The following is a 53,832-nucleotide window of genomic DNA, read 5'->3' as shown; positions in this document are numbered from 1 at the left end:
CGCCGAGCAGCTTCACATCCGCCGGCACTTCGGCGACGGCTTCGGGCTTCTTCTCCTCGGCATGCTGCAGCTTGTTCATGGCGCGGATCACCATGAACAGCACGAAGGCGACGATGATGAAGTTGAGGGAGACGGTGAGGAACTGGCCGTAACCCAGCACTGCACCCTGCTTCTTGGCTTCGCTATAGGCGAGCCCGGTCTGCACCTTGGACGACAGGGGCAGGTAGTAATTCGAGAAATCGAGCCCCCCGGTGATCGCGCCGATCGCCGGCATGAATAGGTCCTGCACCGCCGAGGTGACGATGGCGCCGAAGGCGGCGCCGATGATCACGCCGACCGCGAGATCGACGACGTTGCCCCGCAGGGCGAATTTCTTGAATTCCTCGATCATGCTCACCTCCGGTCGGGGATGGGTGAGACGGTGCCCCAACCCTTCGCCCGGCGGGAAGTGGATCGTCAGGTCTATCCACCGTCGGTTGCGGAAGCGACCTTCTCCAGGGGCGCCGCAGCCTGCTCGGCCTTGAGGCGGCGGCGATATTGGGCCGCGCCCACGGGAATGGTGAGGAGATAAGCGCCGCTCACCGCCACGAGCGCCTCGAACGGGTAGCTGATGAGCAGGCCGAAGGCCGCCACGCCGCAAAGGAAGATCGGCAGGACGAGACCGCGCGGCACGCGCTTGCCCATGGTCTTGCCGGAGAAGGTCGGCACGGTGGAGACCACCATCAGGGCGATGCAGAGCACGTAGACGAGCACGGCCGGAGCCGCCCAGGCGTCGAAGGACAGGCCGAGGAAGTGGAGGTAGAGCGGCAGCATCGCCGTCAGCGCGCCCGCAGGCGCGGGCATGCCGACGAAGAAGTCCTTCTTCCATTCGGGCCGGGACGGGTCGTCCAGCATCGCGTTGAACCGGGCGAGGCGCAGGCACATGGCGATGGCGAAGATCAACGCGACGATCCAGCCGAGCGACTTCAGGTGGAACAGCACGAAGCCGTAGAGGATCAGCGCCGGGGCGCAGCCGAAATTGACGAAATCGGCCAGCGAGTCGAGTTCCGCCCCGAAGCGCGACGTGCCCTTGAGCAGACGCGCGACTCGCCCGTCGATCCCGTCGAGGACACCTGCCGCCACCACCGCGATGACGGCGGGCTCGAACTTGCCTTCGAAGGCGAGCCGGATCGCCGTCAACCCGAGGCAGAGCGCCATCAGGGTGATCATGTTCGGCGCGATCATCCGGAACGGCACCGGTTTGAACCGGCGCGGGCGCGGTTCGTTCGGATCCGGCTCGAAGGGCGGGAAGAGATCGTCCACGGCAGGCCCCCTCAGATCCGGCGGAAGCTTCGCTCGGGGCCGCCGCCGAGGTCGGCGAGCACGGTCTCGCCCGCGATGGCCCTCTGGCCGAGGCCGACCATCACGCGGGTGCCCGCCGGCAGGTAGACATCCACCCGAGAGCCGAAGCGGATCAGGCCGAAGCGGTCGCCGGCCGCCAGCGTGTCACCGGCCGAGACGAATCCCACGATCCGCCGCGCCACCAAACCGGCGATCTGCACCACGCCGATCCGCGCCGGGCTGCCACGATGGCTCGTCTCGATGACGAGGCCGTTGCGCTCGTTGTCATCGCTCGCCTTATCGAGCCGGCATTTAGGAACAGGCCCGGCGTGTAGTGGATCTGCCCGATGCGGCCCGCGACCGGCATGCGGTTCACGTGGCAATCGAACACGTTCATGAAGACCGAGACGCGAAGCGTCGGCACCTGCGGCAGGTCGAGTTCCGGCGGCGGCAGGACGGTCGCGATGAGGTTCACCCGGCCATCGGCGGGCGAGACGACGAGCCCATCCCCACCCGGTACGACCCGTTCGGGATCGCGAAAAAAGTAGCAGACCCAGAGGGTCAGGATCAGGAAGATCCAACCGAAGAACTGGGAAAAGTATCCGGCCAGCACAGTCAGCACGATGCCGATCAGGATGAAGGGGTAGCCCTCCTTGTGAATCGGCACCAGCGTCCGCCGGATCGTCTCGATGAGGTCGGTCATTCTGAATGGGCTCGGGGGATCACATCTCTGCCGGGCGGATGGCAGTCCGTTAGGCCCGCGTCAACTTTTGGAGGGCGGGACGGGTCGTCGCCCGTCAGGAAAGCGGGCGGCGGGCTGTGTGGCGGAACCGTCGCACGACGATCTCATCTGCCTCGATGGAGTAATCGATCAGGTAGGGATAGCTGCCGAGTGGGAAGCGCCGAATATGCCGGGTACTGGTGCCCCGCCCCATCATCGGATGCTCACCGAGCAGACCCATCACCGACTGGATGCGTTCGGCCATGTTCTGTGCGGCCATGGGTGAGTCCACCGCCAGGTATTCGAGCGCGGATGCGATCTGCCGCGCGGCCGTGCGAGTGTAACGAACTCTCACAATCCATACTTTGTCCAGACGGCGCGGACCTCTTCCTCGGTCGCGAATTCGCCGCGAGCGACCTCAGCATCTGATTCGATGAGGTCTGCCTCCTCCTCCGGTGTCAGCTGATAGAACGACTCCTCCTCGCCCGCATAGCGCAGCAGCATGCGGGCGGCGTCGTCCTGCATCGCGTCCGGGAGCGCGCGGACGCGCGCGATGGCTCGTTCCAGTAGCTCGGTCATGGCGGCATGATACACGCCGCTAGGAAAAGAAGCGATTCCCTTCGGAGTTCAGGCTCTCATGATCCACCGCATCGCCTTCCTCGGCCTTGGCGCCATGGGGGCGCCGATCGCCCGGCATCTCGCGACGAAAGGTGAGTCCCCGGCGACGGTCACGGCCTACGATGCCGACCCGGCTCGCCTCGCCGGCCTCGACGCCCCCCGGCTCGTGGCGACGTCCGATCTGGCCCGGATCGACGGCGCGCAGGCGCTCTTCCTGTGCCTGCCGGATGGGGCGGTGGTGGAGGCCGTGCTGTTCGGACGGGACGGGATTGCGGATCGCCTCGCGCCAGGCGCCGTCGTGGTCGATCTCAGCACGACGACGCATGCGGATGCCCTGCGCATCGGGCGCAGGCTCGAACAGGGGGGGCGTGCCTTCTTGGACGCGCCGGTCTCGGGGGCACCCGCCGGGGCCGAAGCGGGGACGCTCACCGTAATGTGCGGCGGCGCCCCCGAGGTTTTCGCGCGCCTGCGCCCTCTCCTCGAACGGTTCGGCGGCACCGTCCTGCATATGGGCCCCTTGGGGGCGGGCCAGCTGACCAAGACGGTCAACAACGTGCTCTACGACATCAACATCGCGGCGCTGGCCGAGGTGCTGCCCATGGCCGTGGCGATGGGGCTCGACCCGGCCCAACTCGGGCAGGTCGTCACCACCGGCACCAGCCGCAGCTACGCCTCGCAATACTTCGTGCCGAGGATCCTCAAGGGCGAGTTCGACGAAGGCTACCCCCTGGCCAAGGCCTACAAGGACCTCGTCAGCGCGGCCCTTGTGGCTGCGGAGAACGGCTTCCCCCTCCCCGTCACAGCCGCCGCGACCGCGACCTACCAGACCGCTCTTCGCCAGGGGCACGGGGACCGCGACAAGGGCGCGATGGTTTTGCCGTTCGAGGATCTGCTCGGGGTCAAGGTGAGGGGATGAGCCTCAATCGACCGCAGGCGCGTGCAACTCCGCGTCGGTGAAGCGGGCCTGCTCCTCCATGACGAGCTGCCCCAACTCCCGCTTGATCGCATTGAAGTCGGCGCTCGCCGGATCGCGCGGGCGGGGCATCGGCACGGTCACGTCGCGTTTGATGCGCCCGGGGCGGTAGGTCATCACGAGGATGCGGTCGGCGAGGTAGATCGCCTCTTCGATCGAGTGCGTCACGAAGACGATGGTCTTGCGGTATTCCGACCAGATCCGCAGCAGCTCGTCCTGCAACGTCCGCCGTGTCAGCGCATCGAGGGCGCCGAACGGCTCGTCCATGAGCATGACCGGCGGGTCGAGGGCGAGGATGCGGGCGATGGCCACGCGCTGGCGCATGCCGCCCGACAGATCCTTCGGATAGCGCTTCAGGAAGTCCGACAGGCCGAGCTTTTCGGTGATGCGGGCGACCGTCGCGTCCGCCTGCGCCCGGGCCACGCCCTTCACGTCGAGGCCGAAGCGGACATTGTCCTCGACGCTCATCCACGGGAACAGGGCGTATTCCTGGAACACCATGCCCCGGTCCGGCCCCGGCTCCCGCACCGGGTTGCCGCCGATGGTGATGGCGCCGGAGGTCAGCGGCGTGAAGCCCGCCATGGCGTTGAGCAGGGTGGACTTGCCGCAGCCCGAGGGGCCGAGGAGGCAGAGGAACTGCCCCTCCGGCACCGTGGCGGTGATGTCCTGCAGGGCTGGCACGCCCGCGCTTCCGCTTCCGAACACCTTGACGGCATTCGAGACGACGATCTCTGCCGACATGTCAGAATCCCCGCCGCGCGACGTCGCCGGAAAACCGGCATCCACTTTTCCGCGTCATGCTCAGCGTTCCAGGCCGCGATGCCAACGCAGCAGGTGATCGTTCAAACGGCTCATGGCGCCGTCGATGATGAGTCCGAGGATACCGATCGTCAGCATGCCGCCGATGATCTTGTCGGACCACATGTATTCCCGCGCCTCGAGAATGCGGTAGCCGAGCCCGTCGGACACCGCGATCATCTCGGCGACGATCACGACGATGAAGGCCGTGCCGATGCCGATCCGCATCCCGGCCAGCACGAAGGGGCTGGCGGCGGGCAGGATCACCCGGCGGAACATCGTCCAGCGCCCGGCCCCGAGGTTGCGGGCGGCGCGGATGTAAATCGAATCCACCTGCCGCACGCCCGCGATGGTGTTCACCAGAACGGGGAAGAAGGTGCCGAGCGCGATCAGGAACAGCGCGGGCGGGTTGCCGAGGCCGAACCAGACGATGGCGAGCGGGATGTAGGCGATGGGGGGATCGGCCGCAGAACCTGCAGGAGCGGGTTGAACAGGCCGTAGAGCTTGTCGCTCGTGCCGAGCAGCAAGCCGATCGGCACAGCGAGACCCGCGCCGATGGCGAAGCCCGCGAGCACCCGGCCCAGCGACGAGACCGCGTCATGCGGCATCTCGCCGGAGAGAAGCCACGACCAGTAGCTTCCCTCCTGCGGGTTATACGGCAGGGCGGGCTGGAGACCGGCCCACCATTTCGCGGCCACCGCCGAAGGCGGGGGCAGCACCACGGGAGAGACGACCCCGGTGCGGCTCATGACCTCCCACAGGAGGAGCAGGGCCACCGGAACCAGGGCACCGCGCAATCGATAGAGCGCCATCGGGTCAGTTGACCTTCAGATTCGCCTTGGCCTTCTCGAGCAAGTCGAGCTTGACCCACTCGGCATCGGATTTCGGCGGGTTCTGCATCTTACCCAGACCGTACTTCACCATGTAATCGGCCGTGGTCTGCATGTGCCCGGCGGGCATCACGTAGGTGTAGCTGGCGTTGGCCATACCATCGCGGAAATCCTGGCTCGACAGCTGGCCCTTGAACACCTGTTCGCGCACATACTTCTCGGCGAGAGCCGGATCGTCGATGAACGCCTTGGTCGCGGCCACGAAGAGGTTCAGCACCTTCTGCGCCACTTCCGGCCGCTCATTGTACATCTTTTCGGTCATGACGAGCGGACGCACCGGCTTGCCGATGGGCGTGTCGTAGGGCTTCACCAACTCGACACCCCAGCCAGCGCTGATCGCCTGCGTGGATTGGGGCTCGGACTGGCAGATCACGTCGACGTATTTCTGCGCGAGCGCTTGGTTCAGGTCGGCGTAGTTGTTGAAGTAGGTAAGTTGCACGTCCTTGCCCGGCCGCTCGGACCACGTCATCCCGTGCTTGTCGAGCTCGGCGAGCAGCATCAGGTCCTGCGTGCCGCCTCGGACGGTGGCGACCTTCAGGCCCTTGAGGTCGGCGGCGGTCTTGGCCGGCAGGTCCGGCCGCTTGAGGATGCGCACCCCACCATCGGCGAATCCCGCCACCACGAGGAGCTTCACGCCGTTGCCGCGAGCGGCCACCGCGCCGTCGCCGCCCGAGGCCGCGATGTCGATCTGGTCGACCGCCATGGCGGGGTAGATGTCGGCGCCCTTGGCGAATTGGCGCTCATCGATCTTGAGGCCGTATTTCGGGGCAATCTCCTTCATGTAGGAGATGGCGCCGTAATGGGCGAACTTGAGATTGCCGAGACGTACGACGTCTTCCGCGCGGGCCGGAACGGCGAGCACGACGGCGGCGAGGCAACCCGCCAGTAGATGTTTGATCACGACACTCTCCCCGAGGACACAACGTCGTCCGACCGGCCTTCTTCGTGGGCCGTGTGCTTTCAGGGGTATAGCGCTTCGCCGCCCGAGTTAATCCCGGCACAGGGCGTTTTTGGTAACGCCTGAGGAAAACCTTCTCCTCAGGGCGCCGCCCATGCGGCTCGACGCGCCGTCATGGTGCCTCTCATTCCGCCGCCACGGGCTTCTCCTGCGGGAGGGTCGGCGCGTCCGCCTCGCGCGCCAGCACCTCGCGTGCCGCGTCCGCCTCGCGCTGGCGGGCCCAAAGGGCGGCGTAGATCCCGCCCCTGTCGAGGAGTTCCGTATGCGTGCCGCGCTCGGCCACGACACCCTTGTCGAGGACGAGGATCGCGTCGGCGTTGACGACGGTCGAGAGGCGGTGGGCGATGACCAGCGTCGTGCGGCCCTGCGCCACCCGGTCGAGGGCATCCTGAATCTCGGCCTCGGTGAAGGAATCGAGCGCCGAGGTCGCCTCGTCGAGCACAAGGATCGGCGGGCCCTTGAGAATGGTCCGCGCGATGGCGACGCGCTGCTTCTCGCCACCGGAGAGTTTGAGGCCGCGCTCGCCCACGGGAGTGTCGTAGCCCTCGGGCAGCCCGGAGACGAAGCGGTCGATCTGCGCCAGCCGCGCGGCCTCGCGCATCTCCTCGTCGGTCGCGTCCGGACGTCCGTAGCGGACGTTGTAGCCGATCGTGTCGTTGAACAGCACGGTGTCCTGCGGGACCATCCCGATCGCGGCGCGCAAGGATTCCTGCGTGACCATCCCGATATCCTGCCCGTCGATGGCGATCCGTCCGGATTGCGGCTCGTAGAACCGGAACAGCAGCCGCGAGAGGGTCGACTTGCCCGCCCCCGAGGGACCGACGATGGCCACCGTCTGGCCGGGCTGCACCTCGAAGGAGACCCCCCGCAAGATCGGCCGCTCAGGCGTGTAGGCGAACCGCACGTCCTCGAACCGCACCGTGCCGCCCGAGACGGCGAGCGGTTTCGCGCCCGGCCGGTCGGCGATCTCGGGATTCTGCCCGAGGATGCGGAACATGTCGTCGATGTCGATGAGCGCCTGTTTGATCTCCCGGTAGATCATGCCCATGAAGTTGAGGGGCATGGCGAGCTGAACCAGCATGGTGTTGGCCAGCACGAACCCGCCGATCGTGGTGCGCCCGGCCAGGATGTCCCGCGCGGCGAGCCACATCACCACCGTCATGCCTGCGGTGAAGATTGCCGCCTGACCCGCGTTAAGCACCGCGAGCGACACGTAGGTCTGCGTCGAGGCTTTCTCGTACTTCGCCATGGATTGGTCATAGCGGGCGGTCTCGCGAGCCTCCGCGCCGAAGTATTTCACGGTCTCGTAGTTCAGAAGCGAGTCGACGGCCTTGGTGTTGGCGTCGGTGTCGGACGCGTTCATCCGGCGGCGGATCGCGATCCGATACTCGGTCGCCTTATAGGTGAAGCCGAGATAGGCCGCGACCGTGAGGAAGGCGGCCAGGGAATAGAGCCAGTCGAACTCGTAGGCGAGGATGCCGAGGACGAGGACGAACTCGACGATGGTCGGCACCAGGGTCAGCACCATCAGGCGCGACAATTCCTCGATGCCGGAGCGGCCCCGCTCCAGCACGCGGGTCAGGCCGCCGGTCTTGCGTTCCAGGTGGAAACGCAGGGACAGGGCATGCATGTGCTTGAAGGTGAGCAGGGCGAGGCGGCGCACCGCATGCATCGCGACCTTGGCGAACAGCCCATCGCGGACCTGCGTCAGCAGCGCCATCGCCACCCGCGACACGCCGTAGAGGCCGATCAGGAGCATCGGCGCGGCGAGCAGGCCCGTTGGCACGCCCTTCTCCTGCCCGCCCACGGCCGCGACGAGGGCGTCGGTCGCCCATTTGAAGGTGAACGGCGTCACCATCGTCGCGAGCTTCGCGAGGAGGATCAGCCCGAAGGCGAGGAAGGCGCGCCGCTGAAGATCCGGCCGCCCATGCGGCCAGAGATGGGGCCAGAGGCGCCGGTAGGTGGCGAGCAGGCCGGGACGCGCGGTCGGCGTCGTCCCGGCAGGGGGCGCTGGTGTGTCAGACATGAGAGGGGTTCTGGGGCGGGATTACGGCGCATATAGGCACGTGCTGCCGCCGCGGCATCCCGGACCCGTGCGGGGTGGGTATGCGGCTGCCCCTACCCCCTCCGGTCGTTCGGCAGCACGAAGATCTGCCCTGGATAGATCAGGTCGGGATCGCGGATCTGCGCTTGGTTGGCGTCGTAGATCACCGTGTAGCGCTCGCCGCGCCCGTAGATCCGCTTGCTGATCTGCCAGAGGTTGTCGCCGCGCGTGATCCGGGCGGTGGCGATGCCCGGAACGAAGACCGAGCCCGCATCCATGGCCATGTCGGGGCCCGGGACGCGCCCGGCTCCCTCGGACGGAGGCCTGTCGGCCGGGCTCCGAGGACGCGTGACCGCCATGGCGTCCGAGGGCGGCGACCCGATATCCGCCCGGCCCGGCTCGGGCTTAGCCGGGGCAGGCTTGGCTGCATCGGGCTTGCTCGTGTCGGACTTCGCGTGATCCGCCCTGCCCGCTGTATTCTGCGACGCCTCGGCCACCTCCTGCGGCATGGCGAAGGGCACCTCGGCGCGGCGAAGCACGCGATTGGTCTTCGGATCGATCTCATCGATCCGCACCTGATACCGGCCCGTCGCCACGCCGCTGCCGATGGTAAAGGTCACGCGGCCATCAGCGCCGATCCGGGCCGGCGCGATGAGCGTGTCGTTGAGGTAGAGCCGCACGTCGGTGCCCGGCTTGCCTACGCCCGTGACGAACAGGCGCCCGCCGGGCTCGGAATCGACGCTGACGATCCGCACGGGCGCGTCGGGTTTGCCCGGTGCGGCTTGCTCGGCGGACTTCTTCTCCGCGCCATCCGCATCGCCGGGTTTGGCTGCCGCGACGGGCGGCGTCGCGGGGGCGCCTGGCTGCGAGAGCACGACGGTCGGCGCGTCGGGGGCCGTGAGGGCGACGAGGGGGCGAGCGTTGCCCTCCGGCGAGACAGAGACGGCGACGGTCTGGGACGAGCGCGCCTCCTGCCCGTCGGAGGTCTTCGAGCGGAGCGTGATCTCGCTCGAGCCCTTCGGCAGGGCGGGCGGGACGATGGCGAATTGGCCGTTCGGATCGGCCAGGGCGCGGGCGACGGGCTTCCCGTCCACCAGCATCTCCACGACCGTGTTGGGCTTGCCCCGCCCCGCCACCACGGCATCGCCGTTCGGCTCGACGCGGACGATGTCGAAACGCGGCGAATCCGCCTCGGCCGTCTTGTCCTTCGGCGTGGCCGTCTCGGAAGGAGTCGCGGGGGCCGCCGATGCCGGGGGCTCTCCGCTGGGCTTCGTGCCCGGCGCGGGCGGCTTCCCAGCCTCGGGGGCGTTCTTCTCGGCGGGTGCCGGGAGGGCACCCGGCTTCGTGCCGAGATTGGCCTCCGGCGAGATGGCGGGCACCTTGCTCTGAGAAGCCGTCTCGTCCTGCCGCACGAGGCCGCCGAGCCAGTGCACGCCCAGCACGATACCGAAGCCCCCGATGAGGCCCGCGAGTGCCGGGACGATGCCGCGCCGTAATCGACCCGTCGCCACCTTGAACGCCTCCCCCGGAACCCCGAACGAGGGGCTTCAACGCGATTTGCGCGGACCTCCTCGTGGAAACCCGTCGACTGTCAGGGCTATAATAACGTACACCGGCTCTGCACCAAGCCGCCCCGTCCTGAAGAACGGTGAATCCTGCGGGCATTCAGCACTTTGCTGCGCTTCGACTGGATTCAGAACGCAAGAATCATGAATGCGGGGGCGGCCCCCAAAACGCGTGAAGGAGGCCGCCGGATGGCCCTGGTGAGGACGGTCTGTGTCTATTGCGGTTCCGGTTTCGGCACGAACCCGGCCTTCGGAGAGGCGGCGCAGCAACTCGGCACCGCACTCGCCCAGGCCGGGATGTCCCTGGTCTATGGCGGCGGCGATGTCGGGCTGATGGGCACCGTCGCCCGCGCGGTCCTCGACCAGGGCGGACACGTCACCGGCATCATCCCGGACTTCCTCCAGGCCCGCGAGAACATGCTCGAAGCGGTCAACGAGACGATCGTCGTGCCGGACATGCACACCCGCAAGCGCCTGATGTTCGAGCGCTCGGACGCCTTCGTCACCCTCCCCGGCGGGATCGGAACGCTAGAGGAACTGGTCGAGCAGCTCGACTTGGGCGCAGCTCGGGCGGCACAAGAAACCCGTGGTGCTGGTCTCGGTGGACGATTTCTGGGCGCCGCTGCTCGGCCTGTTCGACCATATGCGAGGCCACGGCTTCATCCGCGACGGGCTCGATCTCAGCTATCTTGTGGCCAAGGACGCGGCCGGGGTCGTGCCCCTGCTCCAGGCGGCCGGGCATGAGCCGGACGACCGCGCGGAAGAGCTCGTGACCAAGCGGATGTAACGCCGCTTGGCTTCACACTGGCTTAAGGAGCCGGTGAGCGCGGGCGGCTTATAACCTCTTCAGCCGAGCCGATCTCGGCGTGGCGTATACTGGCCAGACCGGCTCGAAGGCTCAAGAAACAAGCGATGGAGGGCAACTTCACCGACTGGATCTGAGCGGAAGACCCTTTCCCGCGGTCACCAACGGGCAGCCACCTTCACTCATCGGGCGGAAGGCCTGCTCGGGGGGATCGTCTCGATCGGCTTGTAGAGGTCCCAGTCGCCCGTCGATTCGGCGGGCGACTTCACCTCGACCAGATACATCGGGTGGAGCTTGCGTCCATCCGGGCGGATCGTCCCCTGTCCGAAGAGCGGGTCGTCGGTGGGGATCTGCTTCATCGTCGCGACGACGGCGGCCCCGTCCTTGGCCGAGCCCAAGGCCTCCACCGCCTTCAGGTAATGCAGCGTGCTCGCATAGACGCCCGCTTGGTACGAGGTCGGCTTCCGGCCCGGCATCCTGCGTTCGAAGCGGGCGGCGAAGGCGCGGCTGGCCTCGTCCCTGTTCCAGTAGAACGACGTGGTGAGGAACAGGCCCTCTGCGATGTCGAGCCCCATGGCGTGGATGTCGATGTCGGACACGAGCAGGGCGGCGAAAAGCGGCCCGCCCCGGCGAAGGCCGAATTCATGCGCCTGCTTGATGGCGTTGCTGGCGTCCTGCCCCGCATTGGCGAGCCCGATGATCTTCGCGCCCGAGGCCTGCGCCTGGAGCAGGAAAGAGGAGAAATCCGGGTTGGGAAAAGGCGTGCGCACGCTGCCGACGATGCGTCCCCCGCCCCGCTCGATGACCACTCTCGCATCCCGCTCCAGGGCGAGGCCGAGTGCGTAATCGGCAGTGATGAAATACCATGTCTCGCCGCCGCGCTTTAGCAGCGCCAAGGCGGTGCCGTTGGCTTGGGCCGCCGAGTCGTAGGTCCAGTGCACGGTATTCGGCGTACAGGCCGGTCCGGTGAGGTCGGCGGTGCCGGCTCCGGAATTCACGAACGCCTTGTTCTTGTCGCGCGCGATCTGCGCCACGGCGAGCGCCACCGAGGAGGTTGGTACGTCGAAGATCGCATCCACCCCATCCCGGTCGAACCACTGCCGGGCGATGGCTGCCCCGACATCGGCCTTGTTCAGGTGGTCGGCGGCGATGATGTCGACGGTGAGCCCGTGCCGTTCCGGCCCATAATCCTCGACCGCCATCCGCGCGGCGACGACCGAGCCTTCGCCGGTCGATTCGCTGTAGGAGCCGGAACGGTCTGTCAGGACGCCGATCTTCACCGGGACAGGCTCGGCGGCGCTGCGTGGCGCGGCCCCGAGCACGCCGAGGAGCGCGAGCGCCCCCGCAGCGATGTGTCGGACCAGCATCATCCTCTCCCAAACACACCCTGACGGTGCAAGTCTGGGTGGCTTAGGGCATTTTCCGTCGGCGCGGATACAGACTTTACAAGAAACGAGGCAGTTAAACTACGGGATAAGAGGCCATCTGTTACAAAGTATGCAGAAGACGCTCAATTTGCCTGCGAAATGAGCAGGATCGACGCCAAAGCCTGCGCTTTACGATAGGCCCGCCAGCATCGTCGCACCGAGAACCAGCACGAAGGCTGCTGCCACCAGTTCGAGGCCACCGACCGCGAGCGCGCCCCCTTGGCCTCGCCCCCCGGCGATGGCGAGGGCGGTACGTTTGGCAAAGACGGCGAGGGCGGCCAGGGCGGTGGTGGTGATCGCGGTTCCGACCGACATCGCCAGCACGGCGAGGATGCCCGCCCAGGCGACACCCTGCGACAGGGCGAAGACCAGCACCAGCACCGCGCCCGCGCAGGGGCGCGAGCCCGCCGCCAGCACGATACCCGCCCGCTCGCGCCAGGATCGTGCTTCCCCGGCCGTGCGCGCATCGGGGCCGTGCGTGCAGTTCGGCCCGCAGGACGCCGCCCCCTCGGCCAATTGTCCCGCCTTACGCCATGTCAGGGCGAGCCCGGCTGCTGCCACGAGGGCGAAGCTTGCCGTCTCGATGACTGTACCCGCGCGGGTCATGGTGGCCGCGGTCGCGTTGAGGATGAGGCTTCCGACCCCGACCAGGGCCATCGCGACGAGGGATTGCAGCAGGGCGGCGCAGGCGCTGAGAGCGCAGCCCTGCCGGAAGGCGCGCTCGCCCGCCAGGATGTAGCCCGCGATCACTGCCTTGCCGTGGCCGGGACCGGCGGCGTGGAACACGCCGTAGGCGAAGGCGAGGCCGACGAGGGGCGTCCAGTCGCCTCCGCCCTTGAGGGCCGAGACGGCGGTATTCATGGCGCGGGAGAAGCTTGCCTGAAGCGAGAGGATAAGGCCCCCGAGGCCGGTGGCGGAGGGTGCCGCCTCACGGAAGCCGATGCCGAAGGGCGAGCGCGGCGGCGGCGCGGCGATGCCGGGTGCGACGAGCCATGCCAGCAGCGCCACGAGCAGCCCCGCGACGAGGATCGCCCCACCCATCAGCGCGAGGCGCCGGGGCAGGCGCGAGGCCGGGGCGGCGGGCGTGAGGCCGAGCCCTACGGACATGCCACGATGACCCGGTTGGCGAATTGCTCGCCGTAATTCGACGCGGCGGTGAGCGCCTCGAAGAAGGCCTCGCTCATGCCGGTCTTTGCATCGGCGACCTTCGCCCCGTCGCCCTTGGGCCGCGTGACCGAGGCGGTGCAGCCCTGCGGCGCGCCCGAGAGGGTCACGGCATCCCCCGCATCGGCGAAGGAGAAGGAGACGAAATAGGTCGGATCATAGACCTCCAGCGCGGCCACGCCCCGGCCCGGCGCCGCCGGACTCTTGAGCGGCAGAAGGAAGCTCAGCGTGAGGGCGTTGCCCTCCATTCGCATCCCGGGCTCTTTCGGCTCGGTGAAAGCCTGTTCCTTGCCCGCCACCTTGAGCTTGGTGAAGTAGCCGAACTCGGCAAGGTTCTCGGTGTTGGTCGCCGCCAGGGAGGCAAGCTCGTCCGGAGTGAGCTTCCCGTCTTTGTTGGCGTCGAGCCCCTGCGTCACGAAAGCCGAGTATTCCGGGTCGAACGACCAGGAATGGCGCACGCCCGTCACCTTCCCGTCGGCGTAAACGACCTGGGCCTTCGCGGTGACCCAGACGTGGGGATGGGCCTGCGCGGCGGTGCCCGAGCCGAGTAGAACTCCGGCTAGGACGAGGCTGCGGAACGGGGCGGCGGTCGGCATGGGCGGCACGCTCGCGGATCTCTGGTTGAGCAAGGGATGGTCCGCCCTTCCTCGCTCTCCCGTGGGGCGAAAGCGAGGCGCAAATCATGCTCGCAATTCGTCTGAGAATTGGGCTGCAAAGCACCGTTTTTGTTCATTTAGCGCCGCCGGGACCCGGTGGCGCAAAGCCCACGCTTGCGCTACGAGATTCCCGGACGCAGCGCGTGCTTCCTCGCCGAACCGGTCTCCCGTGCCGGTGGGGAGCGCTCCGACGGACGGATGTATGGACGTTTTCCTCCAGCAGCTCATCAACGGCCTGACGCTCGGCTCGATCTACGGGTTGATCGCCATTGGTTACACGATGGTCTTCGGCATCATCGGCATGGTGAACTTCGCCCATGGCGACGTCTTCATGGTCTCCTGTTTCATCGCGCTGATCGTCTTCCTCCTGCTGACGACGTGGCTCGGCATCTCCTCCATCGCGCTGGCCTTCCTCGTGGTGCTGGTCGTGGCCATGGCGCTGACCGCACTCTGGGGCTGGGCGATCGAGCGGGTCGCTTACCGCCCGCTGCGCGGGTCTTTCCGCCTCGCGCCGCTGATCTCGGCCATCGGCGTCTCGATCTTCCTGTCGAACTTCGTGCAGGTGGTGCAGGGTGCCCGCAACAAGTCGATGCCGCCGGTCCTGTCGGGGGGCATCACGGTGCTGGAGCGGGACGGGTACACGGTGTTCCTGTCCTACAAGCAATGCCTCATCATGGCGGTGACGGCGGTGCTGCTGACGGGCTTCTGGTACCTCGTGCAGCGCACGCCCTTCGGCCGTGCCCAACGGGCCTGCGAGCAGGACCGGAAGATGGCCGCTTTGCTCGGCATCGACGTGGACCGGACGATCTCGCTGACCTTCGTCCTCGGCGCCGCTCTCGCGGCGGTCGCGGGGGTGCTCTACGTCATGTATTACGGCGTGGTCTCGTTCTCGGACGGGTTCGTGCCCGGCGTGAAGGCCTTCACGGCGGCGGTGCTCGGCGGCATCGGCTCCCTACCCGGTGCAGTGCTCGGCGGCCTGATCATCGGCCTGATCGAGACTTTCTGGTCGGCTTATTTCTCGATCGAATACAAGGACGTGGCCGCCTTCTCGATCCTAGCGATCACGCTCATCTTCATGCCCTCGGGCATCCTCGGGCGGCCTGAGGTCGAGAAGGTCTGATGGCCCGCTCCGCCTCCGACGCCTCGACCGGCGCTCTACCCGATAGCGCAATAGGCGCGATCCTGCGTGATGCCGCGCTCTGCGCCCTGGTCGCCCTCGGCCTGTGCATCCCCCTCATCGCCTACCGGATGGATCCGGGGCCCGGCAGCGACCTCGTCCTGGTCCCCCGCTGGGGCTTGGTGGCGATCCTCTGCGCCCTGACCTTCTGCGTGCGCCTCGGCCAACGCCTGCTCCTGCTGCGGCGGGACGCGCGACGGGCCATGACTCCCTCCCCCGTCCAAGCCACCGAGGCCGTGGGGGCGGAGCCCGATGCCGGGCAGAAATTCTCGAAATTCGGCCTCACGGCCTTTGTGGCCGTCGCGGTCACCCTGCCGATCCTAGCGACCCTCGCGACGGGCGACCTCGGCGCGGCCCGTTACTGGATCGACCTCGGCATCCTCATCCTTACCTACGTGATGCTCGGCTGGGGCCTAAACATCGTGGTCGGCCTCGCCGGGCTCCTCGACCTCGGCTACGTCGCCTTCTACGCGGTCGGCGCCTATTCCTACGCCCTGCTCTCGACCACCTTCGGCCTGTCCTTCTGGATTTGCCTGCCGCTGGCGGGCCTGTTCGCGGGGTTGTGGGGGATGCTGCTGGGCTTCCCCGTCCTGCGTCTGCGGGGCGATTACCTCGCCATCGTGACCCTGGCCTTCGGCGAGATCATCCGCCTCGTCCTCATCAACTGGACGGACGTGACCGGTGGCGCGGCGGGCGTCTCCTCGATCCCCCGCGCGACCTTCTTCGGCATCCCCTTCTCGGCGGACGAGGACGGGTTCGCGGCGCGCTTCGGCCTCGAATACGATTCGATGCACCGGGTGGTGTTCCTCTACTACCTGATCCTCGTGCTCGCGCTGATCACCAACCTCGTGACGCTCCGCCTGCGCCGCCTGCCCATCGGCCGGGCCTGGGAAGCCCTGCGCGAGGACGAGATCGCCTGCCGGTCGCTCGGCATCGATACCACGGCGACGAAGCTCACGGCCTTCGCCCTCGGGGCGGCCTTCGGCGGCTTCGCCGGCTCGTTCTTCGCCGTGCGCCAGGGCTTCATCTCGCCGGAGAGCTTCACCTTCCTGGAGAGCGCGATCATCCTGGCGATCGTCGTGCTCGGCGGCATGGGTAGCCAGTTCGGCGTCGCCATCGCGGCGGTGGCGATGGTCGCGGGCCCCGAGATGCTGCGCAACCTCGGGGGGCTCAAGGCGGTGTTCGGTGAGGGGTTCGACCCCAACGAGTACCGGCTCCTTCTGTTCGGCCTCGCCATGGTGGCGATGATGGTCTGGCGCCCACGCGGGCTGATCTCGGTGCGAATGCCGTCGGTGACATTGGGTAAGAGGCGGGCGATCTCCGGCGCCCATGTGAGCGAGGGGCACGGCTGATGGCGGCCCCCGTCCTCAAGGTCGATCATCTGACCATGCGCTTCGGCGGCCTGACCGCCATCGGCGACCTGTCCTTCGAGGCTCGGCGGGGCGACATCACCGCGCTGATCGGCCCGAACGGCGCCGGCAAGACCACGGTCTTCAACTGCATCACCGGCTTCTACAAGCCGACCGAGGGGATGCTGACCCTCACCCACGACGACGGCAGCGAGCACCTGCTGGAGCGCCTGCCGAACCATGAGGTGAACCGGACGGCGCGGGTGGCGCGCACCTTTCAGAACATCCGCCTGTTCCCGGGCATGACGGTGCTGGAAAACCTGCTGGTGGCCCAACACAAGACCTTGATGCGGGCCTCCGGCTACACCGTGCTGGGGCTTCTCGGCTTCAAGGGCTTCCGTGATGCGCAGGCTGCGGCCATCGAGAAGGCCAAGGGCTGGCTCGCGCGGATCGACCTGACCGAACGGGCCGACGAGCCGGCGGGCAGCCTGCCCTACGGGGCGCAGCGCCGCCTCGAAATCGCGCGGGCGATGTGCACCGATCCGGTGCTGCTCTGCCTCGACGAGCCCGCCGCCGGTCTGAACCCACGCGAGTCCCTGGAACTGAACACGCTGCTTCGGCACATCCGCGACCACGAGGGCACGTCGGTCCTGCTGATCGAGCACGACATGTCTGTGGTCATGGAGATCTCCGACCACATCGTGGTGCTCGACTACGGCAAGAAGATCGCCGACGGCACGCCGGAGGAGATCCGCACCAATCCGAGCGTCATCGCCGCTTATCTCGGCGTCGAGGACGAGGAGGTCGAGGCGGTGGAGGCCGAGGTGGGCCTGTCCCTGCCGCACGAAGGACACCCGGCATGAGGGCGGACCGTTGAGCGTCGCCGGCATCAACGTGCTCGTGGACGAGACGCGGGCGATCCAGGCCGGGGGCAAGCCGCCGCTCCTCGCCGTGCGCGGGGTCTCGACATATTACGGCAGCGTCGCTGCCCTGAAGGGGTCGATCTCGATGTCGGCGAGGGCGAGATCGTCACGCTGATCGGTGCCAACGGCGCGGGCAAGTCGACCCTGATGATGACCGTGTTCGGCTCGCCCCAGGCGCGCTCCGGCACCATCACCTACGAGGGCCGGGATATCACCCGCGTGCCGACCCACGCCATCGCGCGGCTCGGGATCGCCCAGTCGCCGGAGGGCCGCCGGGTCTTCCCGCGCATGACCGTCTACGAGAACCTGCAGATGGGTGCCGCCCTCCATGACGGGCGGTTCTTCGCGGAGGATCTCGACAAGGTCGTTGCGCTGTTCCCCCGCGTCGGCGAGCGGCTGAACCAGCGTGCCGGCACCATGTCGGGGGTGAGCAGCAGATGCTCGCCATCGCCCGCGCCCTGATGAGCCGACCGAAGCTGCTGCTGCTGGACGAGCCGTCGCTCGGCCTCGCGCCCCTGGTGGTGAAGGGCATCTTCGATGCGATCCGCCGCCTCAACCGCGAGGATGGGATGACCATCTTCCTCGTGGAGCAGAACGCCTATCACGCCCTCAAGCTCGCCCATCGCGGCTACGTGCTGGTGAACGGGCGCATCACCATGAGCGGCACCGGACGCCAGTTGCTGGACGATCCGTCCGTGAAGGCGGCCTATCTCGAAGGCGGGCATGGTGCCCCGGCGGGGGCGACCATGCTTGACGGGCTGCTCTACGAGGAAGGTTCGGTCTGGCTGTTCGTCCTCGTCACGGTGGTGATGGGCGGCTGGGCGGCCTGGATGGCGGCCCGCGGCATCGCCAAGGGCTGGCGGCCGTATTGGCATTGCGTGCCGGCTTTGCTCCTCGTGGCGGCGGCGGTGCGTTTCATCCACTTCGCTCTGTTCGGCGGCACGCTGCTCTCGGCCCATTACTATCTGGTCGATGCGCTCGTCGTGCTGCTGATCGGCTCGGCGGGCTTTCGCGCGACGCGCACCCGTCAGATGACCAGCCAATACCGCTGGCTCTACGAGAAGACCTCACCGCTGACGTGGCGTCCGCGCTGAGTCCTTGAGCTTTCGGCATCTCGATCCACCCGGCCTTTCCGGGTGCAGACAGGGGAGTGTGGCGATGCGATCGATACTTCTGGCGGGCCTCGCGCTCGGCGTCCTGACCTCCGGTCCTGCCCTGGCGCAGGTGAAGATGGGCGTCGGCGCGCCGATCACCGGCAACAGCGCGGCCTTCGGCGCCCAGCTCAAGAACGGCACGGCCCAGGCGGTGGAGGACTTCAACAAGGCCGGTGGCATCAATGGCCAGAAGGTCGAGCTGAGCGTCGGCGACGACGCCTCCGATCCGAAGCAGGGCGTGTCGGTCGCCAATAAGTTCGCCTCGGACAAGGTGAAGTTCGTGGTCGGCCACTTCAACTCGGGCGTCTCGATCCCGGCCTCGGACGTCTACGCCGATGCCGGCGTCGTCGCGATCAGCCCCGGCTCGACCAACGTGAAGTACACCGAGCGCGGCCTGTGGAACACGTTCCGGGATTGCGGCCGTGACGACCAGCAGGGCCAGGTCGCGGGCGATTACCTAGCCGACAAGTACAAGGGCAAGAAGGTCGCCTTCGTCCATGACAAGACCCCCTATGGCAAGGGGCTGGCCGACGAGACCCTGAAGGCATTTAAGGCCAAGGGCGGCAAGGAAGCCCTCATGGAGGGTATCAACCCCGGCGAGAAGGACTACTCGGCCCTCGTCTCCAAGCTGAAGCAGAGTGGCATCGATATCGTCTATTTCGGCGGCTACTATACCGAGGCCGGGCTGATACTGCGCCAGATGCGCGACCAGGGCCTGAAGGCGCCGATGATGGGCGGCGACGGCATGGTCGACCGCGAGCTCGTGGCGATTGCGGGCCCGGCCGCCGAGGGCACGCTCACTACCTTCCCGCCGGATGCGCGCAAGAAGCCCGCCGCCAAGGACGTGGTCGCCGCCTTCAAGGCGAAGGGCATCGATCCGGAGGGCTACACCCTCTACGCCTACGCCGCCGCGCAGATCTACAAGCAGGCCATCGAGGGCGCGAAGTCCACTGATGGGAAGAAGGTTGCCGCCTACATGCACGAGGGCAAGCCGTTCCAGACGGTGATCGGCCCTATCTCCTTCGACAAGAAGGGCGACATCACCAAGCCCGACTACGTCATCTACGAGTGGAAGAAGGGCGCTGACGGCCAGATCGGCTATGCCGGCAACGAATTGACCCAGTAAGCATCCGGCAAGAACACAGAAGCCGTCCCGCATTCAGCGGGGCGGTTTTTGCATTGCGAAAGAGCCGAATTCGTCAGTCAGGACCTGTGGGCTCAGCGTGCTGCCCCGATGCGCGCGCCCGAAAATCATGCAACATGCCCCAGCACGGGCGCTCGGCCCGGCTCCGACTGCTCGGAGAGGCGGTGATCGTGGCGTTCGGCGGATCGACTGGGGTCTGTGACCGGAATTCGGCCCGTCAGGTCTCGGACAGCGAAAATTCCTACGCCGTCCTGCCTCTTCGGCATCAACGTTGCAAAGGCCCCGCCCATGCGGTCGGGCCTGCACCCGACACCGCCTGCCGACATCGCTCGGCCAGACCCAGGAGTTCCGTACCGATGCAGTTCGTTCTCGCTCGCCGTGGCTTTGCCGCGGCGCTCGGCCTCACCCTCGCCGCCGCCCCCCTGACCGCGGGCGCCGAGGACCTGACCGGCACGCTCAAGAAGGTGAAGGATACCGGTGCCATCACCATCGGCTACCGCGATTCCTCCGTGCCGTTCTCCTATCTCGGCGGCGACGAGAAGCCGGTCGGCTACGCCATGGACATCTGCTACAAGATCGCCGACGCCGTGAAGGCCAAGCTCGGCCTGCCGAAACTCGACGTGAAGTTGAATCCGGTCACCTCCGCCACCCGCATCCCGCTGATGGCCAACGGCACGATCGACCTCGAATGCGGGTCGACCACAAACAATGCCGACCGTCAGAAGCAGGTGGGCTTCACCAACAGCCACTTCCTCACCGCGACGCGCTTCGTCTCGAAAAAGTCGAACAACCTGCACACGATCGAGGACCTGAAGGGCAAGACCGTCGTCTCGACCTCGGGCACCACGAACATCCGGCAGATCAACGAGGCCAACACCGAGAAGAAGCTCGGCCTCACCATCCTGCCCGCCAAGGACCACGCCGAGGCGTTCCTGATGGTCGAGACCGGCCGCGCCGTCGCCTTCGTGATGGACGACGTGCTCCTCGCCTCGCTCGTCGCCTCGTCCAAGGATCCGGGCGCCTACGAGATCTCGAAGGAAGCCCTTTCGAAGCCTGAGCCCTACGGCATCATGGTCCGCAAGGACGACGCGCCGTTCAAGGCCGTCGCTGACGAGGCCACCGCCAAGCTCTACACGAGCCCCGAGGGCAAGGCGCTCTACGACAAGTGGTTCACGCAGCCGATCCCGCCGCGCAACATCAATCTCAACCTCCCGATGAGCGATGAGATGAAGAAGCAGTTCACGAAGCCGATCGATAGCGCCGATCCGGCTTCCTACTGATTTCCAAGTGATGAAGTGTCCCGCGGCTCGACCCGCGGGACACGACGAGAAACGGCAACGGGGCCGGGCTGCCAATGAACTACAATTGGAACTGGAGCATCTTCTTCGACCAGTCCCCGGAGGGGACCGGTACCTATGCGGACATGCTCCTGTCCGGCCTGTACTGGACGATCGTGACCGCCCTCTGCGCCTGGGTGATCGCCTTCTTCCTCGGCTCGCTCATCGGCGTGCTGCGCACCCTGCCGAACAAGACAGCGAACGCCATCGGCACGACCTACGTCGAGATCTTCCGTAACGTGCCGCTGCTGGTCCAGATGTTCCTCTGGTACTTCGTGCTGCCGGAGGTACTGCCGAAGGGCCTCGGCGATTCGATCAAGCAGATGCCCGACGCGCCGTTCTACACGGCAGTGGTGTGCCTGGGCTTCTTCACCGCCTCGCGCGTGGCCGAGCAGGTCCGTGCGGGCATCCAGGCCCTGCCGCGCGGCCAGCGGATGGCGGGGACGGCCATGGGCTTCACCACCGGGCAGACCTACCGCTACGTGCTGCTGCCGAACGCCTACCGCATCATTCTGCCGCCGCTGACCTCCGAGTTCCTGAACAACCTCAAGAACACGTCGGTCGCCCTCACCATCGGCCTGCTCGAACTGACCGGCCGGGCGCGCTCCATGCAGGAATTCTCGTTCCAGGTGTTCGAGGCGTTCACCGCCGCGACGATCCTCTACGTGGCCATCAACCTCGTCGTCGTCGTCTGCGCGGGCCTTCTCGAGCGCGCCGTCGCCATCCCCGGGCAGCGCTGACCGCCCGCCCCCGCTGCAACCTGCCGCCCCCGGCGGCGATCGTGCGCAGGCCGAGATGCTTTCGAACTTCGATTTCTCCGTCGTCCTGACCTCCCTCCCCTACCTGTTCGGGACGGGCATGGTCTTCACCCTGTCGCTCACCGCCATGGCGGCGGCGGGGGGCGTGGTGCTCGGCACCCTCCTCGCGATGGCGCGGCTGTCGGGCATCCCCGGCCTCTGGCATGTCGCCAAGGGCTACGTGGAACTGTGCCGGTCCCTGCCCCTCGTGCTGGTGATCTTCTGGTTCTACTTCCTCGTTCCGTATATCGGCGCCTACGTGGTCGGCTCGAAGACGCCGATCCAGGTCGGCGCCTTCCCCTCGGCGCTCATCACCTTCACAGCGTTCGAGGCGGCCTATTTCGCCGAGATCATGCGTGCGGGCATCCAGTCGATCCCCAAGGGGCAGACTGCGGCGGCGCAGGCGCTCGGCATGAATTACTGGCAGACCATGAGCAATGTGGTCCTGCCGCAGGCCTTCCGCAACATGCTGCCCCTGTTGCTGACCCAGACCATCGTGCTCTTCCAAGACACGTCGCTGGTCTACGTGCTGTCGCTCACGGATTTCATGGGCGCGGCCTCGAAGGTCGCCCAGCGCGACGGGCGTCTCGTGGAGATGTATATCTTCGCCGCGCTCGTTTATTTTGCGATCTGCTTCACAGCTTCCTTCCTCGTGCGCCGCCTGCAGCGTCGCGTCGCCATCATCCGCTGATCAGGGGATTTCCACCATGACCTCCTCCCCGATGCCGGCCCCGAACGCCTCGCAGCCTGCCGTCGACGCCGACCACGCCCCCAAGGATGCCGGCCTCCAGCCGGGCTCCCTCGTCTCCGGCCAGCCGAAAGCCGCGCTGGGCGAGACGATGATCGCCATCGACAATATCAGCAAATGGTACGGTGAGTTCCGGGTGCTGACCGATTGCACCACCAAGGTCGCCAAGGGCGAGGTCGTGGTGGTGTGCGGCCCTTCGGGCTCGGGCAAGTCGACGCTCATCAAGTGCGTCAACGCGCTGGAGCCCTTCCAGAAGGGTCAGATCACGGTGGCGGGCACCAAGGTGCTCGACAAGTCGACCAACCTGCCGAAGCTTCGCTCGCGGGTCGGCATGGTGTTCCAGCACTTCGAGCTGTTCCCGCACCTGACCATCACCGACAACCTCACCATCGCCCAGCGCAAGGTGCTGGGCCGTGGGGCGGACGACGCCAAGAAGCGCGGTCTCGACCTGCTCGCCCGCGTCGGCCTCGGCGCCCACGCCCACAAGTTCCCCGGCCAGCCTCCGGCGGCCAGCAGCAGCGCGTGGCCATCGCCCGCGCGCTGGCCATGAACCCGGTCGTGATGCTGTTCGATGAGCCGACCTCAGCCCTCGACCCCGAGATGGTCGGCGAGGTGCTGGACGTAATGGTCGAACTCGCCAAGGAAGGCATGACCATGATGGTCGTGACCCACGAGATGGGCTTCGCCCGCAAGGTCGCCGACCGGGTGATCTTCATGGACCGGGGCGAGATCGTCGAGGACGCCACGAAGGACGATTTCTTCGGCAGCCCTCGTTCCGAGCGCGCACAGACCTTCCTATCCAAGATCCTGCAGCACTGACGCCTTCGTCGTCCTTACGAACGCGGTAAAGCAATCCAGGGGCAGGCCGCTTTCGAGCGTGGCCTGTCCCTGGATCGCTTCGCTTTGGGGGAAGAACGAGGTTGTTCGTCAGCCCGCAAGCTGCTCCTGCGCCTGGCGATAGTCCCGGCCGTGCTGGCAATAGCTCTCGACGATGCGCAGCATCATTGTTCGGCGGTCGGCATCGAGGGGTGAGAGGATCCGGGCGGGGCGTCCACCCCAGAGGTAGCCGGATTCGAGGATCTGGCCCGGATCGGTGGTCGCTCCCGCGGCGAGCATCACGTCATCGGCGATCAGCGTGCCCGGTGCCACCACCGCGCCGATCCCGATGAGGGAGCGCGCGCCGATCCGGCAATCGGCGATGCGGACATTGTGTGCGATGGTCGTGTCACGCCCGATCACGACGCCCTCGCCCCGGCTGCGGATCACCGTGTTGTCCTGGATGTTGGTGTCGGCGCCGACCACGATGGGGCCCGCTTCCGCCTCCAGGGCACAGCAGAACAGCACGCTTGCCCCTGCGCCGAGGCCGACGCGTCCCCGCAGGCGCGCGGTGCGGGCCACGAACACATCCGGGTCGATATCCTGCGGCGGGTCGGAATCGGGGCCGATCCCTTCGGCGCTGCGCTCACGGATGCGCTCGGCCCGTTCGGCCACCTCGCCGAGTTCGATGGGACGCACCGGTCGCGCCGGGCTGCCGGCATAAGCGAAGCCGCCCGCGAGTTCGGCGCGCGGGAACACTGTGGCGCCCGCCTCGATCACCGCGCCGTCGCCGACGCTCGCTCCGTCCAGGATCACCACGTCGTCCTCGACCACCACGTCCGAGCCGAGGGTGCAGGCGTGGATCACGCTGTTGCGTCCCACGGTCACCCGGTCGCCGCAGATCGTGCCCTGGTCGAAGGTCGCGATATGCACCGTCGAGCGGTGGCCGAGCCAGAAGCGGTCGCCCAGCACCACCGGCTGGCCATCCGCGCGGATCACCGCCGCATCGCCGAGCCAGGCTTGCGCGCCGATCCGCGCCGAGCCGATCACCGTGCTGTCGCGCCCGCACCAGACAGGACGGCTGGCGAAGACGGGGGTCTCGCCCCCGAAAGGCAGCGTCATCTCTGGATTCATCGATGCCTCATGCCTCCTGCGGATCCCGGTTCGGCCCGGCTGCCCTCCGTGCCATATAGGGCGCTGCACAACCAGTCAGGCGCCCCGTCAAGAGACCGCCATGGAGTATCCGATGTCCGCCGCGACGGTCTCGATCCAATCCGAGCCCTTCGACCTTGCCCAGGAGGTCGCTCGCCTCGAAGCCGGGCTCGCGGGCCGGGCGGGGGCCGTCGTGACCTTTTCCGGCCTGTGCCGTGACGAGGCCGGACGCCTCGCCGCCCTCGAACTGGAGCATTATCCCGGCATGGCCGAGGCCGAGATCGGCCGGGTGGTCGAGGACGCCTTCGCCCGCTGGCCGCTTCTCGCAGCGCGGGTCATCCATCGGCACGGGCTCGTCCGGCCCGGTGACGGGATCGTTCTCGTGGTGACGGCCTCCGGCCACCGGATCGCAGCCTTCGAGGCGGCGAGCTTCCTGATGGATTACCTGAAGACCCGGGCGCCGTTCTGGAAGCGCGAGCACCTCGCCGACGGCACGACCGGAAGCTGGGTCGAGGCCACCGCCGCCGACGATGCGGCAGCGGATCGCTGGAAGACGGCGAGGGCCTGAGGGCGAAGCCTCAGACGATCGCGTTCAGCAGTACCGAGATGGCTCCCCCCGCCACGGCTAGGCCGAGGAGGATGACGCTGCTGAGTTGATCGCGCTTGTCGATGTTGTCGCCGGGGGCGAGGTGGTTGAACCGGGTGCTTCCGTAATTGTCCATGGACGACATCTCCTCACTCTCGATCGTGCGGTCACAACGCGCATCTCGCGAATTGGTCGCCGGGGGTTGACCGGGCGGCCGGGGCAGCGTTCGACGGGCACCTCAGGTCGGCAAGGAGCCCCATGACCGAATCGAAGCTCGACGCCCTCAAGGGTCCGGTCGGACCATGGCGGGGCGCGGCGCCGCTCGCCGGCTCCGGCATCGCCGTGGTCTGTTTCACGGCTGCCCTCGCCCTCGCCTGGATGTCGGCGGGAACGCTGCTCCTGATCTTCGCGGGCATGCTCCTCGGCGTGTTCCTCGACGGTCTGACGCGGGCGCTGGCCTATGTCCTGCCGCTGCCGCGTAGCCTGCGCCTGACCCTGGCGAGCCTCACCGTCGCGCTCTTCGCCCTGGGATTCGCCAGTTACGGCGGCGCGACCATCGCTCAGCAGGGTCGCGAACTCGGCGGCACCATCAAGACCCAGGCGGACTCGGTGAATAGCTGGCTCGCCGATCATGGAATCGACGTGCCGCTCCTCGGTTCGACGTCGAAGGAGGATGGTCGCTCCGGGCGAGAGCCCGGCCAGCAGGAGGGGGCCTCGGCGGCCTCGCCTCCGGCCTGCTCAAGAGTTCGAGTTCGGTGCTGTCGAGTGCGGGGAGCGTGCTCGGTCCAGCGACGGCGGTGGTGCTCGGTCTGATGGATGCGGTCGGCAACCTGCTGGTGATCGTCTTCCTCGGTGTCGCCTTCGCGGCCGACCCGGCGAGCTACCGCGACGGGGTGCTCCGCTTCATCCCGCCCCGTAAGCGCTCCCGCGCATCGAAGGTGCTCGATGGGGCGGGCGAGACCCTGCGCCACTGGCTGTTCGGCCAGTTGCTGACCATGACGGCGATCTTCCTGTTTACCTGGGCCGGGCTCGCCTTCCTCGGTATCGGCGGAGCTCTGATCCTCGGCCTCCAGGCGGGGTTGTTGGCCTTCGTGCCGACGGTGGGGCCGCTGGTGGCGGGCGTCGTCATCCTGCTCGCCGCTCTCGCCTCGGGGCTGAAGGCGCTGCTGGGCGCGCTCGGCGTCTACCTCGCCGTGCAATGTCTGGAGAGCTACGGGCTGACGCCCTTCATCCAGAAGCGCGCCCTCGACATCCCCCCGGCGACGATTTTCGCCGGGCAGTTGATCCTCGGCGTGATCTTCGGCCTCTGGGGCATCGCGCTGGCCCTGCCGATGCTCGCGGTGATCAAGGTGCTGCTGGAGCAGCTCTATGTCGAGGATACGCTCGGCGAGCACGCGGCCTCTTGATGTCGCGGGGGGCGCTACCCTCGTAAGGCCCCCTCGATCAGCCGCGCCACCGCGAGGGCTTGACCGTCACCGCCGAACCGGCCGACGACCTGCACGCCCACCGGCAGGCCGTCGCCGGGCACGGGGACGTTCACGCAGGGCACGCCCATCAAGGTCCAGAGCCGGTTGAAGCGTGGATTGCCCGTGGAGACGAGCGTCGCTGGGGCCGGGCCCGGCGCCGAGAAGGTCAGGATCGCATCGAACCCGCCGAACAGGTCCTTCAAGACCCGCCGGGCGCGGTGAGCATGGCGGCGAGCATCGTCGTAGGTCGCCGGTGCGACGGCATCCCCGGCTTCGAGGTTGCGGCGCACCTCGGGCGGCAGCGCGTCCCGGTGGTGGGTGACCTCGAAGCCCAGGGCCTGCCGCGCCTCGAAATCCTGGAGGGCGCCGTGGCGCTCCCAGGCGGTGACGAGTTCCTGAGGCAGGGACAGATCGAAGACCTGAGCGCCAGCCTTCTCGGCGGCGGCCCGCGCGGTCGCCAGAGCAGCATCGGCGGCGGCCTCCGGCGCCCCGGCGAAATCCTGTCTCACCACCGCGATGCGCGGGGACGAGGTCTCCTCCCCCTCGATGCCGTCCCGCCCGGTGATGGCGGCGAGCGCGTAGGCGAGATCCGGCACGCTGGCCGCGAACAGGCCGACCGTGTCGAGCGCCCAGGACCACGTCTTCACCCCGACCGTAGGGATCAGCCGGAAGGACGGCTTGATCGCCGCGCAGCCGCAGAAGCTCGCCGGGCGGATCACCGAGCCCGCCGTCTGGGTGCCCAGAGCCAGAGGCAGCATTCCCGCGCCGACCGCCGCTGCCGAGCCTGCGGAGGAGCCACCCGGCGTATGTCCGGGATCGTGCGGATTGCGCGTCGTGGTGGGATCTGAGCTGGCGAAGGCAGTGGTGGTGGTCTTGGCGAGCGCCACGGCACCGCGCTCCTTGAGCCGCGAAACGATGGCCGCGTCGGCCCTCGGTTGCCAGCCCTCGTAGATCGCGGCGCCCATCTGGGTCGGCAGGGTCGCGGTGTCGATGATGTCCTTGATGCCGACCGCGATGCCCGCGAGCGGCCCGTCCTGCGGGATCACGGGATTCTGATCGATGGCCACGAAGGCCCCGATGGCGGGATCGCGGTTCGCGATCGCCTCCCGGCAAAGGTCGATGGCGCCGGCCGGGGTCAGCGTTCCGGCGGCGATGCGGGCACGGAGATCGAGGAGCGATAGCATTCCTTATCTGGTCGACCGGAGCGGGGGGCTGTCAACAGCCTGGGTTGCGAAAGGCCCGTGTCACACCGGTCCCCGAAGCGAAAACGCGCTTGACGAAGCGTTTACGGGATCGTGCGCAACGTCCCGATCATGCGGCGTAGCGTTCTCGCGTTCTCAGGCCTTGCCCTGTTCGGGGCGGCCCTCACGGCCTGCTCGGTCAACCGGTTCGAGCGGCGCGATCCCTGGCGCGATCAGGCCGAGCAGGTCTGCCTCGCCAAGAAGCTCGTGACGCAGACCGAGTTCATCACCCCCGCCGCCGCCATCGATGGCCCCGGCCCCTGCGGCATGCAGCAGCCCTTCCGGGTGACGCGGCTCGGGAACGGCTCCGTGCTGCTGAAGCAGCGCATGACCCTCGGCTGCCCGGCACTCGCCGAGGCCGAAGCGTGGCTTGCAGATACGATCCAACCCGCCGCCGAACTCTATTTCGGCGTGCCCGTGGCCGAGATCAACGCGGGCTCCTATTCCTGCCGTGGGCGCAACAACCAGCCCGGCGCCAAGCTTTCCGAACATGGCTTCGGCAACGCCGTCGACATCATGTCGTTCAAGCTCGCGGATGGGCACGTCATCACTGTGAAGGGCGGATGGCGGGGCACCGAGGCCGAGCAGAACTTCCTGCGGGAAGTCTTCCTGGGCGCCTGCCAGCGCTTCACGACCGTGCTGGCCCCGGGCTCGAACGTGTTCCACTACGATCATATCCACGTGGATCTGGCCCGGCACGATCCGCGCGGCCTGCGCCGAATCTGCCAGCCGTTGATCAAGTTCACGCCGCAGCTTGGTGGCGATGGGCCGCGCCCGCTTTCGAAGCCCGTGCCGCCGCCGCGCCAGCCCGCGCCGCCGCAGGCGCCGGTGGATATCGAGGAGGACGATCCCTACGGTGTCTCGCCGATGTCGCGCGCTCATAGCGCGACGCAGGTGGCTCGTGCGCCCGTGCGCGCCCCGGCCCAGGCGCCTTCGGCCTACACCTCGGTGCAGGCCCGCCCGGCCTTCGCTCCGCGCCCCGCGCCCCGGGTCGCTGCCGTGCCCGAGGAGCCTGCTGGGGACGAGGGTGAGCCGCTGCAACTCGGCGCACCGCCCCCATCGGTGGATGGTCCGATCTACTGATCGACGGCGAGCGCCCTATACCGACTCTATGCGACGCTTACTGCTCAGCGGGTTCATCTCCGCGATCTTCATCGGCATCCTCGCGATCGGCTTTTGGTGGACCAAGGCGACGCCCGTCGTCCCGGCCACGCCGCCGGACACCGCCTCGACGCCGCGATAGGTTCAAGCCGCTCGTCTTTTCACCGTGGCCCGCGCGCCGCACCGGGCGGTCAAACCGTCTGGGCGGCCCGCTGGCGGCTTGACTGGCGGCGCGTCGCGGCCATCGTCTCGGCATGCTGGTTCGGACTCATGTCATGCGCTCCCATCTCGTCCGCCTCACCCTCGGAATCGCCGTCGGGCTGACCGCCTTCAGCGCTGCCGAGGCTCGCTCCGCCCGCGAGGATGTCGAGCCCGCCGAGGAGCGCGTGTTCCCCTACGACGCTCAGATCCCCGGCTGCCAGGATCCGGACGTGCTGGAGAAGGTGGCGACGAACTTCGCCGAGAAGGAAGCGAAGTACTGGAACTCGTCCATGACGATCGTGTCCTTCGACCGGATCGAGCGGACGGCGTGGCGCCCCTGGGGCCTCGACACGATTCCGCGCCGCTTCTGCACGGCCGTGGCCACCACCTCGGACGGCCTGCGCCGTAAGGTCGATTACTCGGTGCGCGAGAGCCTGGGCATCATCGGCGCCACCTGGGGCGTCGAGCTCTGCGTTCACGGGCTCGACCGCGACCTGTCCTATGCCTACTCGACCGCCTGCCGGATGGCGCGGCCCTGAGCGGACGCACGCCCATGCGTCACTGCGCGATCCGCACCGGCCTCGCCCTGTTGGCGTCGCTGTCTGCCGCCCTGCCCTCCACCGCGCAGGATTACGGCGGTTTCGGCCGCCGGGGATCGCCGGGCGATTTCGACTTCTACGTCCTCGCCTTGTCCTGGTCGCCGACCTATTGCGAGGGGGAAGGCGCCCGCCGTGACGAGCCGCAATGCGCTCCGGGGCGCGGCCTCGGCTTTGTCGTGCATGGACTCTGGCCGCAATATTCGCGCGGCTACCCGCAGAACTGCTCGGCTGTTCAGCGCCCCATCACCCAGCAGGCGATGGAGGTCGCGGGTCAGGTCTATCCGAGCGAGGGGCTAGCCCGGTACGAGTGGCGCAAGCACGGTACCTGCTCCGGCCTCGATCCGGCGGCCTATTTCTCGGCCGCCAAGCAGGCGCGGAGGGCCGTGACGATCCCCGACACGCTGAAGACCGGCGGACAGAGCCTCGCACCGATCGAGATTGCCCGGCGCTTCGTGGCCGCCAATGACGGTCTGCGGCCGGACATGATGGCCGTGTCCTGCGCCAGGGGGCAGCTCACCGAGGTGCGGATCTGCTTCTCGAAGGATCTGCGCGGCTTCACCGCCTGTCCCGATCTCGCCCGCAGCAATTGCCGCGCGCCGCAGATCACCCTCGATTCGGCGCGCTGACGAACATTCCGCCGAGAAAATGTGATCTCGGTGCTGGACCGGCGGCGCCGGATCCGCTTGACCGGTCCCCATGAATTACCGGCACGCCTTCCACGCGGGAAACCACGCCGATGTGCTCAAGCACCTCGTGCTCGCCCGCGTGCTCGCCCATCTCTGCCTCAAGGATAAACCCTTCCGGGCGCTCGACGCCTTCGCGGGTCTCGGCTTCTACGATCTGGAGGCGGACGAAGCCCGCCGCACGGGCGAGTGGCACGAGGGCTGGGGGCGGCTCGCCGAGCCCTTCCCCGAGCCGGTGGAGACGCTGCTCGCGCCCTATCGCGAGGCGGTGGCCGCGACCCGCGAGCGCCATGGTCCGGCGGCCTATCCCGGCTCCCCGGCCGTGATCCGCGAATTCCTGCGGCCGGGCGACAGGGGCGTATTCGTGGAACTGCACCCGCAGGACGCCGCCTTGCTCAAGGAACGGTACAACAGCGATTCGCGGACCAAGGTGCTGCACCTCGATGGTTGGACGGCGGTGAACGCGCAGATCCCGCCGCCCGAGCGGCGCGGCCTCGTACTCATCGATCCGCCCTACGAAATCCCCGGGGAGGTCGAGCGCTTGGGCGCCCATCTCCTGCGGGCGGTGGCCAAGTGGCCGACCGGGATCTTCCTCGCGTGGTATCCGGTGAAGGATGCCACCGCCATCGACCGGATGGCGGCCGAACTCGATGCCGGCCTTGCCCGCCCGGCACTCCGCCTCGACCTGCTCATCGAACGGCCCGACGATCCGACCCGCCTTTCCGGGAGCGGCCTCATCTTGGTGAACCCGCCCTGGCGACTCGCCGAGGAGGCGATGGTCTTCCTGCCGGCCCTGGCGGGGCGACTCGCCCAACGCGGCTATGGAGGCTTCCGCTGCGATCCACTTGGCTCTGTCGGTGCCGATTGAGTTCGTGGGCGTCTTACCAAAAGGTTGCAAGCATTCGTTTCATGCCGCGCAGATGTGGCGCGTATGTCACATGGTTTAATAGACCCGCATTGCACCATGAATTTTGCCCAAAAAGTGTGCAAGTGCCAATTCTTTGATTTTGTGTCGAAAAGCACCGGATGGCAGCTTGGCCGTGGATTTTTCGAACCGGGCCCCGACACATGCCTCAGCGTTTTCCCCTGGCCGGTCTGGCCGCCCTGCTCCTCTCGTCCACGGCGGCGTTTTCGGCTGATCTCGCGGCGAAGGCTCCGGTGCCGGTTCCGCCCCCCGTCGAGCCCTGCAAGGCCACGCTGATCGGCCCGGCCTATGGCGGCGTCATCAAGGCGAACCCGAACCCGACCTGCTTCGCGGCGGGTGCCCTGGGCGACATCTATGTCGGCGGCGCGCTGACGGGCTACGGCTACACCCAGAACAACCCCTTCCCGACCGCCTTCGCCCCTCCCGGCTACGCGGCTGACCGCGCTGCGCGGTTCGACATCTCGAACCTTCAGGGCTGGATCCAGAAGCCCGAGGGCACCTTCCAGTTCTTCATCCAGGGCGGCGCCTACGCGATCCCCGGCCTCGGCGTGCAGAATCTGAGCGCGCTCGACCAGACGGACCTGCTGTTCACGCCGCTGCCGGTGGCCTTCGGCAAGATCCAGATCAACGACGCGTGGTCGGTGCAGGGCGGCCGCATGCCGACCATCATCGGCTCCGAGGCGCCCTTCACCTTCCAGAACCTGAACATCAACCGCGGCCTGCTCTTCGCGCAGGAGAACGTGATCAACCACGGCGTGCAGCTGAACTGGGCCGAGGGTCCGTGGTCGGTCTCGGTGGCGGGCACCGATGGGTTCTTCTCCGGCGAGATCTCCTGGTTCACCGGTAACGTCGCCTACAAGATCGACGATTCGAACACGATCGGCGTGAATGGCGGCGTGAACCTCGGCCGCCAGAACGTGCTGGCCAAGAGCCTGCGCTACCAGTTCGCCACCCCGCTGAACCAGCAGAACAGCGGCATCTTCAACATCAACTACACCTACTCGAACGGCCCGTGGATCATCACGCCGTACTTCCAGTACACGAACGTCGAGGCGGACCCGCGCATCGGCATCCTGCAGAGCGCGTCGACCTACGGCGGCGCCCTGCTCGCGGCCTACTCCTTCACGGATAATTTCGCTCTCGCAGGTCGCGTGGAGTACGAGGAGCAGACCGGCGTGCGCGGCTCGGGCACCACGAGTCTTCTCTACGGCGCGGGCAGCAACGCCTTCTCCGTCACGATCACGCCCACCTTCACCTGGGACCGCTACTTCCTCCGTCTGGAATACGCCCACGTCGAGCTCGGTGGCATCACCCGCGGCAGCATCGCGAACGGCACGCTGGGCACCGGCTTCGGCCGTGACGGCAACCGCACCTCGCAGGACCGCTACATGGTCGAGACCGGCATCACCTTCTGATCGCCGACCCATCGGACGGAACGACGCCCCGGACTTGGTCCGGGGCGTTTTCGTTTGCGCGGTTCCTCAGGAGCGCTCCAAGGAGAGCAGCTTCCGGCCGGGCCGGTGGCCATCCTCGCCGGTCTCCTCGAAGCCGAGCTTGTGCAAGAGCCCCCAGGAGGCCGTGTTCGCGGGGCGGCACTCCGCCACCAGGGTCCGAGCGGGAAATCGCCGCATGAGGACAGCGGCGAGCGCCGAGATTGCCTCGAAGGCGAGGCCCTGCCCCCGCGCGGCGCCCCCGATCCAGTAGCCGATCTCGATCAGGCCCTCCCCGCGCAGATGCGCGCCCGCCACGCCGACGAGTTCCGCATCGCGGCCCTCTGCCCGGCGGCGAATTCCGAGGAAGCGGTCGCGTTCGCGGCTGCCGCCATGGATCAGACCCTTCGCGTCCTCCAGAGTGAACGGCGACGGCAGGAAGTCGATCGCGCCGGTAATGGCGGGGTCGTCGGTAAGCCGCGCGAGCGCAGGCGCATCCTCCCGCGACAGGCCGCCGACGGTCAGACGCGCCGTCTCCAGGCGGGGGAGATCGATGAGGGAGTCGCGCGGCCTGCCCAGAGTGAACATATCAAGGATGTGGGGTGCCGCGCCGTCACGGAAAGTCGGATCCCGCCGCGATGCGCTCCGCTGCACTGCATGCGAGCCCGCCCTGATCAGACTTCTTATGGTGAACGGGAACGGTTGCTTAACCTGAATCCGGCTTCATTGCGGCATCGGGTAGCGTTGTGGTGGCGGGTGCGTCGATGCGGGTGCGTGGAGCGATCAGAGGGTTTCGGACGCTGTCTCGCGTCGCCCTCGTCGGGATCATCGGAGGCGGCGCGGCGGCGTGTTCCTCCGACGCCTCTCGGCTGAGCAGCCCTTTCAGCAATCCTTTTTCCGAGCCTGCCGCAACCGGCAGCCTTCCGGATGACGATGTGAAGCCGGTGGCGCCCCTGCGCACCGGACGGATCCAGTCCGAGGCGCTCGGCGCCCCCGGTGGGTCGCGCCCGGCGCCGATGGCCAGCACGCTGCCGCCGCCCGCTGCCGCGACGCCTGCCAAGGTCGCCTCCGTCGGCTCGACCGGCTGGAGCGCCCAGGGCGGTACGCGCATCACCGTCGCCAAGAATGACAGCCTCGCCCAGATGGCGACCCGCTACGGCGTGCCGGCTTCGGCGATACTCCAGGCCAACGGCCTGTCGAGCGCCAGCCAGGTCACGCCCGGCCGCGAGATTGTCATCCCCGCCTACAACAACGTGTCCGGCCTCAACCCTTCCGCCGCCTCCATGAGCGCCCGCCCCGCGCGTGCCGTCGAGGAGAAGCGCGAGGACGCCAAGGTGCTGGAAGCCAAGGAAGCCCGCGAGCGGGATGCCAGGGCCCAGGAAGCGAAGGCACAGGAGGCCAAGTCTCAGGAGGCCAAGCGCGTCGCCGCCCGCGAGAAGGAAGCCCGCGAGGCGAAGGACGCCAAGGAACTCGCCGCCCGCAAGGCTGCCGAAGCCAAGATCGCGGAAGCCAAGGCTGCAGAAGCCAAGGCCGCCGAGGAGAAGGCGCGCAAGCTTGCCGCCCTGAAGGAGAGCGAGAAGAAGCACGTCCGCCCCGGCCAGACCAAGGTTGCCGAGGCCAAGGGCGAGAAGGCTGAAGCGAAGTCCGCGGCCGACAAGGCCAAGGAGGCGAAGGAAGCCGCCAAGGAGGCTGCGAAGGACGCCGCCAAGACCGCCGCCAAGGCAGAGGCCGCCCAGAAGCTCGCCGAGGCCAAGGCCGCGCGCGAAGCCGCCAAGGAGGCGGCCAAGGAGGCTTCGAAGCAGGCTGCCGCCGAGAAGGCCAAGGCCGACGTCGCGAAGGCCGAGACCAAGGCTGCGCCGAAGACCGAAGTCGCCAAGGCGGAGCCCGCCAAGTCAGAACCTGCGGCGACCGGTTCCGTCGCTCAGGCCAGCGCACAGGCGAGCGCTGACAACTTCCGCTGGCCCGCGAAGGGCCGGGTCATCTCCGGCTACGGCAGCTCGGGCAACGAAGGCATCAACATCGCCCTGCCGGAAGGCACGCCGGTGAAGGCCGCCGAGGACGGCACCGTCGCCTACGCCGGCTCCGATGTGAAGGGTTACGGTAAGCTGGTGCTGGTGCGGCACTCCAACGGCTTCGTCTCGGCCTACGCCCATAACGGCGAGCTGGACGTGAAGCCGGGCGAAAAGGTGAAGCGCGGCCAGACGATCGCCAAGTCCGGCGCGTCCGGCAACGTGACCTCTCCGCAGCTGCACTTCGAGATCCGCAAGAGCGGCGCGCCGGTCGATCCGATGTCCCAGCTCGCCAGCAACTAAGGCTCTCCGCAGGAAACGAAACGGCGGTCCCTCGGGGCCGCCGTTTGCGTTTGGGGCACCTTCAGACCTGCGGCGGCTGCAGATGGCCGTTCGGGCTGTGCTGATCCACCGCCTCGGGCAGGGTCTTGGCCAATGTGGGGAAGAGTTGCTCCACCGGAATGCCGAGCTTCGCGGCAATCTCGCGGACCTGGGCGTTGCCCATCACCTTCTGCAGATCGTCGGCGGTGATCGGCTCGTTCGGCCCCCGGCCGAGCCAGGAGTTCACCTGCGATTCGTAGCCGCTCTTGCGCAGCTGATCGAGCAGGGCGTTGAGCCCGCCGGGCAGCACCTGTTGCAGGATGCCCGGCAGGGCCTTCATCGCCATATCGCCGAGGGAGCCGAAGATACTCATGTGTCGTCCTCCGCCGGGGCCGGACGGCCCGATCGGCGGAAGGATAATGGTGTTCCACGCTCGAGTCGTCGTAGGCCCCCGCGTAACCTGTGGTTCGGCCGATCTCAGCCCGCCGGCTTGTCGATCACCTGCGTGCTGGCAAAGGTCGGCTGCGGTGTCAGGCGCCCGTTCTCACTCACCCCCGTGACGGCAGCGGGCAGGAACTCCGCGAGGGCGACCGGCAGACGCTCACGCGAGACCGCGAGATCGGTCGCGAGGCAATCGGCGACGGGCTCCGGGATGGCCTGCATCAGGACCGAGGCCGAGACGGGGCGCGGATCGGTGCCGTTCAACCAGGAATCGACTTCGGTGCCGTGGCCATCCTGACGGAGGCGGTCGAGGAAGCCCTGGAGGCCGCCGGGGTAGAATTTCGCGAAGGCCAGGGGAATGTTCTGCCCACCGATTTCCGCGATCGTCCGCTCCGTCGCCGCAGCGAGATCGCCGAGCACATCCTTCACCCCGTCCAAGAGCCCCATCGCCCGCCCGTCCTTCGATTGGAGAATGGCGGTGTAGGTCGGGCGCTGGACAGGTGCGGCAAGCCTATGCGACGCGATTGCTCGCGTGTCGAAGTAATGGAGCCTGGATCCATGGCGTCAGCCGGTGCCGAAAAGCACATCCGCGCGGGTGTTCTCGATGTCGCCTATCGCGAGATCGGTCCCGCCGATGGTCCGCCCGCCATCCTGCTGCACGGTTTCCCCTATGACATCCATGCCTGCCTCCCGGCGGCCGAGATCCTCGCCGCCAGGGGCGTCCGCTGCCTCGTGCCCTACCTGCGCGGCTACGGGCCGACGCGCTTCGCCGAGGCCGCGACGCCTCGCTCCGGCGAGCAGGCGGCTTTGGGCGCGGATCTTCTGGCCTTCCTCGATGCGCTGGACATCGGGCAGGCTGTACTGGCGGGCTACGATTGGGGCGGGCGCGCCGCGTGCGTCGTCGCCGCCCTCTGGCCCGAACGGGCACGAGGCCTCGTCTCCGGCGGCAGCGGCTACAACCTGCACGACGTTGCGCGCTCCGGCCGCCCCGCCTCTGCGGAAGCCGAATTCCGCCTCTGGTACCAATACTACTTCCACACCGAGCGCGGCCGCGCCGGGTTGACGGAGAATCGTGCCGGAATCGCGGAATTGCTATGGCGGCAATGGTCGCCGAACTGGCACTTCGACGCGCAGACCTTCGCGCGCAGCGCGGCGGCCTTCGACAATCCCGATTTCGTGGAGGTGGTGATCCACTCCTACCGCGTGCGCTATGGCGTCGTGCCGGGTGATCCCGCCTATGCCGAGATCGAGGCCCGCCTCGCCGCGCAACCCATGATCACGGTCCCGACGCAGGTTCTGGAGGGCAGCGACGGCGGAGTTTTCCCGCCGACCTCCGAGACCGGCGACTCGGCGAAGTTCAGCGGCCCCTACCGCTACCGCCGCCTGCCGGGCATCGGCCACAACGTCCCGCAGGAAGCGCCCGAGGCCTTTGCCGAAGCCGTGCTCGAATTGGTGTGAGGCGGGTCAGGTCGGCAATCTGCCGGGAACGTGGCGGCTTTCCGGATTTTCGCTTCGCTCGCAACGACGACAAAGCGATGCGATCCAGGCTGAGCCGTTATTGCTCTAGCTTTATAGCAAAGCCATAGATCTAATTTATGTTGTGCTACCAGCTAGCGGCTGTAACGACAGAATTACTTATGTTTGAGAAATAGTACGAACGATTTTCGAAACTACTTCTCAAGTCGAGGATTGTCCTGACGTATCGAACAACAGGGAGATACGATCATGACCCAATCGTCTGGGAAGAGCGAGCATCGCGGCGGTTCCGGCAACTTCGCCGAGGATCGTGAGCGCGCATCGGAGGCCGGCCACAAGGGCGGGCAGGTGAGCGGAGGCAACTTTGCCAATGATCCGCAGCGCGCATCGGAGGCTGGCCACAAGGGTGGGCAGGTGAGCGGAGGCAATTTTGCCAATGATCCGCAGCGCGCGGCGGAGGCCGGCCATAAGGGCGGTCAGATGAGCGGCGGCAACTTTGCCAACGATCCCAAGCGCGCGGCGGAAGCGGGCCAGAAAGGCGGCCAGAGCAGCGGCGGCGGTCAGTCCTAGCCGCCCTCGCAGCTCACCCCGCCGCTCGCGGCAGGGTGAGGGTGAAGCACGCGCCGCCGAGGCGGCCCGCGCAGACGCCGATGGTCCCGCCATGGGCCTCGGCGATCTGGCGGGCGATGGCGAGCCCAAGCCCGCTGCCGCCGGTGCGGCGGTTGCGGGAGCCTTCGATGCGGTAGAACGGGCTGAAGATCGCCGCCGCCTCGGCGCTGCCGACGCCGGGGCCGTCATCCTCCACCCGGAGGCTGCACGACTCGGTCCCGGCCTCGACGGCGATCTCGACCCGGCCCCGGCCGAACTTCACCGCATTGTCCACGAGGTTGGCGATCACCCGGCGCAGGGCGACCGCATCACCCGGCACGGTGGCTTCGGCTACCTCGTCGCCTGCCAGCACCACTGGCTGGCCGAGCGCCGAGCGTTCGGCGGCCTCCACCGCCGCGAGGTCTGCAAGATCGACCCGCCCCCGGATCTGCGAGACGGTAGTCCCACGCGCGAAGGCGAGCGAGGTCTCGATCAAATCGGTCATGCCGTCGATATCGGCGGCCATGCGCGCGCGGCCCTCCGCATCCGGCAGGGATTCGGCGCGCAGGCGCAGGCGCGTCAGGTAGGTCTTGAGATCGTGTGAGATGGCGCCGATCAGGAACGAGCGCTCCTGCAGCAATGCGGCCACCCGCTCCTGCATGGCGTGGACCGAGCGGGCGAGGCGCTGCACGTCCGGTGCGCCCGTCACCGGGATCGGCCCCGCGGGGGGCGAGCCGTCGAAGGCTTCCGCCGCTGCGCTTAGGCGGCGCAGGGGGCGCATCTCCCGTTGCGCGCCGAGCAAAGCGAGTCCCGCCACGGCGATGCCGAGGATGCCGATCCAGAGGCCTGGCGCCAGTCCGAACAGGGTCAGCGAGAGGCCCCTCACCGGCTCAATCTCGTCGAGCACGAGCGACTTCCCGTCGGAAAGGCGGGCGGTGATCCGCACGGGGCGCGATCCGGTTCCCACGCCCTCGGGATTGGCCAGGGCGCGCAGCCCGTCATCCTTGCCGGTCTCCGGCCGGGGCAGCACCTCGGAGAAGGCGCGCAGCATCGCCTCCGCGCGGGGAAGACGGCGCATCCCTTCCTCCTCGGGCGGCGGTGTATCCTGGATCGTCGCGTGGAGGCGAAGGCCGCTCACCGCCCGCAGGATGGTCGGCCGCAACGAGGGATCGGCGCGAGTGACGAGATCGATCACCCCCGCCGCCTGTTCCAGGCGCGGATAGGGTGCCAACTGCGTGGTGCGGGTGTTCGTGCGCTCGATCCGGCCGAGCGCAATGGCGGCCACGATGACCGCGCCGAGCGCAGCCATGAGGATCAGCATGATCCGGCCGAGCAGGCCGATGCGGCTCAGCATCGGATCAGGCCGGGCGGACGGGTGCGGCGAGGATGTACCCGGCGTTGCGCACGGTCTTGATCATGGCCGAGACGTCGCTGCCGCTCTCATCGAGGCGCTTGCGCAGGCGGCTGACCTGCACGTCGATGGTCCTGTCGAAGACATCGGCCACGCGGCCCCGCGTCCAGTCGAGGAGTTGGTCGCGGGACAGGACCCGCTGCGGGCGGGTGACGAAGCACATCAGCAGATCGAACTCGGCGCTGGTCAGGGTGATCTCATGGGGCACCGCGCCCTCCCCCGCCGCCTGGACCGAGCGCGCGGCCGGATCAACCACCAAGTCAGCGACGCGCAGCCGCTCCGCCGCATTGGGCTCGGCCTGGGCTCCCCCGCCCTTCGTCCGCCGCAACACGGCGCGGATGCGGGCGAGCAGCACGCGCGGGTTGAACGGCTTCGAGACGTAATCGTCCGCGCCCATTTCGAGCCCGAGCACCCGGTCGATATCCTCGTCCTTGGCGGTCAGCATCACGACCGGCGGGCCGCCCTCCTCGCGCAGGCGGCGGCAGATCGACAGCCCGTCCTCACCGGGCAGCATCCAGTCGAGCACGATCAGGTCCGGCGCTGGACCTTGCGCGAGCCGCCGGTCGAGGGCCGCGCCGCCGTCGAAGCGTTCGACGCGGAAGCCCTCTCCTTCCAGGAAACCGCCGAGCAGCGCCCTGATCTCGGGGTCGTCCTCGACGATGGCGAGTGTGGTGCCCTCGTTCATAGGGGAAAGAATAGGCGCCGCCCGGCGCCCCGCAACGGCGGAAGCGCCGCCGTCACAAAACGTTACAGGACCAAGGCACGGCTTTACCTCGGCCGTTTCGGTGCCATAACGCCCTCACGAGGAACGCCAAGCCAGAAGGCCCGCCGATGAAACTGCCCCGCCGCTTTTTTCAGCCCCTCGCCACCGGCGCGCCGGCCCCCTACCGCGACCTGCCGGTGAAGCTGGAGCGGATGATCCACTTCGTGCCGCCGCACAACGACAAGGTGCGTGCGCGGGTGCCGGAACTCGCAGGCACGGTCGATGTGGTGCTCGGCAACCTTGAGGACGCCGTTCCCGCCGACCAGAAGGAGGCGGCGCGCAAGGGCTTCGTCGCCATGGCGCAGGCGACCGATTTCGCCGCCACCGGCACCGGCCTGTGGACGCGCATCAACGCCCTGAACTCCCCGTGGATTCTGGACGACCTGTTCACCATCGTCTCCGAGGTCGGCGACAAGCTCGACGTGGTGATGGTGCCCAAGGTCGAGGGGCCGTGGGACATCCACTACATCGACCAGTTGCTGGCGCAGCTCGAAGCGCGCCACGGGGTGAAGAAGCCGATTCTCGTCCACGCCATCCTGGAAACGGCCGAGGGCGTTGCCAACGTCGATGCCATCGCCTGCGCCTCGCCGCGCATGCACGGCATGAGCCTCGGGCCTGCCGACCTTGCGGCCTCGCGCGGCATGAAGACCACCCGCGTCGGCGGCGGCCACCCGGATTACCGCGTGATCGCCGACCCGGCGGGCGATGCCGCCCGCGCCAGCGCGCAGCAGGATCTGTGGCACTACACCATCGCCCGCATGGTCGATGCCTGCATGGCGAACGGCATCAAGGCCTTCTACGGCCCGTTCGGCGACTTCTCGGATGCGGCGGCCTGCGAGGTCCAGTTCCGCAATGCCTTCCTGATGGGCTGCGCCGGGGCCTGGACGCTGCATCCGAGCCAAGTCGCGCTGGCCAAGAAGGTCTTCGCGCCCGATCCGGCCGAGGTCGCCTTCGCGGCCCGTATCGTCGCCGCGATGCCCGATGGGACCGGCGCGGTGATGCTCGACGGCAAGATGCAAGACGATGCCACGTGGAAGCAGGCCAAGGTCATCGTCGACCTCGCCAAGCTCGTCGCGGCGAAGGACCCGGATCTGGCGAAGGTCTACGATCTGGGCTGAAGGGATCATCCCTTTGGCGCGGGTGTGGGGCGCGAAGCCCCACGCCTCACACCGTCTCTGGTCCCCAGAGCCACGCCGCCCCGCGCACGCCGGAATCGTCGCCGTGGAGGCTGGCGCGGACGGGGGTGTCGAACGTGTCCGAGAAGATGTGCGGGCGCATCGCGTCCGGCAGGCCCGCAATCGGCTCGGGCAGGCGGGAGAGGCCGCCGCCGATGACGATCACATCCGGATCGAGCACGTTGACCACCTGAGCCGCCGCGCGCCCGAGCCGTTCCAGATGTAGAACGAGCGTGTCCTGTGCCGCCGCGTCGCCCCCGCGCGCAGCCTCCACCACCGCCTCGGCCGTCGGCGTTCCACCGTGTCGTCTTGCATGATCCGCTGCCAGCGCCGGGCCGGAGACCCAGGTCTCGACGCAGCCGTGCCGTCCGCAATAGCAGGGCGGGCCCGGTCGCTCGTCATCGCGCGGAGCCGGGAGCGGGCCGTGGCCCCATTCCCCGGCGAACCCGTTGCGGCCCGGATGCAGGCGCCCATCGAGGGCGAGGCCGGAGCCCACGCCCGTGCCGAGGATTACCGCCCAGACCACACGGGCGCCCGCCCCCGCCCCATCGGTCGCCTCTGAGACGGCGAGGCAATCGGCATCGTTGGCCAGCCGCACCGGGCGGTCGAGCCGCGCGGCGAGGTCGGCCTCGAAGGGATGACCGATCAGCCAGTGGGAATTGGCGTTGCGCACGAGGCCGGTGGCGGGCGACAGGCTGCCCGGCATGCCGATACCGACGCTGCAGGGGCGGCCTGCCTCCTGCTCCAGGCGCAGGGCGAGGTCGGAGACAGCCGCGAGCGTGGCGCCGTATTCGCCCCGGGGTGCCGGGACGCGCGCCTGCGCGAGGCGCGTCCCGTCATGGTCGAGGACGACCCCGGCGATCTTCGTGCCGCCGAGGTCGATGCCGAGCCGTGCCTGCGACGGCATCACTCCGCCGCGGCGACCTTCGTGTCGGTCTTGATCGGCGCGGGCGGGTTATCCGTCACGGCGGTGCCGATGGCGATGGGGTTGGCCATCACCTCGTTGAGCTTGGTCCGGTCGAGCTCGCCCTCCCAGCGGGCGACGACCACGCAGGCCACGCCATTGCCGACGAGGTTCGTCAGGGCGCGGCACTCGGACATGAACTTGTCGATGCCGAGAACCAGGGTCATGGCCGCAACCGGAACGGGCGTGTTCGGGATGGCCGACAGGGTGGCGGCCAGGGTGATGAAGCCCGCACCCGTCACGCCCGAGGCCCCCTTCGAGGTCAGCATCGCCACGAGGATGATCGTCGCGTACTGGCTGATCGACAGGTCCGCCCCCACCGCCTGCGCGAGGAAGAGGGTGGTGAGCGTCATGTAGATGTTGGTGCCGTCGAGGTTGAACGAGTAGCCGGTCGGGACCACGAGACCGACGACCGAGTCCGACGCGCCGAGGCGGCGCATCTTGGTCATGATGTGCGGCAGCACCGTCTCGGAGGAGGAGGTGCCGAGCACGATCAGCAACTCGTCCTTGATGTAGGCGAGGAACTTCAGAATCGAGAAGCCCGCCAGCCGCGCGATGGTGCCGAGCACCAGCAGCACGAAGAGCAGCGAGGTCAGGTAGAACGTGCCGACGAGGGCGCCAAGGTCGTAGACCTTCTGGATGCCGTACTCGCCGATGGTGAAGGCCATGGCGCCGAACGCGCCCAGCGGCGCGAGCTTCACGATGATGCCGATGATGCGGAAGAAGATCTGCCCGGCCGTGTCGATGGCGCTGCTGACGGCGGCCGCCCGCTCACCCAGTCCGGTGACGACGCAGCCGGTCAGGATCGAGATGAGGAGGACCTGAAGCAGGTCGCCCGTGGCGAAGGCGTCGAAGAAGCTCTTCGGGATGATCGCCATGATGTGGGCGACGGTCGAGTCGGCGGCGGCCTTGCTCGCATAGGTCGCGACCTTGCTCGCATCGAGCTTCGTCGGGTCCGCGTGGAAGTTCGCGCCGGGCTGGACGATCTCACCGACCACGATGCCGATGAGCAGGGCCAGGGTGGAGACCACCTCGAAGTAGATCAGCGCCTTCAGGCCGACGCGGCCGACCTTCTTCAGGTCTCCGATGGAGGCGATGCCATGGACGATGGTGCAGAAGATGATCGGCGCGATCATCATCTTGATGAGGGCGATGAAGGCATCGCCGAGCCACTTCATCGACTTGCCGGTAGCGGGATCGTACCAGCCGAGCAGGATGCCGAGCGCGATCGCGATCAGCACCTGGATGTAGAGCACCTTGTACCAGGGCTCCTTGGGGGCGGCGGCGGTGCTGCCCGCCGCATGGATCGCCTGCGCCATGCTTATGTCCTTCTCGCGCGATCCCGCGCTCTCCCTATGGGTCACGCTAGCGGGCTTCGGCAGCGTTCTCAACGCCGTCCGGGTCGTCAGCCTCAGTCGCTTCGTGACAAAAACCTGCCGATTGCCCCTGCCGAAGGGCGTTCACCGCAGCCGCGCGGGATTACGGCACGCGCAGAGACGTAGCCGTGCCGCATGCACTGCCATAGTCTTCGGTCATCGTCACGGGGATGGCGGGACCGCCGACCGAGGGCCGGTCTTCACCGCACGTCACGGCATGAGGGCCAACCTGTTCCGGCTCTCATGGAGCTCTGGCGGGGCCGCCGTGATCGTCAGGTCTTGAGAGACCCGGCGCGCAGTGGCGCGCCGGGTCATGGGGGCTTAGCCCTGGGTCTGGGTGCGGCGGGGGCGGACGGTCCACCGCTCGAACACGGCGCCCGGATCCTCCGGCTTCTCGGCCTGGGCCGGGTTCTGGTGGATGGCGGCGCCGAGCGCGGCGGACAGGCTCTCGATCACGTCGTCGATGCGCGCATCGCCATGGACAGCCTCGGCCGGAGTGGCAGCAGGTTTGGCCTGCTCCTCGGCGCGCGGCTCTTCGCGATGCGGCTCCGGCGCGGGCTCGTGGTGCACGACCGGCTCGGGGGCCGGGGTCTCGGCGACGGCCGGAACCGGTTCGGGCGCGGGCGGCACGGGGGCCGGCGCCAGGATCTCGGGCTCAGGGGCGGACAGGACGGGTGCTGCCGCCGGGGCTGCCGGAGCCGGGGCCGGGCGGCGCAGGGTGCCCGCAAGGGTATCCAGGCTGTCGTTGGTCCGGGGCGAGGCGCCGTACCGGCCGAAGCCGAAGCGCGGCTCGATCAGGTCCAGCACCGCGTCGAGGGCGGCGTTGCTGAGGGACAGCTCCGACGCCGCTGGAACACCCTGGATCGCCAGAGCCGAGCGCTCGAAGGTCGGCTCGGTGGTCACCTCGCGGCCGAACCAGATCGGCGCCTGGAAGGCCGAGGCCTGGGACTCGTCGTCGAAGGTCACGCTCACGAGGTCGAGGCTGCCGGGGGAGACGTAACGGTCGATGATGATCTCGCGACCACCGGAGGCCATGGTCGTCCGATCGTAGGCGGCCTTGCCGGGACAGACATCGAGGAGGGCATCGCCGTGGGCGCGCGGCACCTCGGTGCGCTCCTCGACGCCATTGTTGACGAGAATGAGCTGGCAGACCTGCCCATCCACGCGGACGAAGGAATTGCGGCCGCCCTGCGGGGCGAAGTGACCCTCGGTGATCCGGCTGCTGCCGCGCTCCTTGCGGATCAGGCGGACCAGGGCCGGGGCGACGAGGAACCTGCGGGTTGTGCTCATGGACTGCTTCACTCCTCACGCCCTGCCCGGCGTGGCGCTCGGGAACGACCGATGAGACCGGCCACCTTCGACGCACCGGGTCGAGTGCAAGCCGAGCGAACGGTTCGGCGGGTATTCCCCTACGTTGCGATGCAGAACACTTAAGCCTGACTTGAGCGTTCCGCGGCACACAGAAGGCGAACCCCGTAGTCTATAGAGCGACTACGCATAATGACGCCGAAATCAAGGCATTGCCCTCGAAGCGAGCGGGATTGGGGGAGAACTTTCCCCATGATCCCCGCATGTGGATACCCGCTCGCCTGAACTTGCGCGGTCAGTTCGGCTCGAAGGACAGGGCCGCGCCGTTCATGCAGTAGCGAAGGCCGGTCGGGGCGGGACCGTCCTCGAAGACATGGCCGAGATGGCCCTTGCAGCGGGCGCAATGGACCTCCGTGCGGACCATGCCGTAGCTGCGGTCGCTGGTGGTCTCGACCGCGCCTTCGATGGGGGCGAAGAAGCTCGGCCATCCGGTGCCGGACTCATACTTGGTGCCCTGCTCGAACAAGGGTTGGCCGCAACCCGCGCAGGCGAATGTGCCCGCCCGCTTCTCGGCGAGCAGGCAGGACGTTCCGGCACGCTCGGTGCCATGCTCGCGCAGGACACGGTACTGGTCAGGGCTGAGACGCGTGCGCCACTCCTCGTCGCTCATGACTTCGGGGGCGGTGGAGGTGCTGTCGGACATGGGGGTCTCCTTCGCCCCGGATATAGGGAGCGCGACGCTCGCCGTCAGGCGGCGGCACCCACCGTGTCGGCCATCCGCGCCTGACGTGCGCCGAGCGGCAGGGGTTTGCCGGTGGTGGTGTCGCGTCCCGTCTGGTGCTCGATCTCGGCGTTGATCTCGCCGCCGAGCAGCACGATCGTGGACGAGATCCAGATCCACGTCATGAAGCCGATCACCGCACCCAGCGACCCATAGGTCTCGTTGTAAGTGCCGAAGTTCGACACGTACCAAGAGAAGAGGAGCGAGGCGGCGAGCCAGAGCAGCCCCGCGATCAGGCTTCCCACGCCGACCCATCGCCAGCGGGCATGCTCGCGGCTCGGGCCGAAGCGATAGAGTACGGACAAGGCGCCGAGGATCACGACCAGCATCGCAGGCCAGCGCAGGGCGGCGATCAGCCACGCCTCGGAGCCGAGGCCGAGAAAATTGAGCACCACCGGCACGACGACGATGGCGTTGAGCGCCAGCACGATGAAGAACAGGCCACCCACGGTGAAGGTGAGCGAGCGCAGGTTCAGCATGAAGAAGTTCCGCTTCTCCTCCTCTTCGTAGACCACGTTCAGGGCGTCGAACATCGCCTTCATCGCGGCATTGGCGCTCCAGATCGAGACGAGCAGACCCGTGAAGAAAGTCAGGCTGAGCGTGCCGCTCGGTTTGGCGGCGATCCGCTTTACCTGATCGCCGATGATCTCGACCGCGCCCGTCGGCAGCACCGCGTGGAGCTGCGCGAGATGGTCGTTGATGACGTTGGCATCGGCGAAAAGGCCGTAGAGTGTCACCAGGGCGATGATACCCGGGAACAACGCGAGCAGGCTGTAGAAGGTGACGCCTGCCGCCACGGCGAGCACCCGGTCCTTGATGAATTCCAGATAGACGCGGATCGCGATGTCGCGCCATCCGGCGGCGGGAATGTCCGCCGGGGTCTCGGCGTGCCGGCCGCGCTCGGGTTGCGTGGCCGCGATGAGCTGAGCCGCCCGTCCCTCGATGGAGCGCGCGCCGCCATTCGTGGCGCGCTGGCGGTCTGCCTCCGCATCCGGTTCCGGCATGGGCGTCTTGGGGTGCGGATGCGCCACCCTGCGGGGCTGGGCGACGGCCAGGGCGACCAGCGCCGTGCCGAGCATCAGGACCCAGAGGGTGGAGGCTTGGTCTGGCGATCCGCCTGGGCGGGGGGAAGGCGTCGTCATCGGGGTTTCGGCCGGGCCGGAGGTGGGCGGTATTGCCACGCTCTCATCAGGCCAAACGTCGGCGTCGTCACCGCGTTCCGCGAGACCGAAAGGCGGTTCGTGCGTTGGGACGGGATGCAAAGCCATGCTTCACCCTCCGCCCCGCCACCGCAGGCCCGCCTCGGCTTCTGCTGCACCTTCGTGCTCGATGAGCCGCCGGGCACGCATGCCACCCTGAAGGCCGCGCGCGAGGCGACCCGCGCCATGAACCTCACCACCGTGACGATGGCGCATCTCACCAAGCTCGACGCCTCCGCGCGTCGGGACAAACTCGCCGGGGTGGTGGCGCACAACCTGACGGCGCTCGCCCGGCAGATCGCCTGGGTCGGCGCCCGCCCGCCCCTCGAACGGCTCCTGCGCATGGGGAGCAACGTCCTGCCGGGCTACACGCACCTCGCCGTGCAGGCACTCTATGCCGAGCCCGATCTGCGCAAGGTCGTCGAGACCGGTCTTGCAGAAGCGGGCGAACTCGCTCGGCGCCTCGGTGTGCGCCTGAGCTTCCATCCCGGCCCGTTCTGCCTGCTGGCGAGCCGCAACCCGGCGGCGATCGAGAACGGGCTGTCAGAACTCGACTACCATGCCGAGTTGTTCGGCCTGATGGGCTATGGCGGCGGCTGGCATCGGCATGGCGCCCACATCAACATCCATGTCGGGGCGGGCGACCCCGGCGTCGCGGGTTTCCGCGAGACCCTGCCCCGCGCGAGCCGCCTCGCCCGGGACCTCGTGACGGTGGAGAACGACGAGAACCTGTTCGGCCTCGACGAGGTGCTGCGCCTGTCCGATCTCGTGCCGGTGGTGCTCGACCTTCATCATCATTGGGTGGAGAGCGGCGGAGCCTATCTCGAACCGGACGACCCGCGCATCGCCCGGGTGATCGAGTCCTGGCGCGGAGTTCGGCCGGTCGCGCATATCAGCGTCTCGCGGGAGGCCGTCATTGTCGACGGGGCGGAGGATCGTCTGCCGGACTTTCCCGCCCTGCGTGAGGCAGGCCATTCCGTGCGCGATCTCGCGGCCCACTCGGAGATGATGTGGAACCGCGCCGTCAACGACCTCGTAGCGCGCCATCTTTCCTGGGCGGATTTCGAGATCGAGGCCAAGGCGAAGAACCTCGCCTCCATGCAGATCGCCGCGCAGATCTCGAGTTTGGAGGCTGCCGCCGCCGCGTGAGGGCGCGAGGCTTGCGCGGCGCGGGCGCCCTGCTCTAGGCATCGCAACATGAAGACCGCCGATTGCGACATCCTGATCGTCCCCGGGCTCGGAGGGTCCGGGGAGGGTCATTGGCAGGCGCGTTGGGCCGATCGCCTCCCGACAGCGCGCGTCGTCTCTCAAGACGATTGGCACGTTCCCACCCCCGAAGCGTGGTGCGGAAAGGTGGCCGAGGCGGTGGCGCAAGCCACACGGCCGGTCATCCTCATCGCCCATAGCCTCGGCGTGGTCGCCTGTGTCGAAGCCGTCCCGCTCTTTCCCGAAGGCGTGGTGCGCGGCGCCCTGTTCGTGGCCTTCCCCGATGTCGAGGAGGCCCCCAACCTGCCCGATCTCGTCCGCGCCTTCGCCCCCGTGCCGCGCGATCCCCTGCCCTTTCCGGCCCTCGTGGTGGCGAGCCGCACCGATCCCCACTGCGCCTATGACCGGGCCGACGACTTCGCCCATGCCTGGGGCGCTCTCACGGTGGATGCAGGCGAATCGGGCCAAATCAACATCGCGAGCGGCCATGGACCCTGGCCGGAGGGGTTGATGCGCTTGGCGGGGTTCATGAAGGGGTTGTGAGGTCGGGCGATAAACGTTTTGGGTGCTAGCATAATGTGCTTGCAGATGAGGGCGCTCCCGCGCATTTTCTAGGAATGTACAGCCGTCATGCAAAGACGTTGATGGCCGTCTTCACCGATCCCGTTTCTCCCCAGATCGAATGGCAAGCCGTCGAGGCGTTGCTCATCGCGGTGGGGTGTCGCCTGATCGAGGGGGCCGGTTCTCGCGTCCGGTTCGAGCGCGACGGCGTGGTGGCGTCTTTTCACCGTCCGCACCCGGCGAAGGAGGCCAAGCGGTATCAGGTGCGCGACGCTCGAGACTTTCTCCGCAAGATCGGAGTCACACCATGAACACCTTGTGCCATAAGAACTTTCATGCCCGTGTCGAGTTCGACGCCGAGGATGGCCTGTTCGTCGGACACATCGCGGGCATCAACGATGTCGTCGGCTTTCACGGCGAAAGCGTCGATGCGTTGAAGACAGCGTTCCGGGAAGCGGTCGATGATTATATCGAGACCTGCCGAAAGGTCGGCAAACAGCCGGAGCGCGCGTATTCCGGAAAGCTGATGCTGCGCGTGTCGCCAGATCTTCATGCGCAGGCGGCGCGAGCGGCGGAACTGTCGGGCAAAAGTCTCAATCAGTGGGGTGAGGATTTGCTGCGGGCGGCCGTCGACGCGTGAGCGTGCCGCCTGCCATTCCTGCCCCCATATCGCGACCGCGTTAACTCCGCGTTTACCTACGCGGCGTCGAGTGGCGGCTTGGGGCGGCTGGTTTCGCCCCCGGAGAGCCACGTGACGCGCAAAGAGCTTCTCGCCCGCCTCGACGCGGTCCAGGCCGCCCTGGGTCCCCGGGCCCACAAGACCTTCAACTCGTCGCTGTTTAACGACGCAGCCCTCTTGAAGCGGATCGAGGCATTCGAGGCCCAGGTCGGCGAGCCGGAAAAGCCGAAGGCTGCCGATTACACCGGCAACATGTTCTCCCGCATCGCCAACCGGCGGGCGGCGACCGCCGGACGCTGAACGCCCGGCGACCCTGGAGCCGAGTCCGACCTGATTGCATCAGGTCGGCGGCCCTCGTTCCTTCTCGCAACACGCTCTCTTACGGCGAACCGGCATCCCCTTCGCAGGGATGCGCTCAAGGGCTGTCAGGCCGTCTCGGCCTCGCCCTCGCCTTCCTCCTCACCCTCGATATGCTCCACCGAAACGACCTTCTCGGTCTTGTCGGTGTTGAACACGGTGACGCCCTGTGAGGCGCGGCCGACGATGCGGATATCGTCCACCGGAACGCGGATGAGCTGACCGCCATTCGTGACCAGCATGATCTGGTCCGAGGCTTCCACCGGGAACGAGGCCACGAGGTGACCGTTGCGGGCGTTGACCCGCATCGCGGTGATGCCCTTACCGCCACGCCCCGAGGTCCGGTACTCGAACGACGAGGACCGCTTGCCGAACCCGCGCTCGGAGATGGTGAGCACGTATTGCTCGGCCGCGCCCATCTCGTTGTAGCGCTCCAGCGAGATCGCGGCCGCCTCGGCGCCCTCCTCCGGCTCCTCGTTGCCCTCCTCGGTCTCGCCGGTCACGGCGCGGCGCATCTTCAGGTAGCCCGCGCGCTCCTCGGCGCTCGCGTCGAAGGCGTTGAGGATCGTCATCGAGATCACCCGGTCGCCTTGGGCGAGGTTGATGCCGCGCACGCCGGTGGAGTCGCGGCCCTTGAACACGCGGACATCCTCGACGGGGAAGCGGATGCACTGGCCCAGCGCGGTCGTCAGCAGCACGTTCTGGTCCGGGCGGCAGATCTCGACATGAACGATGTGGTCGCCCTCATCGAGCTTCATGGCAATCTTGCCGTTGCGGTTCACCGTGGTGAAATCCGACAGCTTGTTGCGCCGGACGTTGCCGCTGGCGGTGGCGAACATGACGTCCAGCGTCTCCCAGGACGATTCATCCTCGGGCAACGGCATGATGGTGGTGATGCGCTCGGACGTGTCCTGCAATTGCAGGATGTTCACCAGCGCCTTGCCACGGGCGTTCGGCGCAGCCATCGGCAGACGCCACACCTTCTCCTTGTAGGCCTGACCCTGGCTGGAGAAGAACAGCACCGGAGTGTGGGTGTTGGCCACGAAGAGCCGCGTGACGAAATCCTCGTCGCGGGTCGACATGCCCGAGCGGCCCTTGCCGCCGCGCCGCTGCGAGCGGTAGGTCGAGAGCGGGACGCGCTTCACGTAGCCCGCGTGGGACACGGTGACGACCATATCCTCCTTCTGGATCAGGTCCTCGTCCTCGACGCTCGAGTCGTAGTCGACGATCTCAGTGAGGCGCGGCGTGGCGAATTGCTCGCGCACCTCCGCGAACTCCGCCTTGACGATGCCCTGGATCCGCGCCCGCGAGCGCAGGATGTCGAGATAATCCGAAATCTCGTCGGCGAGCTTCTTCAACTCGTCGCCGACCTCGTCGCGGCCGAGAGCCGTGAGGCGCTGCAAGCGCAGGTCGAGGATCGCCCGGGCCTGGGTCTCGGACAGGCGGTAGGTGCCGTCCTCGGCCACACGGTGCCGGGGATCGTCCACCAGGGCGATCAGCGGGGCGATGTCGTGCGCAGGCCAGTCGCGGGCCATCAGCGCCTCGCGGGCGGTGTTCGGGTCCGGCGAGGTGCGGATCAGGCGGATCACCTCGTCGATGTTGGCGACCGCGATGGCGAGGCCGCACAAGACGTGCGCGCGCTCTCTCGCCTTGCCGAGAAGGAACTTGGTCCGGCGGGAGACGACCTCCTCGCGGAAATCCACGAAGGCCTGAAGCAGGTCCTTCAGGTTCATCAGCTCCGGGCGACCGCCATTCAGCGCCACCATGTTGCAGCCGAAGGAGCACTGCAGCGGCGTGAAGCGGTAGAGCTGGTTCAGCACCACCTCGGCCATGGCGTCGCGCTTGATCTCGACCACGATGCGCATGCCGCTGCGGTCGGATTCGTCGCGAAGGTCCGAGATGCCCTCGATCCGCTTCTCCTTCACGAGTTCCGCGATCTTCTCGATCAGCGTCGCCTTGTTCACCTGATAGGGGATCTCGGTGAAGATCAGCGCCTCGCGCTCCTTGCGCAGCTCTTCGACATGCGACTTGGCGCGCATGATCACCGAGCCGCGCCCGGTGGCGTAGGCCTGCCGCGTTCCCGCGCGCCCGAGGATCATGCCGCCGGTCGGGAAGTCCGGGCCGGGGACGATCTGGTTCAGTTGCTCGATGGTCAGGCCCGGTTCGTCGATGAGGGCGGTGCAGGCGTCGATCAACTCGCCGAGGTTGTGCGGCGGGATGTTGGTCGCCATGCCGACCGCGATGCCACCCGCCCCGTTGACGAGGAGGTTCGGGAACCGTGCGGGCAGGACGAGGGGCTCCTCGCGGGACTCGTCGTAGTTTGGTCCGAAATCGACGGTGTTCTTGTCGATGTCGGTGAGTAGCGCGATGGCCGGCTTGGCGAGGCGGGATTCGGTGTAGCGCATGGCCGCCGGCGGATCGCCGTCGACCGAGCCGAAATTGCCCTGCCCGTCGATGAGCATCAGGCGCATCGAGAAGTCCTGGGCCATGCGGACCAGGGCGTCGTAGATCGATTGGTCGCCGTGCGGGTGATAGAGACCGATCACGTCGCCGACGATGCGGGCCGACTTGACGTATTTGCGCTCCGGCAGGTGCCCGGATTCGAAGGCCGAGTAGAGGATGCGGCGGTGAACGGGCTTCAGCCCATCGCGGGCATCCGGCAGCGCGCGGCTCACGATCACGCTCATCGCGTAATCGAGGTAGGAGCGGCGCATCTCGTCGGTGATGGAAACGGGGCGGATGTCGCTGGCGGGCGGCGGGGCGCCCGTCGGATCGGTCTCGGCCAAGTTGTCTGTCCGTCTGTGTCCGGGCCTCTGACAGCGTCCTGCCGGGGCCACGCGGGGCGCTTTGGAAGCGCAAAGATATCAGACGGTTGGTTAAGTCTTTTCGCGTGCGCGCGCAAGGCGCGCCCCCGCCCTTCGGCGGGGACGCGACGCTGTCACTCAGTAGAAGAAGGCCGGGCCGCGACGGTAGCCGTAGTGGCGGTGGCCCCAGCCACGGTGATGGCCCCAATGGCGGCGGTAGCCGTAGTGGCGGCCGTAGCCGTAATGGCGACGGAACCCGTAGTGGCGGTGGCCCCAGTGGCGGCGGCGGCCGTAATAGTACTGGACGTTTTCCACGGCGGCGGCCGGGGCGGTCTGGGCGGCGGCCATCGGCACGGGGAGCGGAGCGGCGCTCACCGGGGCGGTGGTCGGGCCGAAGAAGAAAGCGGCCAGCAGAAGCAGGAGCGGCAGTCTCAAGGAGCGCATCGTCTCGTCATCCTCCCAATATCGGAACACGGCCCGCTGAAACGGCGGTCCGTTGGCGAGCAACGGCGCAGGGCGCGAAACGGTTCGCTTCTTCCCGCATAGCTTGCAGTGCCGACTACGCAGACGGCTAATCAGAAGTGACTCGCGGGGGACACGGCGCCGCATCGGCCCTTGCGGATGCGGACTGAAATCCCATTATGCCGAACCTCGATCAGATCCGGCGAGTTCCCATTCATGTCCGCGCTGTCCGAACGTCTCCGCGCCCTGCTTCCGGGCCGCCTGCGGAACCGGCGCCCGCGCGTCGCGGTGGTGCGCCTCTCCGGGGCGATTGGTGCCGTCTCGCCGCTGCGGCCCGGCCTCTCCATCGCCGGGGTGGCGGGTAGCCTGGAGCGGGCCTTTACGTTGCCGGGGGTGAAGGCGGTCGCACTCGTCATCAATTCGCCCGGCGGTTCTCCCGCGCAGTCGCACCTGATCCATCGCCGGATCCGGGCATTGGCGGAGGAGAAGTCCCTCCCGGTCGTCGCCTTTGTGGAGGATGTCGCGGCCTCGGGCGGCTACATGATCGCCTGCGCCGCCGATGAGATCATCGCGGACCCGACCTCGATCGTCGGCTCTATCGGCGTGGTCTCGGCGGGGTTCGGCTTCCCCGGCCTGCTGGAAAAGCTCGGCATCGAGCGCCGGGTGCACACGATCGGCGAGGCCAAGGCCATGCTCGATCCGTTCCGTCCGGAGGATCCCGCCGACATCGAGCGCCTGAAGCGCATCCAGGCCGACGTGCAGGCGCTGTTCACGGAACTCGTCTCGTCCCGCCGCAAGGCTCTCCCGGTGGGCGAGAATCTGTTCACCGGGGCGGTCTGGACCGGTCGGCAGGCCCTGCCGCTTGGCCTCGTGGATGCTTTGGGAGACCTGCGCGGGACGATGCGGGCGCGCTTCGGTGAGAAGGTCGAACTCGTGGTCGTCGCGGAGGCTCGGGGCGGCCTCATCAGCCGCCTCCTCCGCCGGGGAGCGCCCGGCAAGATCGGCGAAGCGGCCGCCTCGCTCCCCGCAGAGGCCATGGCGGCCTTCGAGGAGCGGGCAGCCTTCGCCCGCTACGGTCTGTAGGATCGTCAGGCCGCGACCTGCGCCAGGAACCGGCCGATCTCACTTTCCAGTTCCGAGGCGACGGCATCCACAGAACCCGCGGCCGCCGTGACGGTCTCCG

52 protein-coding genes and 7 pseudogenes (2 of these 59 cut by a window edge) are annotated in these 53,832 nt (G+C 67.8%); 30 read left to right on the top strand and 29 right to left on the bottom strand.

The genetic code is table 11. The features are described 5' to 3' along the window. The 5 genes and pseudogenes from mscL to ACFQE0_RS17150 all read right to left on the bottom strand — a co-directional run. Window positions 1–391 carry the 5' portion of a large conductance mechanosensitive channel protein MscL gene (mscL, locus tag ACFQE0_RS17170; protein WP_378971799.1) on the bottom strand. Its footprint begins 38 nt before the window's first position, so the window shows 391 of its 429 coding nt (coding positions 1–391); it begins with the start codon at window positions 389–391; its stop codon lies off the left edge, out of view. A gap of 71 nt (window positions 392–462) precedes the next feature. After that, complete coding sequence (locus ACFQE0_RS17165; RefSeq protein ID WP_378971797.1) at window positions 463–1,302, bottom strand: CDP-alcohol phosphatidyltransferase family protein; 840 nt, start codon at window positions 1,300–1,302, stop codon at window positions 463–465. A gap of 11 nt (window positions 1,303–1,313) precedes the next feature. Beyond that, window positions 1,314–2,023: pseudogene (locus ACFQE0_RS17160) on the bottom strand (phosphatidylserine decarboxylase). Window positions 2,024–2,117: 94 nt separating this feature from the next. Further along, on the bottom strand, window positions 2,118–2,396 hold the full coding sequence (locus ACFQE0_RS17155; RefSeq protein WP_378971794.1) for a type II toxin-antitoxin system RelE/ParE family toxin: 279 nt from the start codon (window positions 2,394–2,396) through the stop codon (window positions 2,118–2,120). Then, window positions 2,393–2,620 (bottom strand): hypothetical protein, encoded by a 228-nt coding sequence (locus tag ACFQE0_RS17150; RefSeq protein WP_378971792.1) that lies wholly within the window; start codon window positions 2,618–2,620, stop codon window positions 2,393–2,395. Before ACFQE0_RS17150 ends, ACFQE0_RS17155 begins: the two co-directional genes overlap by 4 nt. Window positions 2,621–2,678: 58 nt before the next feature. Here ACFQE0_RS17150 and ACFQE0_RS17145 point away from each other — a divergent pair, with 58 nt between their 5' ends. Continuing rightward, entirely contained in the window at window positions 2,679–3,575 is an 897-nt protein-coding gene (locus ACFQE0_RS17145; RefSeq protein WP_378971789.1) for an NAD(P)-dependent oxidoreductase, read from the top strand. A gap of 3 nt (window positions 3,576–3,578) precedes the next feature. Here the strand turns inward: ACFQE0_RS17145 and ACFQE0_RS17140 are convergent, their stop codons facing one another. The 5 genes and pseudogenes from ACFQE0_RS17140 to ACFQE0_RS17120 form a co-directional block, all read right to left on the bottom strand. Next, complete coding sequence (locus tag ACFQE0_RS17140; protein WP_378971787.1) at window positions 3,579–4,373, bottom strand: ABC transporter ATP-binding protein; 795 nt, start codon at window positions 4,371–4,373, stop codon at window positions 3,579–3,581. Window positions 4,374–4,433: 60 nt separating this feature from the next. Beyond that, a pseudogene (locus ACFQE0_RS17135) lies at window positions 4,434–5,242 on the bottom strand (ABC transporter permease). A gap of 4 nt (window positions 5,243–5,246) precedes the next feature. After that, a complete protein-coding gene (locus ACFQE0_RS17130; RefSeq protein ID WP_378975534.1) occupies window positions 5,247–6,218 on the bottom strand; it encodes an ABC transporter substrate-binding protein in 972 nt (323 codons plus the stop codon). A 184-nt stretch (window positions 6,219–6,402) separates the two neighbouring features. Further along, the gene (locus tag ACFQE0_RS17125; protein ID WP_378971785.1) at window positions 6,403–8,304 is read right to left on the bottom strand and encodes an ABCB family ABC transporter ATP-binding protein/permease; all 1,902 of its coding nucleotides are present in this window, start codon (window positions 8,302–8,304) and stop codon (window positions 6,403–6,405) included. A gap of 92 nt (window positions 8,305–8,396) precedes the next feature. After that, window positions 8,397–9,833 (bottom strand): LysM peptidoglycan-binding domain-containing protein, encoded by a 1,437-nt coding sequence (locus ACFQE0_RS17120; protein ID WP_378971782.1) that lies wholly within the window; start codon window positions 9,831–9,833, stop codon window positions 8,397–8,399. Between the two features lie 243 nt (window positions 9,834–10,076). Here ACFQE0_RS17120 and ACFQE0_RS17115 point away from each other — a divergent pair. Continuing rightward, window positions 10,077–10,674: pseudogene (locus tag ACFQE0_RS17115) on the top strand (LOG family protein). Window positions 10,675–10,812: 138 nt separating this feature from the next. Here the strand turns inward: ACFQE0_RS17115 and ACFQE0_RS17110 are convergent. From ACFQE0_RS17110 to ACFQE0_RS17100, 3 genes and pseudogenes are all read right to left on the bottom strand, one after another. Next, window positions 10,813–12,059, bottom strand: a pseudogene (locus tag ACFQE0_RS17110) (ABC transporter substrate-binding protein). Window positions 12,060–12,248: 189 nt separating this feature from the next. After that, window positions 12,249–13,226 carry a nickel/cobalt transporter gene (locus ACFQE0_RS17105; RefSeq protein WP_378971780.1) on the bottom strand — a complete coding sequence of 326 codons (978 nt, stop codon included), beginning with the start codon at window positions 13,224–13,226 and terminating at the stop codon, window positions 12,249–12,251. Further along, complete coding sequence (locus tag ACFQE0_RS17100) at window positions 13,217–13,879, bottom strand: DUF1007 family protein (protein ID WP_378971778.1); 663 nt, start codon at window positions 13,877–13,879, stop codon at window positions 13,217–13,219. The genes ACFQE0_RS17105 and ACFQE0_RS17100 overlap by 10 nt, the downstream gene beginning before the upstream one ends. Window positions 13,880–14,141: 262 nt before the next feature. Between ACFQE0_RS17100 and ACFQE0_RS17095 the strand changes: the two genes are divergently transcribed. The 10 genes and pseudogenes from ACFQE0_RS17095 to ACFQE0_RS17050 all read left to right on the top strand — a co-directional run bounded on the left by ACFQE0_RS17095 (window position 14,142) and on the right by ACFQE0_RS17050 (window position 23,387). Beyond that, complete coding sequence (locus tag ACFQE0_RS17095) at window positions 14,142–15,059, top strand: branched-chain amino acid ABC transporter permease (RefSeq protein ID WP_378971775.1); 918 nt, start codon at window positions 14,142–14,144, stop codon at window positions 15,057–15,059. Then, on the top strand, window positions 15,059–16,468 hold the full coding sequence (gene livM, locus ACFQE0_RS17090) for a high-affinity branched-chain amino acid ABC transporter permease LivM (protein ID WP_378971773.1): 1,410 nt from the start codon (window positions 15,059–15,061) through the stop codon (window positions 16,466–16,468). Before ACFQE0_RS17095 ends, livM begins: the two co-directional genes overlap by 1 nt. Further along, complete coding sequence (locus ACFQE0_RS17085; RefSeq protein ID WP_378971772.1) at window positions 16,468–17,328, top strand: ABC transporter ATP-binding protein; 861 nt, start codon at window positions 16,468–16,470, stop codon at window positions 17,326–17,328. Before livM ends, ACFQE0_RS17085 begins: the two co-directional genes overlap by 1 nt. A gap of 55 nt (window positions 17,329–17,383) precedes the next feature. Further along, window positions 17,384–18,110 (top strand): annotated as a pseudogene (locus tag ACFQE0_RS17080) (ABC transporter ATP-binding protein); the annotation flags it as partial. A 24-nt stretch (window positions 18,111–18,134) separates the two neighbouring features. After that, complete coding sequence (locus ACFQE0_RS17075) at window positions 18,135–18,482, top strand: DUF6867 family protein (RefSeq protein WP_378975532.1); 348 nt, start codon at window positions 18,135–18,137, stop codon at window positions 18,480–18,482. 64 nt (window positions 18,483–18,546) lie between these two features. After that, window positions 18,547–19,668 (top strand): branched-chain amino acid ABC transporter substrate-binding protein, encoded by a 1,122-nt coding sequence (locus tag ACFQE0_RS17070; RefSeq protein ID WP_378971769.1) that lies wholly within the window; start codon window positions 18,547–18,549, stop codon window positions 19,666–19,668. 374 nt (window positions 19,669–20,042) lie between these two features. Next, window positions 20,043–20,966 carry an amino acid ABC transporter substrate-binding protein gene (locus ACFQE0_RS17065; RefSeq protein WP_378971767.1) on the top strand — a complete coding sequence of 308 codons (924 nt, stop codon included), beginning with the start codon at window positions 20,043–20,045 and terminating at the stop codon, window positions 20,964–20,966. A 74-nt stretch (window positions 20,967–21,040) separates the two neighbouring features. Then, entirely contained in the window at window positions 21,041–21,763 is a 723-nt protein-coding gene (locus tag ACFQE0_RS17060) for an amino acid ABC transporter permease (RefSeq protein WP_378971765.1), read from the top strand. Window positions 21,764–21,818: 55 nt separating this feature from the next. Next, on the top strand, window positions 21,819–22,511 hold the full coding sequence (locus ACFQE0_RS17055; RefSeq protein WP_378971763.1) for an amino acid ABC transporter permease: 693 nt from the start codon (window positions 21,819–21,821) through the stop codon (window positions 22,509–22,511). A gap of 148 nt (window positions 22,512–22,659) precedes the next feature. Further along, a pseudogene (locus ACFQE0_RS17050) lies at window positions 22,660–23,387 on the top strand (amino acid ABC transporter ATP-binding protein). 108 nt (window positions 23,388–23,495) lie between these two features. Here the strand turns inward: ACFQE0_RS17050 and ACFQE0_RS17045 are convergent. Beyond that, window positions 23,496–24,518, bottom strand: coding sequence for a gamma carbonic anhydrase family protein (locus tag ACFQE0_RS17045; protein ID WP_378971760.1), 1,023 nt, complete (start codon window positions 24,516–24,518; stop codon window positions 23,496–23,498). A gap of 112 nt (window positions 24,519–24,630) precedes the next feature. Here ACFQE0_RS17045 and ACFQE0_RS17040 point away from each other — a divergent pair, with 112 nt between their 5' ends. After that, window positions 24,631–25,104, top strand: a complete 474-nt coding sequence (locus tag ACFQE0_RS17040) for a molybdenum cofactor biosynthesis protein MoaE (protein WP_378971758.1) — start codon at window positions 24,631–24,633, stop codon at window positions 25,102–25,104. Between the two features lie 10 nt (window positions 25,105–25,114). On the opposite strand, the gene ACFQE0_RS17035 is transcribed toward ACFQE0_RS17040, so the two are convergent. Beyond that, a complete protein-coding gene (locus tag ACFQE0_RS17035) occupies window positions 25,115–25,258 on the bottom strand; it encodes a hypothetical protein (protein WP_378971756.1) in 144 nt (47 codons plus the stop codon). Window positions 25,259–25,380: 122 nt separating this feature from the next. On the opposite strand from ACFQE0_RS17035, the pseudogene ACFQE0_RS17030 reads away from it, so the two are divergent. Beyond that, window positions 25,381–26,528: pseudogene (locus tag ACFQE0_RS17030) on the top strand (AI-2E family transporter). Between the two features lie 14 nt (window positions 26,529–26,542). On the opposite strand, the gene ACFQE0_RS17025 reads toward ACFQE0_RS17030, so the two are convergent. Then, a complete protein-coding gene (locus tag ACFQE0_RS17025) occupies window positions 26,543–27,772 on the bottom strand; it encodes an amidase (RefSeq protein WP_378971753.1) in 1,230 nt (409 codons plus the stop codon). A 129-nt stretch (window positions 27,773–27,901) separates the two neighbouring features. Here ACFQE0_RS17025 and ACFQE0_RS17020 point away from each other — a divergent pair, with 129 nt between their 5' ends. The 6 genes from ACFQE0_RS17020 (at window position 27,902) to ACFQE0_RS16995 (ending at window position 32,753) form a co-directional block, all read left to right on the top strand. Beyond that, the gene (locus ACFQE0_RS17020) at window positions 27,902–28,912 is read left to right on the top strand and encodes an extensin-like domain-containing protein (protein WP_378975530.1); all 1,011 of its coding nucleotides are present in this window, start codon (window positions 27,902–27,904) and stop codon (window positions 28,910–28,912) included. A gap of 28 nt (window positions 28,913–28,940) precedes the next feature. Beyond that, window positions 28,941–29,072 carry a hypothetical protein gene (locus tag ACFQE0_RS17015; RefSeq protein WP_378971751.1) on the top strand — a complete coding sequence of 44 codons (132 nt, stop codon included), beginning with the start codon at window positions 28,941–28,943 and terminating at the stop codon, window positions 29,070–29,072. A gap of 133 nt (window positions 29,073–29,205) precedes the next feature. Further along, window positions 29,206–29,670 carry a hypothetical protein gene (locus tag ACFQE0_RS17010; RefSeq protein WP_378971749.1) on the top strand — a complete coding sequence of 155 codons (465 nt, stop codon included), beginning with the start codon at window positions 29,206–29,208 and terminating at the stop codon, window positions 29,668–29,670. A 14-nt stretch (window positions 29,671–29,684) separates the two neighbouring features. Beyond that, a complete protein-coding gene (locus ACFQE0_RS17005) occupies window positions 29,685–30,356 on the top strand; it encodes a ribonuclease T2 family protein (RefSeq protein ID WP_378971747.1) in 672 nt (223 codons plus the stop codon). A 70-nt stretch (window positions 30,357–30,426) separates the two neighbouring features. Then, complete coding sequence (locus ACFQE0_RS17000) at window positions 30,427–31,281, top strand: 23S rRNA (adenine(2030)-N(6))-methyltransferase RlmJ (protein ID WP_378971744.1); 855 nt, start codon at window positions 30,427–30,429, stop codon at window positions 31,279–31,281. 200 nt (window positions 31,282–31,481) lie between these two features. Then, window positions 31,482–32,753, top strand: a complete 1,272-nt coding sequence (locus ACFQE0_RS16995) for a porin (protein ID WP_378971742.1) — start codon at window positions 31,482–31,484, stop codon at window positions 32,751–32,753. Window positions 32,754–32,819: 66 nt separating this feature from the next. Here the strand turns inward: ACFQE0_RS16995 and ACFQE0_RS16990 are convergent, their stop codons facing one another. Beyond that, window positions 32,820–33,356, bottom strand: a complete 537-nt coding sequence (locus ACFQE0_RS16990; RefSeq protein WP_378971739.1) for a GNAT family N-acetyltransferase — start codon at window positions 33,354–33,356, stop codon at window positions 32,820–32,822. Window positions 33,357–33,532: 176 nt separating this feature from the next. Here ACFQE0_RS16990 and ACFQE0_RS16985 point away from each other — a divergent pair, with 176 nt between their 5' ends. Continuing rightward, complete coding sequence (locus ACFQE0_RS16985) at window positions 33,533–35,080, top strand: peptidoglycan DD-metalloendopeptidase family protein (protein WP_465264077.1); 1,548 nt, start codon at window positions 33,533–33,535, stop codon at window positions 35,078–35,080. A 61-nt stretch (window positions 35,081–35,141) separates the two neighbouring features. Here ACFQE0_RS16985 and ACFQE0_RS16980 read toward each other — a convergent pair whose 3' ends face one another. Further along, a complete protein-coding gene (locus ACFQE0_RS16980) occupies window positions 35,142–35,504 on the bottom strand; it encodes a YidB family protein (RefSeq protein WP_378975528.1) in 363 nt (120 codons plus the stop codon). A gap of 71 nt (window positions 35,505–35,575) precedes the next feature. Then, window positions 35,576–35,986, bottom strand: coding sequence for a YidB family protein (locus tag ACFQE0_RS16975; RefSeq protein ID WP_378971734.1), 411 nt, complete (start codon window positions 35,984–35,986; stop codon window positions 35,576–35,578). A gap of 111 nt (window positions 35,987–36,097) precedes the next feature. Between ACFQE0_RS16975 and ACFQE0_RS16970 the strand changes: the two genes are divergently transcribed. Continuing rightward, window positions 36,098–36,997: an alpha/beta fold hydrolase gene (locus ACFQE0_RS16970; RefSeq protein WP_378971732.1), complete on the top strand. Its 900-nt coding sequence runs from the start codon at window positions 36,098–36,100 to the stop codon at window positions 36,995–36,997. Window positions 36,998–37,264: 267 nt separating this feature from the next. Next, window positions 37,265–37,585: a con-10 family general stress protein gene (locus ACFQE0_RS27665; protein WP_378971730.1), complete on the top strand. Its 321-nt coding sequence runs from the start codon at window positions 37,265–37,267 to the stop codon at window positions 37,583–37,585. A 13-nt stretch (window positions 37,586–37,598) separates the two neighbouring features. Here ACFQE0_RS27665 and ACFQE0_RS16960 read toward each other — a convergent pair whose 3' ends face one another. Continuing rightward, a complete protein-coding gene (locus ACFQE0_RS16960; RefSeq protein ID WP_378971728.1) occupies window positions 37,599–38,957 on the bottom strand; it encodes a sensor histidine kinase in 1,359 nt (452 codons plus the stop codon). A gap of 4 nt (window positions 38,958–38,961) precedes the next feature. After that, the gene (locus tag ACFQE0_RS16955) at window positions 38,962–39,699 is read right to left on the bottom strand and encodes a response regulator (protein WP_378971726.1); all 738 of its coding nucleotides are present in this window, start codon (window positions 39,697–39,699) and stop codon (window positions 38,962–38,964) included. A gap of 146 nt (window positions 39,700–39,845) precedes the next feature. Between ACFQE0_RS16955 and ACFQE0_RS16950 the strand changes: the two genes are divergently transcribed. After that, window positions 39,846–40,895, top strand: coding sequence for an HpcH/HpaI aldolase/citrate lyase family protein (locus tag ACFQE0_RS16950; RefSeq protein WP_378971724.1), 1,050 nt, complete (start codon window positions 39,846–39,848; stop codon window positions 40,893–40,895). A gap of 46 nt (window positions 40,896–40,941) precedes the next feature. Here ACFQE0_RS16950 and ACFQE0_RS16945 read toward each other — a convergent pair whose 3' ends face one another. The 5 genes from ACFQE0_RS16945 to ACFQE0_RS16925 form a co-directional block, all read right to left on the bottom strand. Further along, window positions 40,942–41,859, bottom strand: a complete 918-nt coding sequence (locus tag ACFQE0_RS16945) for an ROK family protein (RefSeq protein WP_378971722.1) — start codon at window positions 41,857–41,859, stop codon at window positions 40,942–40,944. Next, the gene (locus tag ACFQE0_RS16940) at window positions 41,859–43,235 is read right to left on the bottom strand and encodes a dicarboxylate/amino acid:cation symporter (protein ID WP_378971720.1); all 1,377 of its coding nucleotides are present in this window, start codon (window positions 43,233–43,235) and stop codon (window positions 41,859–41,861) included. Before ACFQE0_RS16940 ends, ACFQE0_RS16945 begins: the two co-directional genes overlap by 1 nt. 378 nt (window positions 43,236–43,613) lie before the next feature. Next, entirely contained in the window at window positions 43,614–44,582 is a 969-nt protein-coding gene (locus ACFQE0_RS16935) for a hypothetical protein (protein WP_378971717.1), read from the bottom strand. Between the two features lie 313 nt (window positions 44,583–44,895). Continuing rightward, window positions 44,896–45,303, bottom strand: a complete 408-nt coding sequence (msrB, locus tag ACFQE0_RS16930; protein WP_378971715.1) for a peptide-methionine (R)-S-oxide reductase MsrB — start codon at window positions 45,301–45,303, stop codon at window positions 44,896–44,898. Between the two features lie 44 nt (window positions 45,304–45,347). After that, window positions 45,348–46,523, bottom strand: coding sequence for a YihY/virulence factor BrkB family protein (locus tag ACFQE0_RS16925; protein ID WP_378971713.1), 1,176 nt, complete (start codon window positions 46,521–46,523; stop codon window positions 45,348–45,350). Window positions 46,524–46,637: 114 nt separating this feature from the next. Here ACFQE0_RS16925 and ACFQE0_RS16920 point away from each other — a divergent pair, with 114 nt between their 5' ends. The 5 genes from ACFQE0_RS16920 (at window position 46,638) to ACFQE0_RS16900 (ending at window position 49,326) form a co-directional block, all read left to right on the top strand. Next, window positions 46,638–47,729: a UV damage endonuclease UvsE gene (locus ACFQE0_RS16920; RefSeq protein ID WP_378971711.1), complete on the top strand. Its 1,092-nt coding sequence runs from the start codon at window positions 46,638–46,640 to the stop codon at window positions 47,727–47,729. A gap of 48 nt (window positions 47,730–47,777) precedes the next feature. Then, window positions 47,778–48,329, top strand: a complete 552-nt coding sequence (locus ACFQE0_RS16915) for an RBBP9/YdeN family alpha/beta hydrolase (RefSeq protein WP_378971708.1) — start codon at window positions 47,778–47,780, stop codon at window positions 48,327–48,329. 101 nt (window positions 48,330–48,430) lie between these two features. Further along, the gene (locus tag ACFQE0_RS16910; RefSeq protein WP_378971706.1) at window positions 48,431–48,658 is read left to right on the top strand and encodes a type II toxin-antitoxin system HicA family toxin; all 228 of its coding nucleotides are present in this window, start codon (window positions 48,431–48,433) and stop codon (window positions 48,656–48,658) included. After that, window positions 48,655–48,987, top strand: a complete 333-nt coding sequence (locus ACFQE0_RS16905; RefSeq protein WP_378971704.1) for a type II toxin-antitoxin system HicB family antitoxin — start codon at window positions 48,655–48,657, stop codon at window positions 48,985–48,987. The genes ACFQE0_RS16910 and ACFQE0_RS16905 overlap by 4 nt, the downstream gene beginning before the upstream one ends. A 111-nt stretch (window positions 48,988–49,098) precedes the next feature. Then, window positions 49,099–49,326: a hypothetical protein gene (locus ACFQE0_RS16900; protein ID WP_378971702.1), complete on the top strand. Its 228-nt coding sequence runs from the start codon at window positions 49,099–49,101 to the stop codon at window positions 49,324–49,326. Between the two features lie 125 nt (window positions 49,327–49,451). On the opposite strand, the gene gyrA is transcribed toward ACFQE0_RS16900, so the two are convergent. Together gyrA and ACFQE0_RS16890 are read right to left on the bottom strand one after the other, a co-directional pair. Further along, entirely contained in the window at window positions 49,452–52,169 is a 2,718-nt protein-coding gene (gene gyrA / locus ACFQE0_RS16895) for a DNA gyrase subunit A (RefSeq protein WP_378971699.1), read from the bottom strand. A 156-nt stretch (window positions 52,170–52,325) separates the two neighbouring features. Next, window positions 52,326–52,631, bottom strand: a complete 306-nt coding sequence (locus ACFQE0_RS16890; RefSeq protein WP_378971697.1) for a hypothetical protein — start codon at window positions 52,629–52,631, stop codon at window positions 52,326–52,328. A gap of 234 nt (window positions 52,632–52,865) precedes the next feature. On the opposite strand from ACFQE0_RS16890, the gene ACFQE0_RS16885 reads away from it, so the two are divergent. Continuing rightward, window positions 52,866–53,732 (top strand): S49 family peptidase, encoded by an 867-nt coding sequence (locus tag ACFQE0_RS16885; RefSeq protein ID WP_378971695.1) that lies wholly within the window; start codon window positions 52,866–52,868, stop codon window positions 53,730–53,732. Between the two features lie 5 nt (window positions 53,733–53,737). On the opposite strand, the gene ACFQE0_RS16880 is transcribed toward ACFQE0_RS16885, so the two are convergent. Next, on the bottom strand, window positions 53,738–53,832 hold the final stretch of the coding sequence (locus ACFQE0_RS16880; RefSeq protein ID WP_378971693.1) for a methyl-accepting chemotaxis protein. The gene runs 454 nt beyond the window's last position; 95 of the gene's 549 nt are visible here — the last part of the coding sequence; its start codon lies beyond the right edge, outside the window; it ends in the stop codon at window positions 53,738–53,740.

Origin of the sequence: Methylobacterium komagatae, from assembly GCF_042661665.1 — a bacterium.
Classification (GTDB): Bacteria; Pseudomonadota; Alphaproteobacteria; order Rhizobiales; family Beijerinckiaceae; genus Methylobacterium; species Methylobacterium komagatae.
Note: the sequence above shows the minus strand (reverse complement) of the source record. Positions and strands in the feature narration are given on the sequence as shown.

Excerpts from the sequence above, each read along its gene's own strand:
- ACFQE0_RS16935 (WP_378971717.1), bottom strand. The coding sequence starts at position 44,582 with ATGAGCACAACCCGCAGGTTCCTCGTCGCCCCGGCCCTGGTCCGCCTG.
- ACFQE0_RS17095 (WP_378971775.1), top strand. The coding sequence starts at position 14,142 with ATGGACGTTTTCCTCCAGCAGCTCATCAACGGCCTGACGCTCGGCTCG.
- ACFQE0_RS17000 (WP_378971744.1), top strand. The coding sequence starts at position 30,427 with ATGAATTACCGGCACGCCTTCCACGCGGGAAACCACGCCGATGTGCTC.
- ACFQE0_RS16990 (WP_378971739.1), bottom strand. The coding sequence starts at position 33,356 with ATGTTCACTCTGGGCAGGCCGCGCGACTCCCTCATCGATCTCCCCCGC.
- ACFQE0_RS17045 (WP_378971760.1), bottom strand. The coding sequence starts at position 24,518 with ATGAATCCAGAGATGACGCTGCCTTTCGGGGGCGAGACCCCCGTCTTC.
- ACFQE0_RS16890 (WP_378971697.1), bottom strand. The coding sequence starts at position 52,631 with ATGCGCTCCTTGAGACTGCCGCTCCTGCTTCTGCTGGCCGCTTTCTTC.
- livM (WP_378971773.1), top strand. The coding sequence starts at position 15,059 with ATGGCCCGCTCCGCCTCCGACGCCTCGACCGGCGCTCTACCCGATAGC.
- ACFQE0_RS17140 (WP_378971787.1), bottom strand. The coding sequence starts at position 4,373 with ATGTCGGCAGAGATCGTCGTCTCGAATGCCGTCAAGGTGTTCGGAAGC.
- ACFQE0_RS17025 (WP_378971753.1), bottom strand. The coding sequence starts at position 27,772 with ATGCTATCGCTCCTCGATCTCCGTGCCCGCATCGCCGCCGGAACGCTG.
- ACFQE0_RS17055 (WP_378971763.1), top strand. The coding sequence starts at position 21,819 with ATGCTTTCGAACTTCGATTTCTCCGTCGTCCTGACCTCCCTCCCCTAC.
- ACFQE0_RS16910 (WP_378971706.1), top strand. The coding sequence starts at position 48,431 with ATGGCCGTCTTCACCGATCCCGTTTCTCCCCAGATCGAATGGCAAGCC.
- ACFQE0_RS16955 (WP_378971726.1), bottom strand. The coding sequence starts at position 39,699 with ATGAACGAGGGCACCACACTCGCCATCGTCGAGGACGACCCCGAGATC.
- ACFQE0_RS17150 (WP_378971792.1), bottom strand. The coding sequence starts at position 2,620 with ATGACCGAGCTACTGGAACGAGCCATCGCGCGCGTCCGCGCGCTCCCG.
- ACFQE0_RS17145 (WP_378971789.1), top strand. The coding sequence starts at position 2,679 with ATGATCCACCGCATCGCCTTCCTCGGCCTTGGCGCCATGGGGGCGCCG.
- ACFQE0_RS17040 (WP_378971758.1), top strand. The coding sequence starts at position 24,631 with ATGTCCGCCGCGACGGTCTCGATCCAATCCGAGCCCTTCGACCTTGCC.
- ACFQE0_RS17035 (WP_378971756.1), bottom strand. The coding sequence starts at position 25,258 with ATGGACAATTACGGAAGCACCCGGTTCAACCACCTCGCCCCCGGCGAC.
- ACFQE0_RS27665 (WP_378971730.1), top strand. The coding sequence starts at position 37,265 with ATGACCCAATCGTCTGGGAAGAGCGAGCATCGCGGCGGTTCCGGCAAC.
- ACFQE0_RS17105 (WP_378971780.1), bottom strand. The coding sequence starts at position 13,226 with ATGTCCGTAGGGCTCGGCCTCACGCCCGCCGCCCCGGCCTCGCGCCTG.
- ACFQE0_RS17070 (WP_378971769.1), top strand. The coding sequence starts at position 18,547 with ATGCGATCGATACTTCTGGCGGGCCTCGCGCTCGGCGTCCTGACCTCC.
- ACFQE0_RS16885 (WP_378971695.1), top strand. The coding sequence starts at position 52,866 with ATGTCCGCGCTGTCCGAACGTCTCCGCGCCCTGCTTCCGGGCCGCCTG.
- ACFQE0_RS16985 (WP_465264077.1), top strand. The coding sequence starts at position 33,533 with ATGCGGGTGCGTGGAGCGATCAGAGGGTTTCGGACGCTGTCTCGCGTC.
- ACFQE0_RS17060 (WP_378971765.1), top strand. The coding sequence starts at position 21,041 with ATGAACTACAATTGGAACTGGAGCATCTTCTTCGACCAGTCCCCGGAG.
- ACFQE0_RS17125 (WP_378971785.1), bottom strand. The coding sequence starts at position 8,304 with ATGTCTGACACACCAGCGCCCCCTGCCGGGACGACGCCGACCGCGCGT.
- ACFQE0_RS16960 (WP_378971728.1), bottom strand. The coding sequence starts at position 38,957 with ATGCTGAGCCGCATCGGCCTGCTCGGCCGGATCATGCTGATCCTCATG.
- ACFQE0_RS17005 (WP_378971747.1), top strand. The coding sequence starts at position 29,685 with ATGCGTCACTGCGCGATCCGCACCGGCCTCGCCCTGTTGGCGTCGCTG.
- ACFQE0_RS17020 (WP_378975530.1), top strand. The coding sequence starts at position 27,902 with ATGCGGCGTAGCGTTCTCGCGTTCTCAGGCCTTGCCCTGTTCGGGGCG.
- ACFQE0_RS17075 (WP_378975532.1), top strand. The coding sequence starts at position 18,135 with ATGCTTGACGGGCTGCTCTACGAGGAAGGTTCGGTCTGGCTGTTCGTC.
- ACFQE0_RS16975 (WP_378971734.1), bottom strand. The coding sequence starts at position 35,986 with ATGGGGCTCTTGGACGGGGTGAAGGATGTGCTCGGCGATCTCGCTGCG.
- ACFQE0_RS16905 (WP_378971704.1), top strand. The coding sequence starts at position 48,655 with ATGAACACCTTGTGCCATAAGAACTTTCATGCCCGTGTCGAGTTCGAC.
- ACFQE0_RS17010 (WP_378971749.1), top strand. The coding sequence starts at position 29,206 with ATGCGCTCCCATCTCGTCCGCCTCACCCTCGGAATCGCCGTCGGGCTG.
- ACFQE0_RS16945 (WP_378971722.1), bottom strand. The coding sequence starts at position 41,859 with ATGCCGTCGCAGGCACGGCTCGGCATCGACCTCGGCGGCACGAAGATC.
- ACFQE0_RS16915 (WP_378971708.1), top strand. The coding sequence starts at position 47,778 with ATGAAGACCGCCGATTGCGACATCCTGATCGTCCCCGGGCTCGGAGGG.
- ACFQE0_RS17085 (WP_378971772.1), top strand. The coding sequence starts at position 16,468 with ATGGCGGCCCCCGTCCTCAAGGTCGATCATCTGACCATGCGCTTCGGC.
- ACFQE0_RS17100 (WP_378971778.1), bottom strand. The coding sequence starts at position 13,879 with ATGCCGACCGCCGCCCCGTTCCGCAGCCTCGTCCTAGCCGGAGTTCTA.
- ACFQE0_RS16940 (WP_378971720.1), bottom strand. The coding sequence starts at position 43,235 with ATGGCGCAGGCGATCCATGCGGCGGGCAGCACCGCCGCCGCCCCCAAG.
- ACFQE0_RS16995 (WP_378971742.1), top strand. The coding sequence starts at position 31,482 with ATGCCTCAGCGTTTTCCCCTGGCCGGTCTGGCCGCCCTGCTCCTCTCG.
- ACFQE0_RS16950 (WP_378971724.1), top strand. The coding sequence starts at position 39,846 with ATGAAACTGCCCCGCCGCTTTTTTCAGCCCCTCGCCACCGGCGCGCCG.
- ACFQE0_RS17065 (WP_378971767.1), top strand. The coding sequence starts at position 20,043 with ATGCAGTTCGTTCTCGCTCGCCGTGGCTTTGCCGCGGCGCTCGGCCTC.
- ACFQE0_RS16970 (WP_378971732.1), top strand. The coding sequence starts at position 36,098 with ATGGCGTCAGCCGGTGCCGAAAAGCACATCCGCGCGGGTGTTCTCGAT.
- ACFQE0_RS16925 (WP_378971713.1), bottom strand. The coding sequence starts at position 46,523 with ATGACGACGCCTTCCCCCCGCCCAGGCGGATCGCCAGACCAAGCCTCC.
- msrB (WP_378971715.1), bottom strand. The coding sequence starts at position 45,303 with ATGTCCGACAGCACCTCCACCGCCCCCGAAGTCATGAGCGACGAGGAG.
- ACFQE0_RS16920 (WP_378971711.1), top strand. The coding sequence starts at position 46,638 with ATGCAAAGCCATGCTTCACCCTCCGCCCCGCCACCGCAGGCCCGCCTC.
- ACFQE0_RS17015 (WP_378971751.1), top strand. The coding sequence starts at position 28,941 with ATGCGACGCTTACTGCTCAGCGGGTTCATCTCCGCGATCTTCATCGGC.